This window comes from Desulfacinum hydrothermale DSM 13146, assembly GCF_900176285.1.
Taxonomy (GTDB): domain Bacteria; phylum Desulfobacterota; class Syntrophobacteria; order Syntrophobacterales; family DSM-9756; genus Desulfacinum; species Desulfacinum hydrothermale.
Map to the genome: position 1 here is coordinate 115,343 of NZ_FWXF01000008.1, position 56,526 is coordinate 171,868.

At 60.1% G+C, this 56,526-nt stretch carries 51 protein-coding genes and 1 pseudogene (2 of these 52 only partly in view); 20 read left to right on the forward strand and 32 right to left on the reverse strand.

What is annotated here, in order from left to right; all coding sequences use genetic code 11:
* Positions 1-219, forward strand: partial view of a TraR/DksA family transcriptional regulator gene (locus B9A12_RS08905; protein ID WP_170920485.1) — the 3' portion only. 114 nt of this gene lie to the left of the window's left edge; 219 of the gene's 333 nt are visible here — the last part of the coding sequence; its start codon lies off the left edge, out of view; the stop codon is at positions 217-219.
* Here the strand turns inward: B9A12_RS08905 and B9A12_RS08910 are convergent.
* From B9A12_RS08910 to B9A12_RS08925, 5 genes are all read right to left on the reverse strand, one after another.
* Complete coding sequence (locus B9A12_RS08910) at positions 209-640, reverse strand: arsenate reductase ArsC (protein ID WP_084057534.1); 432 nt, start codon at positions 638-640, stop codon at positions 209-211. The two genes, B9A12_RS08905 and B9A12_RS08910, sit on opposite strands and share 11 nt — an antisense overlap.
* A gap of 22 nt (positions 641-662) precedes the next feature.
* Positions 663-1,292 carry an LbetaH domain-containing protein gene (locus B9A12_RS08915; protein ID WP_084057535.1) on the reverse strand — a complete coding sequence of 210 codons (630 nt, stop codon included), beginning with the start codon at positions 1,290-1,292 and terminating at the stop codon, positions 663-665.
* A gap of 50 nt (positions 1,293-1,342) precedes the next feature.
* A complete protein-coding gene (locus B9A12_RS08920) occupies positions 1,343-2,650 on the reverse strand; it encodes a PhoH family protein (protein WP_084057536.1) in 1,308 nt (435 codons plus the stop codon).
* A gap of 92 nt (positions 2,651-2,742) precedes the next feature.
* Complete coding sequence (locus B9A12_RS16960) at positions 2,743-2,883, reverse strand: hypothetical protein (protein ID WP_170920487.1); 141 nt, start codon at positions 2,881-2,883, stop codon at positions 2,743-2,745.
* Between the two features lie 128 nt (positions 2,884-3,011).
* Entirely contained in the window at positions 3,012-3,863 is an 852-nt protein-coding gene (locus B9A12_RS08925) for an alkaline phosphatase family protein (protein WP_170920488.1), read from the reverse strand.
* A 309-nt stretch (positions 3,864-4,172) separates the two neighbouring features.
* On the opposite strand from B9A12_RS08925, the gene B9A12_RS08930 reads away from it, so the two are divergent.
* The 4 genes from B9A12_RS08930 to B9A12_RS08945 all read left to right on the forward strand — a co-directional run bounded on the left by B9A12_RS08930 (position 4,173) and on the right by B9A12_RS08945 (position 9,589).
* The gene (locus B9A12_RS08930; RefSeq protein WP_084057538.1) at positions 4,173-5,366 is read left to right on the forward strand and encodes a glycosyltransferase; all 1,194 of its coding nucleotides are present in this window, start codon (positions 4,173-4,175) and stop codon (positions 5,364-5,366) included.
* Positions 5,367-5,590: 224 nt separating this feature from the next.
* Complete coding sequence (locus tag B9A12_RS08935) at positions 5,591-6,730, forward strand: metal-dependent phosphohydrolase (RefSeq protein ID WP_084057539.1); 1,140 nt, start codon at positions 5,591-5,593, stop codon at positions 6,728-6,730.
* 56 nt (positions 6,731-6,786) lie between these two features.
* Positions 6,787-8,292 carry an alkaline phosphatase gene (locus B9A12_RS08940; RefSeq protein WP_084057540.1) on the forward strand — a complete coding sequence of 502 codons (1,506 nt, stop codon included), beginning with the start codon at positions 6,787-6,789 and terminating at the stop codon, positions 8,290-8,292.
* Between the two features lie 94 nt (positions 8,293-8,386).
* Positions 8,387-9,589: a YibE/F family protein gene (locus B9A12_RS08945; RefSeq protein WP_084057541.1), complete on the forward strand. Its 1,203-nt coding sequence runs from the start codon at positions 8,387-8,389 to the stop codon at positions 9,587-9,589.
* Positions 9,590-9,655: 66 nt separating this feature from the next.
* On the opposite strand, the gene B9A12_RS08950 is transcribed toward B9A12_RS08945, so the two are convergent.
* Complete coding sequence (locus B9A12_RS08950; RefSeq protein ID WP_139796561.1) at positions 9,656-11,551, reverse strand: bifunctional lysophospholipid acyltransferase family protein/GNAT family N-acetyltransferase; 1,896 nt, start codon at positions 11,549-11,551, stop codon at positions 9,656-9,658.
* The gene (locus B9A12_RS08955) at positions 11,517-13,985 is read right to left on the reverse strand and encodes a glycosyltransferase (RefSeq protein ID WP_084057543.1); all 2,469 of its coding nucleotides are present in this window, start codon (positions 13,983-13,985) and stop codon (positions 11,517-11,519) included. The genes B9A12_RS08950 and B9A12_RS08955 overlap by 35 nt, the downstream gene beginning before the upstream one ends.
* 773 nt (positions 13,986-14,758) lie before the next feature.
* On the opposite strand from B9A12_RS08955, the gene bioB reads away from it, so the two are divergent.
* From bioB to B9A12_RS08970, 3 genes are all read left to right on the forward strand, one after another.
* The gene (gene bioB / locus B9A12_RS08960) at positions 14,759-15,793 is read left to right on the forward strand and encodes a biotin synthase BioB (protein WP_084057544.1); all 1,035 of its coding nucleotides are present in this window, start codon (positions 14,759-14,761) and stop codon (positions 15,791-15,793) included.
* A 460-nt stretch (positions 15,794-16,253) separates the two neighbouring features.
* A complete protein-coding gene (locus B9A12_RS08965) occupies positions 16,254-16,814 on the forward strand; it encodes a plasmid pRiA4b ORF-3 family protein (protein ID WP_084057545.1) in 561 nt (186 codons plus the stop codon).
* A gap of 96 nt (positions 16,815-16,910) precedes the next feature.
* Complete coding sequence (locus tag B9A12_RS08970; protein WP_084057546.1) at positions 16,911-17,981, forward strand: coiled-coil domain-containing protein; 1,071 nt, start codon at positions 16,911-16,913, stop codon at positions 17,979-17,981.
* A 319-nt stretch (positions 17,982-18,300) separates the two neighbouring features.
* Here the strand turns inward: B9A12_RS08970 and B9A12_RS17805 are convergent, their stop codons facing one another.
* Positions 18,301-18,984 (reverse strand): DnaJ domain-containing protein, encoded by a 684-nt coding sequence (locus B9A12_RS17805; protein ID WP_084057547.1) that lies wholly within the window; start codon positions 18,982-18,984, stop codon positions 18,301-18,303.
* A 109-nt stretch (positions 18,985-19,093) separates the two neighbouring features.
* Here B9A12_RS17805 and B9A12_RS08980 point away from each other — a divergent pair, with 109 nt between their 5' ends.
* The 6 genes from B9A12_RS08980 (at position 19,094) to B9A12_RS09005 (ending at position 28,350) form a co-directional block, all read left to right on the forward strand.
* On the forward strand, positions 19,094-20,623 hold the full coding sequence (locus B9A12_RS08980) for a YifB family Mg chelatase-like AAA ATPase (RefSeq protein ID WP_084057548.1): 1,530 nt from the start codon (positions 19,094-19,096) through the stop codon (positions 20,621-20,623).
* A 235-nt stretch (positions 20,624-20,858) separates the two neighbouring features.
* Entirely contained in the window at positions 20,859-23,240 is a 2,382-nt protein-coding gene (locus B9A12_RS08985) for a penicillin-binding protein 1A (protein ID WP_170920489.1), read from the forward strand.
* 9 nt (positions 23,241-23,249) lie between these two features.
* Positions 23,250-25,211, forward strand: a complete 1,962-nt coding sequence (yoaA, locus tag B9A12_RS08990) for a DNA repair helicase YoaA (RefSeq protein ID WP_084057549.1) — start codon at positions 23,250-23,252, stop codon at positions 25,209-25,211.
* Between the two features lie 472 nt (positions 25,212-25,683).
* Complete coding sequence (locus tag B9A12_RS08995) at positions 25,684-26,643, forward strand: universal stress protein (RefSeq protein WP_170920490.1); 960 nt, start codon at positions 25,684-25,686, stop codon at positions 26,641-26,643.
* A 736-nt stretch (positions 26,644-27,379) separates the two neighbouring features.
* Positions 27,380-27,802, forward strand: a complete 423-nt coding sequence (locus B9A12_RS09000) for a MarR family winged helix-turn-helix transcriptional regulator (RefSeq protein ID WP_170920492.1) — start codon at positions 27,380-27,382, stop codon at positions 27,800-27,802.
* Positions 27,803-27,903: 101 nt separating this feature from the next.
* Positions 27,904-28,350, forward strand: a complete 447-nt coding sequence (locus B9A12_RS09005) for a DUF4442 domain-containing protein (protein WP_084057595.1) — start codon at positions 27,904-27,906, stop codon at positions 28,348-28,350.
* Here B9A12_RS09005 and B9A12_RS09010 read toward each other — a convergent pair.
* From B9A12_RS09010 to B9A12_RS09040, 7 genes are all read right to left on the reverse strand, one after another.
* Positions 28,326-29,153: a sugar phosphate isomerase/epimerase family protein gene (locus B9A12_RS09010; protein ID WP_170920494.1), complete on the reverse strand. Its 828-nt coding sequence runs from the start codon at positions 29,151-29,153 to the stop codon at positions 28,326-28,328. The two genes, B9A12_RS09005 and B9A12_RS09010, sit on opposite strands and share 25 nt — an antisense overlap.
* 143 nt (positions 29,154-29,296) lie before the next feature.
* On the reverse strand, positions 29,297-30,733 hold the full coding sequence (locus tag B9A12_RS09015; RefSeq protein WP_084057553.1) for a DNA integrity scanning protein DisA nucleotide-binding domain protein: 1,437 nt from the start codon (positions 30,731-30,733) through the stop codon (positions 29,297-29,299).
* Between the two features lie 197 nt (positions 30,734-30,930).
* Entirely contained in the window at positions 30,931-31,536 is a 606-nt protein-coding gene (gene yedF / locus B9A12_RS09020; protein ID WP_084057554.1) for a sulfurtransferase-like selenium metabolism protein YedF, read from the reverse strand.
* A gap of 171 nt (positions 31,537-31,707) precedes the next feature.
* Positions 31,708-32,157: a Fur family transcriptional regulator gene (locus B9A12_RS09025; protein ID WP_084057555.1), complete on the reverse strand. Its 450-nt coding sequence runs from the start codon at positions 32,155-32,157 to the stop codon at positions 31,708-31,710.
* Between the two features lie 80 nt (positions 32,158-32,237).
* The gene (locus B9A12_RS09030) at positions 32,238-33,047 is read right to left on the reverse strand and encodes a metal ABC transporter permease (RefSeq protein ID WP_084057556.1); all 810 of its coding nucleotides are present in this window, start codon (positions 33,045-33,047) and stop codon (positions 32,238-32,240) included.
* Positions 33,040-33,825: a metal ABC transporter ATP-binding protein gene (locus B9A12_RS09035; RefSeq protein WP_084057557.1), complete on the reverse strand. Its 786-nt coding sequence runs from the start codon at positions 33,823-33,825 to the stop codon at positions 33,040-33,042. Before B9A12_RS09035 ends, B9A12_RS09030 begins: the two co-directional genes overlap by 8 nt.
* On the reverse strand, positions 33,822-34,733 hold the full coding sequence (locus B9A12_RS09040) for a metal ABC transporter solute-binding protein, Zn/Mn family (protein ID WP_084057558.1): 912 nt from the start codon (positions 34,731-34,733) through the stop codon (positions 33,822-33,824). Before B9A12_RS09040 ends, B9A12_RS09035 begins: the two co-directional genes overlap by 4 nt.
* A 247-nt stretch (positions 34,734-34,980) precedes the next feature.
* Here B9A12_RS09040 and B9A12_RS09045 point away from each other — a divergent pair, with 247 nt between their 5' ends.
* The 3 genes from B9A12_RS09045 to B9A12_RS09055 all read left to right on the forward strand — a co-directional run bounded on the left by B9A12_RS09045 (position 34,981) and on the right by B9A12_RS09055 (position 36,856).
* The gene (locus B9A12_RS09045) at positions 34,981-35,472 is read left to right on the forward strand and encodes a MauE/DoxX family redox-associated membrane protein (RefSeq protein WP_084057559.1); all 492 of its coding nucleotides are present in this window, start codon (positions 34,981-34,983) and stop codon (positions 35,470-35,472) included.
* A complete protein-coding gene (locus B9A12_RS09050; protein WP_084057560.1) occupies positions 35,469-35,978 on the forward strand; it encodes a rhodanese-like domain-containing protein in 510 nt (169 codons plus the stop codon). The genes B9A12_RS09045 and B9A12_RS09050 overlap by 4 nt, the downstream gene beginning before the upstream one ends.
* A 323-nt stretch (positions 35,979-36,301) precedes the next feature.
* Positions 36,302-36,856, forward strand: a complete 555-nt coding sequence (locus B9A12_RS09055; RefSeq protein WP_170920495.1) for a C-GCAxxG-C-C family protein — start codon at positions 36,302-36,304, stop codon at positions 36,854-36,856.
* Positions 36,857-36,870: 14 nt separating this feature from the next.
* Here the strand turns inward: B9A12_RS09055 and B9A12_RS09060 are convergent, their stop codons facing one another.
* Both B9A12_RS09060 and B9A12_RS09065 read right to left on the reverse strand, forming a co-directional pair.
* Positions 36,871-37,566, reverse strand: coding sequence for a CBS domain-containing protein (locus tag B9A12_RS09060; protein WP_170920497.1), 696 nt, complete (start codon positions 37,564-37,566; stop codon positions 36,871-36,873).
* Positions 37,567-37,906: 340 nt separating this feature from the next.
* Positions 37,907-38,821 (reverse strand): selenium metabolism-associated LysR family transcriptional regulator, encoded by a 915-nt coding sequence (locus B9A12_RS09065; RefSeq protein ID WP_084057563.1) that lies wholly within the window; start codon positions 38,819-38,821, stop codon positions 37,907-37,909.
* 481 nt (positions 38,822-39,302) lie between these two features.
* Here B9A12_RS09065 and B9A12_RS09070 point away from each other — a divergent pair, with 481 nt between their 5' ends.
* On the forward strand, positions 39,303-40,418 hold the full coding sequence (locus B9A12_RS09070; protein ID WP_084057564.1) for a putative NPN-dependent ornithine cyclodeaminase: 1,116 nt from the start codon (positions 39,303-39,305) through the stop codon (positions 40,416-40,418).
* 267 nt (positions 40,419-40,685) lie between these two features.
* Here the strand turns inward: B9A12_RS09070 and arcC are convergent, their stop codons facing one another.
* Together arcC and B9A12_RS09080 are read right to left on the reverse strand one after the other, a co-directional pair.
* Positions 40,686-41,630 carry a carbamate kinase gene (gene arcC, locus B9A12_RS09075; protein ID WP_084057565.1) on the reverse strand — a complete coding sequence of 315 codons (945 nt, stop codon included), beginning with the start codon at positions 41,628-41,630 and terminating at the stop codon, positions 40,686-40,688.
* Positions 41,627-42,967, reverse strand: a complete 1,341-nt coding sequence (locus B9A12_RS09080) for a cyclic 2,3-diphosphoglycerate synthase (RefSeq protein ID WP_084057566.1) — start codon at positions 42,965-42,967, stop codon at positions 41,627-41,629. The genes arcC and B9A12_RS09080 overlap by 4 nt, the downstream gene beginning before the upstream one ends.
* A gap of 155 nt (positions 42,968-43,122) precedes the next feature.
* Here B9A12_RS09080 and B9A12_RS09085 point away from each other — a divergent pair, with 155 nt between their 5' ends.
* Together B9A12_RS09085 and B9A12_RS09090 are read left to right on the forward strand one after the other, a co-directional pair.
* Complete coding sequence (locus B9A12_RS09085) at positions 43,123-44,010, forward strand: flavodoxin family protein (RefSeq protein ID WP_084057567.1); 888 nt, start codon at positions 43,123-43,125, stop codon at positions 44,008-44,010.
* Positions 44,007-44,960: an NAD(P)-dependent oxidoreductase gene (locus tag B9A12_RS09090; protein ID WP_084057568.1), complete on the forward strand. Its 954-nt coding sequence runs from the start codon at positions 44,007-44,009 to the stop codon at positions 44,958-44,960. The genes B9A12_RS09085 and B9A12_RS09090 overlap by 4 nt, the downstream gene beginning before the upstream one ends.
* Positions 44,961-45,122: 162 nt before the next feature.
* On the opposite strand, the gene B9A12_RS09095 is transcribed toward B9A12_RS09090, so the two are convergent.
* The 13 genes and pseudogenes from B9A12_RS09095 to B9A12_RS17335 form a co-directional block, all read right to left on the reverse strand.
* On the reverse strand, positions 45,123-46,052 hold the full coding sequence (locus tag B9A12_RS09095) for an ADP-ribosylglycohydrolase family protein (RefSeq protein ID WP_139796563.1): 930 nt from the start codon (positions 46,050-46,052) through the stop codon (positions 45,123-45,125).
* A gap of 19 nt (positions 46,053-46,071) precedes the next feature.
* A complete protein-coding gene (locus B9A12_RS09100) occupies positions 46,072-46,707 on the reverse strand; it encodes a hypothetical protein (RefSeq protein ID WP_212636881.1) in 636 nt (211 codons plus the stop codon).
* Positions 46,704-47,045 carry a hypothetical protein gene (locus B9A12_RS09105; protein ID WP_084057570.1) on the reverse strand — a complete coding sequence of 114 codons (342 nt, stop codon included), beginning with the start codon at positions 47,043-47,045 and terminating at the stop codon, positions 46,704-46,706. Before B9A12_RS09105 ends, B9A12_RS09100 begins: the two co-directional genes overlap by 4 nt.
* Positions 47,046-47,075: 30 nt before the next feature.
* Entirely contained in the window at positions 47,076-47,240 is a 165-nt protein-coding gene (locus B9A12_RS16965) for a hypothetical protein (protein WP_170920498.1), read from the reverse strand.
* Positions 47,241-47,480: 240 nt separating this feature from the next.
* Positions 47,481-48,098: an ATP-binding protein gene (locus B9A12_RS09110; protein ID WP_170920499.1), complete on the reverse strand. Its 618-nt coding sequence runs from the start codon at positions 48,096-48,098 to the stop codon at positions 47,481-47,483.
* A 72-nt stretch (positions 48,099-48,170) separates the two neighbouring features.
* Positions 48,171-50,687 carry a DUF2357 domain-containing protein gene (locus tag B9A12_RS09115; RefSeq protein ID WP_084057572.1) on the reverse strand — a complete coding sequence of 839 codons (2,517 nt, stop codon included), beginning with the start codon at positions 50,685-50,687 and terminating at the stop codon, positions 48,171-48,173.
* Between the two features lie 6 nt (positions 50,688-50,693).
* Complete coding sequence (locus B9A12_RS09120; protein WP_084057573.1) at positions 50,694-52,397, reverse strand: McrB family protein; 1,704 nt, start codon at positions 52,395-52,397, stop codon at positions 50,694-50,696.
* 15 nt (positions 52,398-52,412) lie between these two features.
* Positions 52,413-52,766 (reverse strand): nucleotide pyrophosphohydrolase, encoded by a 354-nt coding sequence (locus B9A12_RS09125; protein ID WP_084057574.1) that lies wholly within the window; start codon positions 52,764-52,766, stop codon positions 52,413-52,415.
* An 11-nt stretch (positions 52,767-52,777) separates the two neighbouring features.
* Positions 52,778-53,338, reverse strand: a pseudogene (locus B9A12_RS17325) (DUF6079 domain-containing protein); the annotation flags it as partial.
* Positions 53,335-53,724 carry a four helix bundle protein gene (locus B9A12_RS09135; RefSeq protein WP_084057576.1) on the reverse strand — a complete coding sequence of 130 codons (390 nt, stop codon included), beginning with the start codon at positions 53,722-53,724 and terminating at the stop codon, positions 53,335-53,337. The pseudogene B9A12_RS17325 and the gene B9A12_RS09135, both read right to left, overlap by 4 nt.
* Before the next feature lie 227 nt (positions 53,725-53,951).
* Positions 53,952-55,013: a Fic family protein gene (locus tag B9A12_RS09140; RefSeq protein ID WP_084057577.1), complete on the reverse strand. Its 1,062-nt coding sequence runs from the start codon at positions 55,011-55,013 to the stop codon at positions 53,952-53,954.
* A gap of 3 nt (positions 55,014-55,016) precedes the next feature.
* Positions 55,017-55,679: a DUF6079 domain-containing protein gene (locus tag B9A12_RS17330; protein WP_212636882.1), complete on the reverse strand. Its 663-nt coding sequence runs from the start codon at positions 55,677-55,679 to the stop codon at positions 55,017-55,019.
* Positions 55,680-55,684: 5 nt separating this feature from the next.
* Positions 55,685-56,526, reverse strand: the 3' portion of a protein-coding gene (locus B9A12_RS17335) for a DUF6079 family protein (protein WP_212636883.1). The gene runs 220 nt beyond the window's last position; only the last 842 of its 1,062 coding nucleotides appear in the window; its start codon lies beyond the right edge, outside the window — the gene reads right to left on this strand; the stop codon is at positions 55,685-55,687.

Genomic DNA, 56,526 nt, shown 5'->3' on the forward strand with positions numbered 1-56,526 from the left:
AAAGACATATACGGTTACTGCGAGGATTGCGGCGACCCGATTGGGGAATCCCGCCTGGAAGTGCAACCCATGGCGCGGCTGTGCATCGACTGCCAACGGGAATTGGAAAAACGCGGTCGCCTTTCGGGACAGGGGGGACAAAGGAGGTTTCCAGAAGGTGCCGCGTTGGATCGCATGGTGGATGTGACCTGGCGCCACCCGGAATGCATCAACGGCTGAGGGGGTCCGATTCCAGCCAGTTGAGGACCTTATGTTTGATGGCATCTCGGATGGTGCGGACGTAGGCCAATTGTTCGTCGGGAGATCCGGAGGCACGGGAGGGATCGGGAAAGGGCCAGTGGTCACGGAGGGCGATCCCGGGAAAGATCGGGCACTCCGCCTCATGGGCATCGTCACACACCGTGATGACCACATCGTAGCGCCGCCCCTCCCGGTACAGGTCGAAAACGCTTTGGGGCCGGTGTCCGCTCACATCCAAACCTTCCTCACGCATTACTTGAACCACGTTGGCAAGGACGGGCCGGGGCTCCAGCCCCGCGCTCTCCGCTTCCACTCGACCGCGGCCCAGGGCGTTGGTGAACGCTTGGGCCATCACGCTTCGCCCGCTGTTGTGACGGCAGATGTAAAGTACTTTCTTCATGAAAAAATCCTTTCTCTAATCCTCATCGTTCGGGGTCGTATTTGCGAACAAAGGACTCGGCGTCCAGCCTTTGGAAATCCGGCAGGGCTTGGCGGAGCTTGTGGGGGCTCCAATCCCACCAGGCGATACGCAAAAGTCCTTGCTGGACGCTGGTTGGAAAGCGTTCCCGCAGCAGCGTGGCAGGAACTCCGGCAACGATGGTAAAAGGCGCCACGTCCCGGGTGACCACGGCCCCGGCCCCCACAACGGCGCCGGTTCCAATGTGCACTGCCGGAAGAATCACGGCACCGTGGCCCAGCCATACGTCATGGCCCAGTTGCACGAAATGGGCGGAGCGCCACCGGAAGAAATCGTCGTCATCGGACCCCAAACCGAATTGGGCGCTTCGATAGGTAAAGTGATGCAAGGCCGCCCGTGGCAACGGATGATTGCCCGGATTGATACGACAGGCGGCGGCGATGGAGCAGAACTTTCCAATCCGCGCGTAATCGATTTGGCAATCTTCCATCACGTAACTGTAATCGTCCAGGATCGTATTCTCCAAGCGGCAACGCGCGCCCACCTGGGTCCAGGCACCCAGCCGGCATCCTCGGATCAGGGCGCTTGGGTGTGCCGTAGGTTCCTCCTGTAGACGTTGGGTTCCACCTTCCATACAATGTTTGTCCGCCGGCCTCGGATTGGTTTCTGGGATTCAAGGGCGCATCAGAGCACCGCAGCACCCATTTCCGCCACGCGGGACCGCTCACCCTTTCTCAAAGTGACATGGCCCGCCAGGGACTCCGATTTCAGTCGCTCCACCAGGTAAGTAAGCCCGTTGCTGCCCGCGTCCAGATAGGGATGGTCGATCTGATCCGGATCCCCCGTGAAGACGATCTTGGTTCCCTTTCCCACCCGCGTGATGAGGGTCTTTACCATGCTCGGGGTCAAGTTCTGGGCTTCATCGCAAAGGATGAACTGGTTGGGTATGCTCCGGCCCCGGATGTAGGTGAAGGTCTCCATCTGGAGCACACCCCGCTGATGCAGATGATCGATGGGTTCCGAAGGGTCGTCGGCATCCTGGAAAAGCAATTCCAAATTGTCGTGGATGGGTTGCATCCAGGGCCGGAGTTTTTCTTCGCGGCTTCCCGGCAGGTAGCCCAAGTCATCACCGACGGGTACCACGGGCCGGGTGATGAGCAACCGGTGAAAGGCGTGCTGTTCCACCACTTTTTCCAACCCGGCCGCCAGAGCCAGCAAAGTCTTGCCCGTGCCGGCCTGACCCACCAAGGTCACCACCCGAATCGTGTCGTCCAGAACCAGTTCCATGGCCAATCTTTGTTCCTTGTTGCGGGCGGAAATACCCCAAACGGTGGCTCCAGCAAACCGCAGCGGCGTGAGAGTGCCGTCGCGATGGCGCGCCAGAGCCGACTGGGAGGGGGTGATCCGGTTTGTGAGCACGGCGAATTCGTTGGGAAACAAGTGCACGCCGGCCGGGATGGGCAGTTGGTGCTCCCGGAAAAGACGATCGATTTCCGATCCCGATACCGACAGGGTGCGGTAACCGTCGTACAGTTCGCTGTAGTTCACCCGATCACTGTCATAGTCCCGGGTGGCGATCCCCAAAACATCGGCCTTAATCCTCAGGTTCAGATCTTTGGTGACCAGAACGACCCGGGAAGATTCTTGTCCGGTGAGCGATTGGGTCAGGGCGAGAATCCGGTTGTCATACTTATGTGGAGCCAGAGCGGGGGGCAAAAAGGAGTTGTCCATATGGTTGAGCTCAATGCGCAGAGAACCGCCGTTGGCCAGGGACACTCCCCGGGAAAGGGGACCCTGGGACCGGAGCTCGTCCAGCCAGCGGGATACCAGCCGGGCGTTCCGCCCTACCTCGTTCTGGCGTTTCTTCTGATCGTCGATCTCTTCAATGACCGCCAAGGGGATGATGAGCCTGGCGTTGGGAAAGGAAAAAAGGGCATTGGGATCGTGAAGCAAAACATTGGTGTCCAGCACATAGATCGATTGATCGTTCATGCGGTCCGATTTCCTCCAAATCCCTCAACTCGGTCCACCGGGAAGGAGCTAAAGGGCTCGCTTAATTCTCAATGAATCAAAATGGCTGCCATTCAACGACCCCCTCCCAGTAGGTTGAGCAGATCGATCAGAAGATCCGTCTTGGGATGGCGATTGGGAAAAAGCTTGATTTGGGCGCCGATCATGGCGGCGAGTAGGAGGCAGAAACCCGTCAATATCAGGCATTCTCGCATGGAAATCCCCCGCAAAGCTCCGAACGGCCGATGATCATCTCAACGGAAGAGTCGCGCTTGCAGGTGACGGTTTTGCGACAGGTCTGCGACAATTGCGTGCACGATGAAGGGCTGAATAGGTTGAACTCTTACATGGCCCGTTCCATGGTCCATGCCGTTTTGGTTTTGTGTTTTTCAAAGATCTGTTGGAGCGGGCGTCCTTCCCACGGTGGATCTTCCTGGGCCAATTCCATGAGCCGGCAGATGGTCGGAGCCGTATCCAGGACCGAGACGGGGCCTTCAATAGGACAATCCTCACGGATGGATGGGCCTCGGCAGATCCACGGGATGGTCAGCACCTCAGGATGGGATGCCTCATGATCGTGGCCTCTGCCGCCGTGATCGCTTTGGACCAGGAGATTGTACCGTTGGTCCAAGCCTGATTCGCTAAGAGTGCGCACCAGATAGCCCACTGCCGCATCCGCCTTCTCAAGTTGCTTCATGTAAGCCGGAGACATAAAACCGTGGCTGTGGGCGACCAGGTCCACCGTTCCCAGGTAAAGGAAACAAAAGTCGGGATGCCGGCGCCGGATGAAGGATGCGGCGGAGGCCGCCATTCGATAGTCGCTGTCAGGGTCGCCTTCCGGTGAGGAGAAAAGGCAGTAGCGCAACGAGCCCGGCTTTCCCAAGGCCCTCAGGTTTTCCCAGTTGTAAAAAGCAGAGGAATACTTGCCGTGCCGGGCCAGCACATCCAGGAGGCTCACTGTGTCCCCGGCGGGTTGGGGGCGATCACAATTGTTGAGTACGCCGTGACGCGAAGGAGGCACCGAAGTAAAGATGCTGAAGTGCACGGGAAGGGTCAAGCTGGGAAAGACGGTCTGAGCCTTCAGTGTCCAGGCCCCATGGTCCATTAAACGGCAGAGGTTGGGAGTAGTCCGGTCCGATAGGGCGTCGGGCCGCATGGCGTCGATCACCACAAGGATCATTCCCGGTGGTCCCATCTGTAGCTTTCCGCTCTCTCTAAATGATCGGCCCATCATAGTGCGACTCCTGAACAGGGATTCATGCCCGATACATGATGTATCCTTCCGCTTTTCAGTGAGAATTGGACACACCGTGGACTCCAATTGTTTCCTTTTCGTGTCGTTTTTGAGACATCTCGGGGACTCCGTGGCCGGATGGGAAAAAGAAAGTGGGAGATCGCGAAACCGTGATTTCAGCGTTTCGTAACGGAACTGTCAGATTCAACCGCCATCGTGGATGACGCATTGTGCCAGCTCCGGATTCCATGTCCTGCGCAAAGGAAGCTCATGGTACCCATCAAAATCTGCGATGTGATTCAGTTCCACAGCCCGCTGAGCGGCGGCATCAAGAGATATGTGACCGACAAGGCCAGGTTTTTTGCGGATCGGCAGGACGTGGAACATTGCGTGATTGTTCCCGGAGCCCGGGATGGCGTGCAGGCGTACGGCCGTTCGCGCTTTTACTCCATCCGTTCGGTGCCTTTGGTGGGCGCCGTAGGCTACCGACTGTTACTTTCCCGCTGGAAAATCCTTCGCATTCTTGAATCGGAAACCCCCCACATCGTGGAGATCGGCGACCCCTACTATTCGGCTTGGGTGGCGCTGGAATACGCCCGCAAGGCCAAGATCCCCACCGTGGGTTACTACCATTCCGATTTTCCCAGGGCCTTGGGGCGTACTGTGCGCAAGTATTTCGGCCCCACGTCGGCCCGTCTGGCCTCGGTCTATGTGCACGGCTATTTGAGACGTCTTTACACGCGGATGGACGCCACGGCAGCCGCCACGGCCAAGGGGTGCACCATCTTGGGAAAGCTCGGTGTTCGGGGTACTCGCATCATTCCCCTGGGAATGGATCCTGAGACCTTCCGACCACAAGGGGGGCGGGATTCCATGCGACAGAAACTGGGGGTTTCGGGATCGTCCCGGCTCATCCTTTACGTGGGCCGTCTCGCCTGGGAAAAGCACGTCAATGGCCTCATCCCCATGATGGATCTTCTGCGCCGGCGAGGCGTCCACGGTCATCTTTTGTTCGTGGGGGACGGGCCATTGCGATCCAAACTGGAGAAGGCTTCGCTGAGTCGGCCCTACGTGAGCCTGCTGCCCTTTTGTACCTCCAGGGAAAGGCTCGCCCACATCTATTCTGCAGCCGATCTTTGTGTCTATCCCGGAACCAGTGAAACCTTTGGGTACGTGGCCGCCGAGGCTCAGGCGTGCGGTACGCCGGTTTTGGTGGTGGCCGGCGGGGGCGCCGATGATATCCTGACTGGCGAGAGGCGCCCCATCGTGGCCCGCTCCCCCGACCCGGAAGACTTGGCCCAGGCGGCCTACGAGGCACTGCAGGCGCCGGAATCCGACTCGTCGCGTTGGGAGCGGCATCGACGCATGGTCACGCACTTTTCCTGGAACCGCACCTTTTTAACCCTATTGGAGCTTTATCGGGAGTTGGCCGAAGCTCCGCTGTCCGGCTCCAGAGACGGTTAGAAATCGTCCCACGTTGTCACCTCTTTTTGAACTTCCTGACACATTTTCTTCACCGTCAAACGATAGAGGCAAACACATATCCGACTCGATGACGGAGGCCGTCGGTTCATGTGGCCGGGGACGGGCCTACGGTTCTTGCAGCCGGCTCCCCCGAGCGTGGTGGATCCCAAAAGGCGGGCGGCGGTCTCTCCCCGTTAGGTTTTGTGAATTTGGGAGGAGCAAAGATGCACGACGGTATCCTTTTGGAACGACGTAAGTTTCTTCAACTGGGGCTCATGGCGGGGGGAGTGGCGGCGCTGCACGTCGCCCTGCCCCAGGCCTCAGCGGCGCAACTGAGGACGATCACCCTGGAGGAATGCCTGGCTTTGAGTCCCCTGGAGATGGCGAAACGATCGGAAATCGTCATGCAATCCTGGGACTTCCTGCGCCAGGCTGTTTCGGAGATCCGGAACGACTCTCTGCGTCAGGCTGTTTTCCAGATTCTGAACAATCCGGCTCCCACCTTTACCGAGGCGCTGAGCTCGGAAAAGGATCGGAAAGAGGTCTACGCCCAACTGCAGACACAAGGGGCGGTGGATCAAATCGCCTTTGACCAGTTTCTTGCTCCGGTGGACGATCCCCGCAAATCCCCGTGGCCTTTCCTGGCGGGCCCGGGCAGCGGCTACCAGAGCCATCACGCCTACCCGGGCGGGCTCGTCACCCACACTGCGCTCAACACCAAGGTCTCTCTCAGCCTCTGGGAACACTACAAGACCGTCTATGGCTTCCACCTGGACCGGGATGTGGTGATCGCCTCGCAGGTGCTCCACGATCTGCACAAACCGTGGGTTTTCCAATGGCAACCAAACGGTGAGTCCCGTACTGAACGAAAACTGGCCGGAACCGGCGAACACCATGTGTACAGCATTGCGGAAAGCCTACACCGCGGTCTTCCTGTGGAGGTGTGCGTGGCCCAGGCCTGTGCCCACAACCACCCGGGCTTTCCAAAGGATGAGGAAGCGCCGGTGCGCTGGCTTAAGGCCGCTGCGACCCTCACCGGGAAGGACCCAGTGAAAACAGGCCTGCTGGATTCGGATGGCAGGACCTTGCCTGTGCCGCGGCGCATGGAAAATTTCGTCTGTCATCTGGGAGACCACGACTGGGTGCTGACCGTACCGGCCGCCAAGTGGGTGATCGAGGAGATGAAGCAAATCGCCGTAAAAGACTACGGCATGTCGGAGGCGGATCTGAAGGGATCCCGGTTCAATCAATTGAGAAACTACGTCTTTTCCCAGGCTTCCATCATGGGCCTTTACCACGTGCTGAGCACGCGGGGTGCGGAGGCGCTTTCCCACACGGTGCAATCCGTGGTGGTTCGGTCTTAAAAAGGTCGGTGTGATCCAAAGAATCGTCATGGGAAAGAGAAGGGAGGAGGAACACAATGCGTGTCAACATGGTGCGAGCGAGTCATTTTTCCAAGGTGCTGGTCCTGTTCGGGCTCGGGGCCCTTTTGGCTCTGCAGCCCCAAGGGGCGACGTGGGCAGCCGATGGTTACATCCAAACGGCCAAATATATTTTCTTCTTTATTGGAGACGGGATGGGCATTCCCCAGCGGGCGGCCGCCTCGGCCTACACCGGAAAGCCCCTCACCGTGGACACCTTCCCGGCCCAAGGGGTCACCACCACCGCCGCGTTCGACCGCTTCATCACAGGTTCCGCAGCGGCGGCCACTGCAATGGCGTCGGGAATTAAGACGAAGATCGGTTATGTGGGGCTGGATCCCCAGCTGAGGCCGGTCAAGACGGTGGCCGAAATGGCCAAAGGGCAGGGAAAGAAGGTGGGCGTCATTTCCAGCGTGAGCATCGATCATGCCACACCGGCGGCCTTTTATGCGCACGTACCCTCCCGCAGCATGTATCATGAAATCGGCATGGCCTTGGTCAAGAGCGGTTTCGATTTCTTCGGGGGCGGCGGTTTCAAGGATCCCGAGGGCAAGAAGTCCAAGGCTCCCCAGGGCAACGTGCTGAAGGCGGCTCGTGCGGCCGGCTACACCCTGGTGAACAACAAGCAGGACTTCATGGCCCTGAAGCGTTCCCCCGGCCTCAAGGTGATCGCCGTCAACCCCTGGCTTCAGGATAGCGCCGCCTTGCCTTACCACATCGACCGAAGGCCCCAAGACATCTCCCTGAGCGAATTCACTGAAAAAGCCGTGGAACTTCTGGACAATCCACAGGGATTTTTCCTCATGGTGGAAGGTGGCAAGATCGACTGGGCCTGCCATGCCAACGATGCTGTGAGCGCCATTCAGGACACCTTGGCCTTCGATGAGGCGGTGCAGGTGGCCCTGCGTTTCTACGAAAAACACCCCCGGGAAACGCTCATCGTGGTGACGGGCGATCATGAGTGCGGCGGACTCACCCTGGGATTTGCCGGAACCAAGTATGAGACGGAATTCAACATGCTCAAGCACCAGGACACGTCCTTTAAGAAATTCAGCGCCGAGGTCTTGAAAAAGTTCCGACAGAAATGCGGTGCCGACTGCAGCTTCGAAAAGATCAAGCCCGTTATCACCGCCCATTTCGGATTGAAGTTCACCGGAGATCCCCAATCGGATCCTCTGGTGGTCAAACCGTACCAGGAAGCGCTGCTACGGCAGGCCTTTGAACGATCCATGGCCGGGGAACGGATCCACTCGGACGACCCCGGAACCTACCTCCTGTATGGGAGCTACGATCCGCTCACCGTGACCATCACCCATGTGCTCAACAACAACGCCGGACTCGCCTGGACTTCGTTTAAGCACACGGGAGTGCCCGTCACCACATCGGCCATCGGGGTGGGTGCGGAACTCTTCAACGGCTACTTTGACAACACGGATCTGGCCAAGAAGGTTATGTCCGTCATGGGGTTGAGCCCTCAGGTCGTTTACATGGCCGATGCGGCCTGAGCCCTTTCTGTCCCGTCTTAAAATAGGGCCCATGCAAGGCAGCGGAGACGCCGGAAACCGTCTCCGCTCGTCTTTTTCAAGGAAAGGAGGTCTTATGGAGGGCCTTTGGCGGCGGCGCGTGGCGGCCCTATGCGCTCTGGTCTGTCTCACGGCGGCTTGTTTCTTCTTTCCGTCCCCCTATGGCGATCGCGTGGACGGTCGGGCTGTTCGATGCGTTGGGCGCGTCGTGGCTGCGGATGATTCGCAGATCCACCAGTTGGGACTGATTCGCAAGGGCTCCCAGCTGCTTTCGCTCATGATCGAAGACGGTCCTTTCGAAGGCAGGCGCGTACAGGCCGTGAACCAGTTGCTGGGGCGAATGGACATCGACAAGGTTTTCCGGCCCGGAGACCGAGCTCTGGTGGTCTTGTCTCTCAATGCCAAGGGGGGCATCGTCTTTGTGGCCGCTCAGGACCATTGGCGCATCGGTTGGGAAGTGGGCCTTCTGGGCCTCTTTTGCCTGCTGCCTCTGGCCTTCGCCGGCTGGACGGGGGCCAAGGCTTTGGGATCCTTCCTCTTTTCCGCCGTATTGATATGGCGTGTCATGATCCCCGCCTTCCTAAAGGGTTGGGATCCCGTGCCCGTGGCCTTGGCGGCCACGTCGCTCCTGACCGCAGTGATCATCTTCATGGTGGCGGGATTCAGCCGGCGGGGTTGGACGGCCTTCCTGGGGGCCATGCTGGGAGTGGTCACCAGCTGCGTGCTGGCCGTGGTCTTTGTGCCGCTTTTCCACGCCAACGGAGCGGTGCTCCCCTTTTCCGAAACCATGCTCTACGCGGGATATGCCCATTTGAGCCTGGCGCGGCTCTTCACGGCGGCCATTTTCGTGGCGGCCTCCGGGGCCCTCATGGACCTGGCCATGGATGTGGCGTCGGCTATGGAGGAGGTGGCACGGGCCCGGCCGGACTATTCCTTCTCTCGGTTGCTGTCCAGCGGGCTCCATGTGGGCCGGGCCGTGGTGGGCACCATGACCACGACCCTGCTGCTGGCCTATTCGGGCGGTTACATGACGCTGCTGATGGCCTTCATGGCCCAGGGGGTGCCGGTGGTCAATCTCATGAACCATGTCTACGTGGCATCGGAAATCTTGAAGACCCTGGTGGGAAGCTTCGGCCTGGTGACCGTGGCGCCCTTCACGGCCGTGGTCGGTGCGTTTGTCTACGGGCGCACGTGGGGTGCAACGGCCTTCCGGCGAAACCTGAAGGCGCTGGGAGCCGCATTCATCGGCAAAAGATCCGCATTGGACGTGGAGCGCTGAAGAGGTGAGGCGGACGCAGGATCATGGGAATTCTGGTGTCAAAAGATCTGTGCAGGAGCCGTTTGATCAAGCAGCTTTGGCCGTCCGGCAACGCCCTGCGTGCCAGGCCAGGTAGGACCGTGCGTTTTCTTTACCCATGGTCTTTTCCAGCAGTTTGTAATCTCCCTGGGTGAGATCCACCATGACCAGAACGTCCAAGGCGTTGGAAAACCGGGGATCCACGTTGAACCCCAGGACCGTTCCCCCCACTTTGAGGTAGTGCCTCAACAGGACGGGCAGGGATCGTTTCCGGTCTTCCAGGTCTGCCACCAGTTCCGAAAAAAGATCCACGTCTCCCAGGCCGCGGCACAGGAGCCTGGTGTCCCAAGGCGCGGATGGGGTGAAACGCGGTGGTTTCCGCGCCCGAACCCAGCGCCCCAGGTCCCAGCTGAAGTAGTGGGCCTGCAGAACGGACTGGATCAGATGGCGGGATAACACGTGGTAGTCATCACTGATGCTCACCGGCCCGATCAGGTGGGTGTAGATCCGCCGTCGGGCCACATACCGGCCGATCCCTTTCCACAAGAGCCATAAAGGGGCGTAAGCCTTTTGGTATTCCGGGCGCACGAAGGATCGGCCCAATTCCAGACTTGTCTGCAAGAGATGGCAAATGGCCGGCTTGTATGTAAAGAGTGTATGGGTGTAGAGCCCCGAAAGTCCGAACCGCCTGAGAATCTGATCGGCCCTTGCGATGCGGTAGGCTCCCACCACGTGACGTTCCACCTGGTGCCAAACAAAGAGATGTTCGTAGTAGGCATCGAAGCGGTCCAGATCGATGGATCGGCCGGTTCCTTCACCCGCATTGCGAAAGGCGATCTCGCGCAATCGCCCGATTTCGCGCATCACGTGAGGGATCCGTTGGGCGGTGGTGCAGTAGACGCGGTAGGGACCCGATTGGAGCAGGGAATCCGTATCGGGCAAGCACCGCACGTCCTGTTCAAGCAGTTCCGCCGGCACGGAGGGCGCCACGGGGGAACGTTGCAGCAGAGGCCGGGACGACGTGGCGTGGGGAGAAAAACCCGTTCGAGTGCCAGGGGATCCACCGGATACTCGCCCCAAACCCAGCGCATAGGTTCGGGCTCGAAGATACTCGGCCGCATGACATGCCTCTTGACCCGGGAGTGGATCCCGAAAGGTCACGGGGGTTCCCACCGTCACGGACACCGTGGTGCCGCTCTTGTTCAACAGCTCCCGGGGAAGCATCAGGGTGCGGAGCCGGGGGTGGACAAGCCCCAGCAGCTGAAACAAAAGGCTGTTTCGGCCTTCGATGTAAACCGGCACCACGGGACATCGGCTCAGGAAAGCCAGGCGGGCCACGGTCGGATTCCACGGGGGGTCCATGATACGCCTTCGCCGGATGTGCACGTGGGAAACGGTGCCTGCGGGAAAAAGCACCAGCGCTCCCCCGGATTCGAGCCATTTGAGACATCGGCGAAGCGGCCGAACGTTTCGTTCGATGGCGCCTTTGCGTCCGAAAGGATCCACGCCGATCACCAGTTGCCGGACTTCCTGGATCTGTGCCAAAAGCCAATTGGCCAGGATTTTCACATCGGGGCGGATGTCGAGCAGGATTCGGGCCAGGATGATCCCTTCCAGGCCCCCGAAGGGATGGTTGGCAGCCAGGATCACCGGCCCGTGGCGTGGAATGGTCTCCGTGGTTCCGTGAAGGCGGACCTGAACCTGCAGGGCCCGGAGGGCCTCTTCCAGGAATCCTTTCAAGTCTCGTCGGCCTGCCATGGACCGATAGACTTCATCCAGTTGATCCAAGGCGGCGATTTTTCCCAGCGACTTGAACCACCGGGAAGGGTGCAACGGGCCGGCCCCGCCGTTGGGCACGAAAAGCGAGGGCTCCTGGTCCTTCATGGCAGGGCTCGCTTGCGCCTGGCCATCACACGGCTTCGCGTAGGGTCTTGTCGTCTTCATCTGCGTCAAAGCTTTCCCCGTAGAGGTGCCAGGTGGCCAGAAAGGCCTCTTTGAAAGAGCGCTTTTCCATGAGGGCGCGCGCTTCTCTGCTCATCCTGCGACGCTCTATGGGATGGGTCGCCATCCACGCCAGGGCTTGTAGTAGACTGTCCTCATCCCCGCCGCGGAAGATGAGGCCGGTTCGTCCTTTCTCCAGATTTTCCTGCGGACCGCCCTGGTCGCTCACCACCACAGGAAGGCCCGAAGCCTGGGCTTCCAGAACCACATTGCCGAAGGTGTCCGTGGTGCTGGGAAAGACGAAAAAGTCGCAGGATGCGTAGGCTTCAGTCAGGTTCTCGCCGGAAAGATAGCCGGTGAAGACGGCCGGAGTTCCCCGGAGGGATCCCTCCATTTGTTCCCGGTAAGGACCGTCTCCCACCACCACCAAGGCCATGTCCGGGTGCGTGTCCAGAAGCCGTCTGTAGGCGCGGCACAGAAGATCCAGTTCTTTTTCTTTGGATACGCGGCCCACGTACAGAACCGCCGTCTTTCCGTCCAGGCCATGTTCCAGACGAAAGCGCTCCGATGCGTTTCGTGGATGGAAACGCTCCGTGTCCACTCCACGGGGATAGGTCCGAATCTTTTCCCGGGGAAGGCCGTGGCAGATGAGCTCCCGGGCGGTGGCGACGGACGGCACATAGATGCGATCCATCTGACGGTAGTACCAGATCATGTAGCGCCAGGTGGCCGCCTCCAGGGTTTCGTCGCCGGTCAGGTGCTTTACGTACTGGGGAAACGCGGTGTGGTAGGTGGCCGCGATGGGAAGGGAAAGAATACGGGCCGCAGCCAGGGCGGCCAAACCCATGGGACCCGGCGTGGCCGAATGGATCTGGGTAAATCCCTGCTCATGACAGGTGGCCAGGATCTGTAGAAAAGGCGGGATGTTGAGGGACAGTTCCGGGTATTCGGGCAATTGATACCTGCCCACAGGCCGGAAGTTCAGCACTCCTTCAGGCACCCCTCGGTCCGTTTCCTCCGCTGTGAAGAGCATCAGACGGTGACCCAAGCGCCGGGCTGTGTGGAGCTGCTGGAGCAGTGTTTGCGCCACCCCGTTCACGTCCCGCAACGTGTCCGAAAAGTGGGCGATGGAGATTTTTCCATCGGACGATTCAGCTTCCATGGGCAGGTGATGACGCCATGAAAGCTCCCCGGCCAGGACTTTGTCTTTGGTGAAATGGGCGTAGGCTACGAAATAAGGAGCCAGCAGACTGTAGAGAGCCCCGGCGGATCCCAGGCTGCCGAAAGTGTCGAACAGATTGGCGCCCCGCAGATGCCGCCCGGCTCGATCCACCAAGTGAACCAAAAGGGAGTCGGCTGCCTGGCCCACGAACTGATGCCATATCTTTTCCGCCTCGGTAGAGGAAGGGTTTCGGGAGGTGTGGACCACGGCGGCGAAGCGCGCGTCTTTGGTCACCAGATGCCGGGAGGTCTTCCAAAAGGCCTTTAAGGGGGAAAGGTCCTCCTCCGGTGTGGAATTCCTCCATCGGCGACGTGCCGCTCGGGCCAGGTCGTAGACTCTCGAGGACCAGGACGCCGAAGTTTCTCCCTGATTTGCGTCCAGGACCTTTTCCAGGAACCTGAACAGCACGTCCTTGTGAATATGACGGTCCAAGCGGAATCTCTGGCGGTAGTACTGGTAGGCGATGGCATACAGATTGTGGGCCATGGTCAGAGGCGTGGCCGGGATACCGCCGGTCTGCGCGGTTCCGTCGCCCACCCCTGTCAGGAAAGACCTCACGTCCCGCGCCTGGGGCACCTGGGTCCAGGACCGCGCGATGTTCAGCGAACTGTGGTCGTCCGAACCGGCGATCACCGCCTTTTGGCCGGGGTCGGTGCTCTTGGGAACGATCTTGTGAGTTTCCGCCAAATGGACCAGATGGTCCTGGTCCAGCCTTTCAAGAACCGCCCGCAGGACCTGGTTCTGGAAGCCGCTTCGCGCGCCGTTGAGCTCGAAGATATCGAAGAGCAAGAGCATCTTTTCGAAGTGCTCCACGGTGAGCTTGTCGTTGATGCCATAGAGGGGGTGGGCCACGGCGTGGAGGATCTTTTGCTCATTCAGGTAGGAAACCAATTCATAGATGTTTTCTCTCACCTTCTGAATGTCCTGGTGCTGGTCTTCAGAAATGTCGTAAGCCAGCACATGCACCTTGCACCCGTCTTCGGGAAAATAGGTGGTGATCTCCTCACTGATGAAGACATCGGGTAGGTGAGCGATCTCCAGGGCGCCCCGAATGGTGTTGTGATCTGTCACAGTGACCAGATCCATGCCGTGAGCCTTTGCGATGCGGTGCACTTCCGCCGGGTCGGTGAAGCTTTCGGGACAACCGATTTTTTGGAGGATCCATTGGGATGGCCGAGTGGAAAAACGGGAATGGACATGCAGGTCTGCTTTCATCTGTCTCCCTCGTCTTGCTGGATTCATGAACTCAGCTCATGGTGACAGCGGTGTGTTGCTGTTTCATCACGCCTTTGCGGCGATTTGGTCACAGGCCCAATCCACTTGAGCGGGAGAACAGGAGGCTGGGTTCATGCACGGGCGTCGCTTGGCGCCTTGCCGCTTCTTGCTTTCTCTTGTGCGTCAACTTCGTGTTTTGGGAGAGGTTGACGCAATGGCCCCGAAGATGCTACGAGACTGTCCGACAATGGCCTTTCAGCCTTTCGGGAGGTTTCTAACGAGTGGAAATTCCACTGTTCTCTGTGGCTCTTTTTGATCCTTGTAGGGTCGGGTTCGAAGGCAGAGTCTACCGCTTAAAGCCCAGGCCGGCAGCACGGGCCCGCCTGGCAGCCCAAACCTTCCGTTCGTAGAAGAAGGGAGCGACCTGGGCGTTCTCGGACACGCTTTAGGGGCATGCTGGGTGCCTAAAAGTTCCTCTGGTGGGAGGGGTTAGGGAAAGGGGTCGGATGGTGGGAAGGGGCCATCTTTTGCCCTTGTTGAGCAGTGGGGATGGAGATGATCTGACGGGATCACCCCCTCCTAACCTCCATCGAGGGGGAGGGATTTGTGGGTTGGAACGTGGCCCCGCTCGGTGGGAGGTACAGATCAGTGGGAGGTAGTGACGGGGCGCTTGAGCAGTTCGAACGGGCCAGGCTACGGGAAGTGTGCTCATTTCCGGTGTTTTCAGGCAAGCTCCCAGGCATGGGGAAGGGAGACGGACGAAGAGAGGGCTTATGGGCTGGATTGAAGTCCTGGAACGACGGGTTCTGGACGGACAAGAGGTGAACGCCGAAGAGGCTCTGAACCTCATGGCGATCGACGGACCGGCGGTGTACGATCTGCTGGCGGCAGCAAACCGCATTGCGCGCAGTTTCAAGGGATGCCGGGTGGAATTGTGCGGCATAATGAACGCCAAAAGTGGGCGCTGCCCGGAAGACTGTGCTTTTTGTGCCCAGTCGGTCCACCACCGAACCCAAGCGCCGGTCTATGGGCTCAAGGAAGTCCAGGAGATGGTGGATGCAGCCCGGGAAGCGACCGCCCTGTCCGCCACTCACTTCGGCATTGTGACGAGCGGAACCGGCATTGGGGAGGGGACCGAGCTGGAGCGGCTCTGCGAGGCAGTGCACCGGATTGCCACCGAAGGGTGCGTGAGTCCCTGTGCCAGCCTGGGGATCGTCTCGGATTCCGTCCTTCGGCGTCTCTGGGATGCAGGGCTCAGGCGTTACCATCACAACCTGGAGACGGCGCGGAGTTACTTTCCTCGGATTTGCACCACCCACGATTATGACGACGATGTGCGGACAGTCCAAAGGGCCAAGGCGATGGGCTTTCAGGTCTGTTCGGGCGGAATCTTCGGGATCGGCGAATGCCCCGAGCAGCGCGTGGAGCTGGCTCTCACGCTGCGCGGGTTGGCCGTGGATGCCGTGCCCATCAACTTTCTCGTTCCGGTTCCGGGGACTTCCCTGGAGGCCATGGACCCGCTTGCCCCCTTGGAGTGCCTCAAAATCGTGGCGGTCTACAGGTTTCTTCTTCCTCGAGCCACCCTCAGGGTGTGTGCAGGGCGAGAGCGGAACCTACGGGATCTGGCTTCTTGGATCTTCTTTGCCGGAGCGGATGCCATGATGGTGGGGCCCTATCTCACCACGGCCGGTCGTGGGCCCGATCTGGATCTGCAGATGGTTCGGGACCTGGGCTTGCAGGTGGTGAACGAAGCCGAAGGCCGGGTCGCGTCCCAATCCCAAGAAAGCGTTTGTCACGTTCGTCTCTAACCATTGAAATACCTGAATGATGGTTTTGCATTCTTCACTGCGGATTTTCCAACGCTTCTCGTGACCTGCACGACGGATCAGCCCTTTCGCGCCATCCATCCCTCATGAGCGCCCGGTCCATGCGCATGCCAATTCCCGGCCTGCGGGCACCGTTTTGGTCACGCCGCACGGGGAAAGCGACCGACGGATCTACCTTGGAATGCCAACGCCAGGGCGGCGGTCAGACCTTTCCAGCTCCTTCCCTTCCTTCTGGGCTTTCCCCAAGCCTTACCATCTTGTTCCGGAGAACGCGGGGCCATGGATCCGGTCGGAAAAGGGCGATTCCTGGCTGCAAAGGAAGGAGGACCGGCTGCCGGGTAGAGAATTCTACTTGTTCCAGGGCGCCCTTTTAAGGTTGAATGCATGTTCGAAAAAGACCGATGCGAAGGCTTATGGTGTACATCCGAAAAGGAGAAGATCCATGGTACGGCCCGAACGGCATACCTATCAGGTGAAGGTCACTCTCAAAGGAAGCGAACCGCCCATCTGGCGTCGCCTGCTCGTGGACAGCCGCCTGCGCTTGGACCAGTTCCATCTGGTGCTGCAGGTTGCCATGGGCTGGGAAAATCAGCACTTGCACCAGTTTGAAAGCAACGGCGTGGTTTTCGAACCCCGCATTCCAGACGAGCCGCCACGCGGGAAGAATGAAGCGAAATACCGACTGGGAGATGTGCTGGTCCAGGAAGAGGACCGGATGATCTATTGGTACGACTTTGGGGACGATTGGATCCATGAGATCGTTCTGGAAAAGATCCTGCCCTTTGATCGCAAGGCGCCCCGGGCCCGGGTGATCGAGGGAAAGCGTGCTTGTCCCCCGGAGGACGTGGGGGGGATTGGGGGCTACGAGTACTTCCTGGAAGCGCGCCGCGACCCGGCGCACCCCGACCACGAACACATGATGGAATGGGGGGGGGAGGAGTTCGATCCGGAGGCTTTCCAGCCCGAACAGCCCAACGCCCTACTGAAAAAATTTCTTAAGTAGGGAATGCCTGCTCGGTGGCCGGCGCAAGTCTTCTCGGGCACGGGGGTGCCGCGGACCTTTGTCCTGAACTGGAGAGGAAGCCATAAGGAGAATATCATGACCAACCAGGCGGAGATTCCCAAGATCACCTCAGCGAACACCAAAAAGGAGATGCTGGAGGCCTACAACAAACTCCGGAAGCTTCTTGCAGAACGCTCCAAGGAAACCCTCAAGCCCAAGGAAGAAAAGGAAAAGAGGGAGAAGCGGGAGGTGGTGACCACGGCCGACGCCCTTCCCACGGAAAGGGTCTTGGAGACCATCAATCAGCTCAAGATGGAGACGGCGGCGGCGCTCAATGCCATGTCCGCGCGTCTGGAGGAAGAGACCACCCGGTATGCCAAGATCAAGAAGGCCATAGAGATCAAAGAAAAGGAGCTGGAAGAGATTTTCGGCATCGAGCGGGAAGCCCACAGCCTGGCGGCGCTTCTGGAGGCGCAACGGGAAAAGAAGGCGCAGTTTGAGCAGGACATGGCGGCTCGGAAGGAAGCCTTGGAAGAGGAAATCCGCACGAAGCGGGCCGAGTGGGAAAAGCAAAAGCAGGCCATGGCCGAACAGATCAAGGAGTTGAAGCGCGAAGAGGAGAAGAAGCGCGTCCGGGAACGGGAAGAATACGAATACAACCTGAAAAGGGAGCGGGAACAGAAGGTCAATGCGCTCCAGGACGAATTGGCCCGCCTGCAGAAGGAAATCGATGAAAAGAAGGCGGCATTCGAAAAGGAGACGGCCGAGGTGAGGCAGGCCTTGGAGGAGCGCGAGGCCAAGGTGGCCGAGCGGGAAAAACGGGTGGAGGAACTGGAAGCCAAGGTGGCGGCTTTTCCCCAGGAACTGGAAAAAGAGGTGAAAAAGGCGGTGCGGGAAGCCACCGAACGTGTCCAGGCGGAGGCGGCGGCCCGGGAAGCCCTCATGAAAAAGAGCTTCGAGGGCGAGAAAAACGTTCTGTTGGCCAAGATCGCCTCGCTGGAATCTCTGGTGGAAACACAAAGAAGCCAGATCGAAAAACTGACGCTCCAAGTGGAGGCGGCCTACGGAAAGGTCCAGGACATTGCGGTTCGGGCCGTGGGCGCGGCCGGCCGCGCGCCATCCGGTACGCCCGCCGCCGTGACGGTTTCAAAAGAGGAGGATCTGTAGCCATGGAGATGTCTGTCGGCCGGGACGGACGCAGCTTCCACGGCCCATCCGTCCAACGGGTCCGACCGGTAACCCACGGGGCCGCTTCCAGGGATCGCGGACGGGGAGCTTGTCCGAAAACGCCCAGGTTGCTCCCTGCTGGCGCGGCCGGAAGGTTGGATCTACCAGGCGGGGTCGTGCTGGCGGCCTGGCCATGCAGCCGTAGGGCGGGTTCCGAACCCGGCCCTACAGGGCTTTCTGCGAACGTAAAAGAGCCCCATGGCCCAGTGGAATCTCCGCTGGTCCCAAATCCCCCGAAAGGCAGGTGCGGGTCAGTCTCCTACGCATCACGCAATTCCAAAAGATGGCAGACGATGACCAGGTCTCCGGGAGGGGCTTGGGGATGGAGGTGATCGCCCGCGCCGGGAATGCGGAGGCGGCTTTGGTGGGTGCATCCGGGCGGGATGGTGACCGTGAGGGTCTGTTCTTCCAGGATTTCACCGGACCCCTGGCAGCGGCCACAGGTGCTTGATCCGTTTCGGCGCGAATGTCCGTTGCCTCGGCACTCCGGACAGTAGCGGACCCGCTCGAATCGGATCTCCTCCTTTGCACCCACAAGGAGCGTTTCGAGGGTCACCTCCAGATCGAAACGCAGGTCCACCTTCCTTTCCGGGTAGGCGCCTTGGGGATGGATGCCCAGGATGTCGTGGAGCGCCTCGGAGACGGCGCCGCACATCTCGTGGGTCCACTGGAAGGTGGAGCCGCCGTTGCCATGGTCGAGCCCGGCGATTCCACGGCGAAGGTCGTAGCGCCTTCGTTTTTCGGGATCGGAAAGGACCTCGTAGGCGCGGCGGATGCGCCGAAACGTTTCCGCCGCCTCGGCGCCTCCGGGATTCCGGTCGGGATGCCAGCGCAGGGCCAGGCGCCGGAAGGCGCCCTTGATTTCTTCTTGACTGGCCGTCTTGGAGACGCCAAGGATATCGTAGTAGCAGGCAATCATGGCTCGAAGGAATCCCGTCTTCATTGGGGGGGTCCGTGGAAGCGAAGGCCCCCGTGTTCACTTCCGGAAGATGAGGATTCTAAAGGAGTTCTCCCGCAGAAGACAAGCACCTTTCAAAGCAGGACCGACGCGCATGGTGGCCAAGACCTACACCTTCGGGGTCGTCGGCATCGAGGCCTTCCTGGTGGAAGTGGAGGTGGACATCTCCACCGGACTGCCCTCCTTTTCCATGGTGGGCCTGCCCGACAACATCGTTCGGGAGAGCAGGGAGAGGGTCAAGAGCGCTTTGCACAATTGTGGATATCCCTTTCCCATGGACCGGATCACGGTGAACCTGGCTCCGGCGCACATCAAAAAGGAAGGCGCGGGATTCGATCTGCCCGTGGCGGTGGGGCTCTTGGCCGCATCCGGCCTGCTGGAACTGGATCCGGAACGATTGCCGGTCCTGGTGGGGGAGCTTTCCCTGGACGGGCGGGTCAAGGCGGTCAACGGGTGCCTACCCATGGCCATGGGAGCCAAGGCCCTGGGATGGCGCGAGATGATCGTGCCTTCGGAAAACGTGGCCGAAGCGGCGGTGGTGGGCGATCTCACGGTCCATGGGGCGGATCACCTGGCCCGGGTGGTGGAGCACCTGGGGGGCGGAGCGCCATTGCCTCCCCACGTTCCAAGCAAGGCCGACTTAACGGGCGATCCCCCGGAAGCGGCCTTGGACCTCAGGGACATCAAAGGCCAGGAACATGCCAAGCGGGCGCTGGAAGTGGCGGCGGCGGGAAATCACAACATCCTGCTGGTGGGGCCGCCGGGATCGGGAAAGAGCATGCTGGCTCAGCGGCTGCCGTCCATCCTGCCTCCGCTCAGCCTGGAAGAATCGCTGGAAACGTCGCAGATTTACAGCGTGGCCGGGCTTCTGGGCGACCGGCCCCTGGTGCGTGTGCGCCCCTTTCGCCACCCCCACCACACCATCTCAGACGCGGGGCTGATCGGCGGCGGCCACGTGCCCCGGCCGGGCGAGGTGAGCCTGGCCCACAACGGGGTGCTCTTCTTGGATGAATTGCCCGAGTTCCGCCGCAATATCCTGGACCTGTTGCGCCAGCCCATGGAAGACGGTCGGGTGACCATCGCCCGGGCCAGTATGACGCTCACCTACCCCGCCCGCTTCATGCTCGCCGCCGCCATGAACCCCTGCCCCTGCGGATACGCTGGAGAGCCCCGAAGGGCGTGTCGCTGTTCCGCCCACCAGATCCAGCGCTATCGAAGCCGCATTTCCGGACCCATCCTGGATCGCATCGATCTGCACGTGGAGGTGCCTGCGGTGGAGGTGGAAGACCTGCGCGATGGAGCCCGCGGGGAAGCGTCGTCTGTGGTGCGGGAACGGGTCTGTGCGGCCCGAAGGCTCCAGCAGGAGCGCTTCGCCGCAACGGGGATCTTTGCCAACGCGTTCATGGGCCCTCGGCAACTGGAACGGTTTTGTGAACTGGATTCCCGGGGCGAGCGGCTCCTGGACGAAGCTTTTGGAAAGCTCCATCTGAGCGCTCGGGCCTACCACCGGATTCTGAAGGTGGCCCGAACCATTGCGGATCTGGAATCGAGCCCGTCCATCGAGGCCCATCACTTGCTGGAAGCCATCCAGTACCGTTCCCTGGACCGGGATCTGTTGGCGTAAGAACGATCCGTGGACGGGGATCTCGACGCAGGAACGGGGGATGGGAAGACGGCAGGACGGCGGTATCTTGGGCCTTGCCCCTTTTCCTCCGCGGGTCCTTCCGCTAGGATGGGCCTTCCCCGGTCCAGCGGCATCAGGGCGCGGACCGAAAAGCACGGGGGTACGAGCGGATCCGGGGCCCTCCGCGGAAGTCTTTGGACGGGTGCGGGCCGGTCCGTTCCCTGCGAGGACAGTCATGCACTATATGGAAAAGGATCCCGGTCGGGAAGGTGAAAGGGCGCATGGGCCCAACCCCAGAAGGGGCTGGTGGATCGGTGCAGTGGCGCTGGTCGTCATGGTTGTGATGGTGGGGGCGTTTGTGGTGACGGCTGCCTACATCCAGCTGGAGCGGTCCCTTCCCAGCATCCAGTCGCTCAAGGAGTATCGGCCTCCGGTGGTGAGTCGGATGTACGCCGCCGACGGGACGCTCATCGGCGAATTCTACACGGAACGGCGCTACGTGCGTCCCCTGGCGTCTTTTCCCCGCCACGTGATCCAGGCCTTCCTGGCTGCCGAGGATGCACGCTTTTATGAACACGGCGGGGTGGATGTGGCGGGTATCGTGCGGGCCATGATCAAGAATGTGCGGGCGGGCCAGATCGTGCAGGGAGGCAGCACCATCACCCAGCAGGTGGTCAAATCCCTGCTTCTGAGCCCCGAACGCACTTACATCCGAAAGATCAAGGAAGCCATCCTGGCCTACCGCATCGACCGATCCATGACCAAGGACGAGATCCTCCACCTCTACTTGAACCAGATCTATCTGGGCTCGGGTGCCTACGGGGTGGAAGCGGCCGCCCGGACCTATTTCGACAAAAGCGCCTCGGAGCTCACGGTGGCTCAAGCCGCCCTGCTGGCCGGCCTTCCCAAAGCGCCCAGCCGCTACAACCCGTTTCGCGATCTGGAAAAGGCTCGAGAACGGCAACACTACGTGCTGGACCGCATGGTGGAGGTGGGATTCCTGGCGCCGGATGAGGCGGAAAAGGCCCGCCGGGAACCGCTGGATCTGGCCGAGCCGGGGGCTTCGTCGGTGAATGTGCGGAACAGCTTCACCGAGGAGGTGCGGCGACGGGTGGAGGCCCATTTGGGACGCGATGCCCTCTACCGGGGAGGGCTTTCCATTCACACCACGCTGGATCTGGACGCCCAGCGCGCGGCGGAGGCGGCCGTGCGAAGAGGCCTGGAGGAACTGGACAAGCGCCACGGCTATCGGGGACCGCACGGGCATGTGGAAGGGGCCCAACGGGACGGGTTGCTGAAGGAACTGGAGCAAAGGTATGGGGATCTGACGGCCGGCGCCGTGGTGGAGGCCGTGGTGTTGGATTGCCGGCGCGGCGGAAGCTGCCGCGTGTCCCTGGGCGGGGATCGGAACGCGCGGCTTCGAGCGCCGGCCAAGGAAAAATGGGCGGCGCGCTATTTCAAGTCGCGCAAAAAGGCCTTGGCGCCGGGGGATGTGATCCGCGTGCGGCTGGAAGGCCGGGAGGGTTCCACGTGGAACGTCCGGCTGGAACAGGAGCCGGCCGCCGAAGGGGCCTTTCTGGCCCTGGATCCCCGATCGGGCCGGGTTTACTGCCTGGTGGGCGGAAAGGATTTTTCCAAGAGCCAGTTCAATCGGGCCATCCAGGCCATCCGCCAGCCGGGCTCGGCCTTTAAGCCCATCATCTACGCCGCCGCCTTGGACCGGGGCTTCACCGCCGCGTCGGTGCTCATCGATTCGCCCATCATCGAAGACGATCCCAGCCTGCAAGGGCCCTGGAAACCGGCCAACTACGATCGGAAATTCTGGGGCCCCCTTCTGCTCCGAGATGCCCTCATCCACTCGCGGAACGTGGTCACCATCAAGCTGCTCCAACAGGTGGGCATCGAGTACGTGGTGGACTACGCCCACCGGCTCGGAATCCGATCGCCGCTCACCCCCACCCTCTCCCTGGCCCTGGGCGCTTCGGGAGTGAGCCTGTGGGAGCTTCTCACCGCCTATTCGGCCTTCGCCAACCAGGGGGTGCGTTCCGAACCCTATCTGGTGGAGGCGGTCTACGATCGGGACGGGCGCCTGCTGGAAGAGCACGCGCCGCGCCAGGAAGCGGTGATCTCCCCCCAGACGGCCTTTCTGGTGACCCACATCCTCCAGGGGGTCATCCAGGAGGGAACGGGCCGGAGGGTACGTCGCCTCGGCCGCCCCGCCGCCGGCAAGACAGGCACCACCAACGACCTGAAGGACGCCTGGTTCATCGGCTACACCCCCTCCACCCTGGCCGGCGCCTGGGTGGGCCACGACGACCATCGCCTCTCCCTGGGGCGCAGGGAAACGGGAGGTCGGGCCGCCGCTCCCATCTGGCTCTACTTCATGGAAGCCTGGCTCAAGGGAAAGCCGGTGAAAAATTTTTCCGTTCCGCCGGGTATCGTCTTCGCCAAGGTCCAGCCCAAGGCCCACTTTTCCAAGAAGGCGCCCAAGCCGGTCTACATGGCTTTCAAGGAAGGAACAGTGCCCCAACGGACGGAAGCGGCCCCGTCCCAACTGGGGGTGAAGGAAAGCACGTCCGATTCCTTTTTCAAATCGGACCTCTTCTGGAAGGATTGACGGCGCCCCATGGCCACTGCCCCCAGTGTGGAATCCTTTTTCGACCGCAACGGTCCGCTGTCCCGGGTCGTGGAGGCCTATGAGCACCGACCGGCCCAAAGCCGGATGGCCCAAGCCGTCTGGGAGGCGATCGGCCGGTCCGTCCCGCTTCTGGCCGAAGCGGGAACGGGAACCGGAAAAACCTTTGCCTACCTGGTTCCGGCGCTTCTCAGTGGAAAGAAGACGGTGGTTTCCACGGCCACCAAGGCCTTGCAGGATCAGATCCTGGGACACGACATCCCCTTCCTCCAACGGCACTTCTTTCCCAAACTGCGCATGAAGGTCCTCAAGGGACGAAGGAATTACCTTTGCCTTCGCCGCTACCATGAATTCAGCTACCAGCCCTCCTTTTTCAACCGAGAAGAAGCCGCCTCCTTTCAAAAGCTGCGCTCCTGGGCGACCCAGACCCGGTCGGGAGACCGCGCTGAAGTGGACCTTTTCCCCGAGGACGCGCCTCTTTGGGGGGAACTGACCGCCTCCGGCGATCAATGCCTGGGAAGCCAGTGCCCCCACCACGAAGAGTGCTTCGTTCAAAAAAATCGCGCCGAGGCGGCTCGGGCCGACCTGTTGGTGGTCAACCACCACCTGTTCTTCGCGTCCCTGTCCGTGGAAGGGGAAGGGGCCTGGGATCTCCTGTCTTCCTTTGAGGTGTTCGTCTTCGACGAGGCCCACCGCCTGGAAGATGTGGCGGCCCTCTATTTTGGCCTGGAATTTTCCAGCTACCAGGTCCTGGAAACGCTTCGGGACCTCCAGCGTGCCGCCGCCTTGCCCAAAGCGCCGGCGGAACTGAGAACCCGGGTGGCGGGAACCGGCGATCATCTGTCCCGAAAGCTGTGGGACCTGCACCAGGTGCTGGTGGAGGGGGCGGGAAAAAGAGGCGGCCGGGTGCGCCTGGATCCTTCCCGTCTGGGAAAGCCCTTCCAAACGATCGGTGCCGATCTGGTGGAGTCCCTGCGGGATCTGGCCGCGTTCCTGGAATCCCACGGCTCCCTTGCTCCCGCTGTGGACCTGGCCAGGGGACGCCTGTCGGCTCTGGCCCAGAACCTGGAGATGCTTTCGGCCCAGGAAGATCCTCACCTGACGTATTGGTACGAGGCCTCGCCGGTGCGAAAAAGCTTCACCCTGCACGCCACGCCTTTGGAAGTGGCACCCATTCTTTCCGAAAGGGTTTTCTCTCGCACCGGCGCCGTCATCCTCACCTCGGCCACACTCGCCACGGCCCAGCAGGGGCGTCCTTCCTTCCACTTCATCCGGGATCGGCTGGGGGTGCCCGCGGAGGCCATGGAAAAGATCTTTGCGTCCCCTTTCGACTTTTCCCGCCAGGCCCTGCTTTACCTGCCCCAGCCCTTCCCGGCGCCTCAGGATCGCCGATTTTGCCAGGCGGTGGCCGCGGAAGCCCGGGCCGTTCTGGAGCGAACGCAGGGCCGCGCCCTCTTTCTCTTCACCAGCTACCGGAACATGCACGAGGTGCACCAGCGACTCGTGGCAGACGGCGCCCTGCCCTATCCGATCCTGTGCCAGGGGGAACGGCCCAAGAGGGCCCTGCTGGCTGATTTCAAAAAGCAGCTGCACTCGGTCCTGCTGGCCACCTATTCCTTCTGGGAAGGTATCGATGTGCCCGGCGAGGCATTGAGTTGCGTGCTCATCGACAAGCTGCCCTTCGAGGTGCCCGACGATCCGATTACGGCCGCCCGCCTGGAGATCCTCAAGCGATCCGGTGAAAATGCCTTCTACCGCTACCAGGTGCCCCGGGCGGTGTTGCTCCTCAAGCAGGGCATCGGTCGTCTCATCCGCTCCCGAACCGACCGCGGTCTGGTGGTTTTGTTCGATTGCCGCCTCACCACCAAGCCCTACGGGCGCGTCTTCCTCCAAAGTCTCCCGTCCATACCCGTCATTCGCAGGCTGTCCGATTTCCCGCCCGACTTTCTCTAAGGGCTTGGCCGTCAACGGACACGTTGGTTTTCTTTCGTGGGTACCGGGTGGTTTGATACGACCAGGCGGGTGCGTCTTGGCGGTCTGGGCTGGAACGGGCTTGGTGCACGTGGGGCGAACCGCCGGGGTGATCCCGCTCCGGCGAAGCCCCGCTTGGGCCATGACTTTTCGGGCGGCCTGGCCAGGGCGCCGTCGGGGCGGGTTCCAAACCCGCCCCACCGAGGCTGTCTGAAAATTCAAAAAGCACCGCGGGGCCGGTGAAATTTTTACGGGTCAGAAAGCCACCAAAAGGCGAAAGGCCATTTTCGGACAGCCTCCCAGCCGTCCATCTGCTGCGGCATGGGGGAACGGCCCGACCCGGGGTGGCTTTGGTGCGATACCAGGTTATGCTTTTTTAGAAGTGGAACCTGCTTCGGATCATCAAGGCCTTCCCATGTCCAGGGGGACGTCCGTCCCGAAAGGAGAAACCGAGATGGAAAGAAAGTGTATTCTCATGGCGGTGGACGGATCCGAACGGTGCCTCCAGGCCGTGTCCCGGTTCGGATCGTTCCTTGGCGGCCGCAAGGACTGTTGTTTTCTGCTGCTCCACTGTGTCCAGCAGAACTTGCTGCTCTATCCAGGGGAATTGTGGGACGCGGACACCTCGCTTCGAATCGCTCGGGATACCCAGGAAAAGATCTGCCGGAGCATCACCGGCCGATGCCGGCAAGCGCTCCTGGATGCGGGGTACACGGAGGAACAGGTGGAGGAGACGTGTTGTTATGACAGCCTGGATCCGGGTATGGACATTCTCAAGACGGCTGAACGGGAAAAGATCCGGACCCTCACCGTGGGGCGGCGCGGCTTGAGCACGGCGGAAAACCTCCTGCTGGGCAGTGTCTCCAGCCGGGTGGCTCACTATTCCGAACACCGCACCGTGTGGGTCATGGATCCGGAAGCCCCGGCCAGCGGCAAGGTCCTGCTGGCGGTGGAAGGAAGGCCGGAATGCCGGGCCATCACCTACTACGTGAATGAGTGGATCGCTCCCACCCCGGGCCTCTCCTATACCCTTTTGCATATCATGCCGCCCCTTCCCCCCGCGTACTGGGACGACGGCCATATCTTGGATGCCGGGGAACGCAACGAACGCCAGGAGTGGCGAAAAGACTGGGAACAGGAAAGCCGTCGGCTTGTGGACAAGTTCATGGACGAAGCCCGCCATGCCTTGCAGTTGCAAGGAATCGCGGACTCATCCATCGAGACCAAAGTGCTTTCCGCCAAGCGTGGGATCGCCCAGGATCTCCTGAGGGAGATGGAAAGGGGCGAGTACGAAGCGGTCCTCATGGGAAAGCGCAGCTTCAAGGAACAAAAGCCCTTTCTCATGGGAAGCCACGCCAACAAGGTCCTTCACAACGCCAGGAAGGTGCACCTGTGCCTTGTGGGAACTCTCTGAGCGCCGTCGCGTCACGCTGCCACCCACTGCCGCCGCCACCTTCGCACCCTCCCGACGAACCGCCGCCTCGCAAGCCCGACCAAGCCCTGGAAGGCAGGAGGCGGTCACCACGGCTTCCGAAAGGCGCCTGCCGGGATTTTCCGCGAACCAATGTGCGCCCTTGGAAGCCAAAAGGGTTTCATCGCCCATTTTTCGATGCCCAGCCCTTCAGAGCTTCGGATGAGCCCCGAACGTCGTGTGGTCCATGGGCTATTGCGCGCCACGTCATAGCGCCACGATGACCCTTTTGCACTGGGCTCAAGTTCCGTGGCCAGGTAAGGAAATGGACAGTTCCCCACATCTTCATCCGGAGAGCCACTGCGGGACAGCCTCCCAGTCCGGACGGTGCCCTTCCGTAAGGGGCCCCAGGTTCGGCTGGTCGCGGCCCATTTTACCGGCACGAGGCAGGCCGCGGTGCACCCCGCACGCCACAGGGCCAGGAGGGCCGTGCCGGCGCCATTCCCCCGCCATATAAATCGTTGTGCTTTGCCCGCCCCGTTCGTCTCCAGGCCCCAGGCAACAGACAAGGACGGGGTGAATCCCACGGGGCCGTCAAACGACCTCCACGGGCCTGCGCCTTCCACAGGGCCGATCCTTCCAGCGGCAAGGAAAGGCAAAATCGGCCCCCGGCGCTTGACAGCATGGCGCGGGCGGGCTATTTGCTTGTATGCAAGTAAAATCCCTGCGAGGTCATGGCATGCTCAAAAAGCCCGAAGATTGCATCTTCTTCCAACTGGCCAAGGCGGCCCAGGCCGGCGTGCGATATTGGACGTCCCGAATCTCCCACCTCGGGGTGACCGCCGTTCAAGGCCTGGTCCTGGCTTTTCTGGCCGACCAGGACCGGGTCAGCTCCGCCCGCCTGGGCCAGCGGGTTCAGCTGGACAGCGCCACCCTCACCGGGATCCTGGATCGGCTGGAGCGCCTCGGCTTTGTAAAACGGCACAAGAACCCGAAGGATCGCCGATCCATCCTCATCTGTCTCACGGACGATGGAAAACGGGTGGCTCGCGAGATCATCCGAATCAGCCGGGAAGCCAATGAATCGTTTCTGAAGGACATTCCGGAAGAAGACGAATTTCTCTTTCGGAGCGTGCTGGTGCGTTTGGCTCAAGGCGAATGACCACCGGGGGGGCCGCCCGAGTGGGCTGGCTCGATGGAAGCCGCCCCTGCACCGTCCGGGGCTCCGTCACGACGCCCAACTTTCAAGGCGAGGGAGGGGCCATGAATCACCGTTCGTTTCGATGGCTGCTCAACATGTACCCCCCGTATTTGGGGGCGGGAGTCCGCGTACGACGCGTATCGGAAGACTACCGGGACATTGTGGTGGAGATGCCGCTCACCTTCTGGAATCGCAACTACGTGGGGACCCACTTCGGCGGCAGCCTCTATGCCATGGTGGATCCCTTCTACATGCTCATGCTCATCAAGAACCTGGGGCCTGACTATATCGTCTGGGACAAGGCGGCTTCCATCGAGTTCGTGAAACCCGGTCGCGGCACGGTGCGGGCCCATTTCCACCTGGACGAGGAAATCCTTCAGGAAATCCGGCAAAAGGTGGCGGAGCGGGGCAAGTACCTGCCCACCTTCACGGTGGAGGTGGTGGACGCATCGGAGCAGGTGGTGGCAAGGATCGAAAAGGTGCTCTACATCCGCAAGAAGACCCCTTGAGCCTGGCGGGCTTCCAGGGCTTCTTTCTGGTCCACGTACGTGTGGACCACCCCATGGGCCTTTCTCACATCGTGTTCGTCCCGGAGTTCCAACACCCACCAGTCGCAGAAGGGAAGCTCCCAGATCAAATCCAATCGGTCGGACACGTCTGAGGCTCGTTCCGGCGGGATGTGGTGGTCGTCCACTTCCAGGTGATAGACGTGGGCGTTGAGGAACCGATCCGCATGGGGGGAGACCAGGTCCTCCATCTCGAACTGCTGGCTGGTGATGGAGGGGCTCACGGCCGCATGGCCGATGTCCAGGGTGGCCCAAAGCCCTGTTTTTCGAAGCATCTTCTCGTAGAGGTCCGGCCGGCTCGTCCATCCCCAGGCCAGGTTTTCCAGGCAGAGGCGGATACCCAGGGTGCGGGCCGTGTCGTTGAGTGATTTCAGGTTGTCCAGGGTGCGGTGCCAGGAAAGATCCTGGGTGGTGGACCGTCCCAGGCCCACGTGGAGGGTGAGGACGCGGCCTCCCAGGCGGGCCGTTACCCGGCAAAGCCTTTCCATCGCCTTCCGGGCCACTTCGGCTCGTTCCGGGTCCCGGTCCCCCGGGTCCAGATGGGGCAGTGCGGCGTGATAGCGGACTTCCAGCGGTTGCAAACGCGCCAGAAGGCGAGCGAGCCGCGTTTGTTCCAAGGGGGTCTGGGGAAGGGTGTGGGGGCGAAAACTCCAATCGATACCCGCCGCCCCCAGTTCCAGGGCCAGGTCTCGCAAACGGTCCACGTCATCCACGAAATTGGGAAGTGCCAACTTGGGCGTTCTCAAGGCTCCAGCCTCCTTTGCCAATCCTGTTTGCGCGGTAAAGGGCCGCGGCAGTGCCCCATCCAGCCGCGCCGATCCATGCCCGAACCTTCAGTAGTCATTCCTTGAAGCCAGGTCCAATAGGAAAACGCGATGGAAAGACGACTTTATCCCCAGGAAATCCAATCTTCCAGTGTGGGCGGGGTGGCGCTCAGTCGGGAGCTGGGCTTCCACTGGCAAACGGCGGTCAGTTCCACGCCGTCCTGGATGACGGAAACCGGCCGATCGGCGGAGACGACCACCACCAGGATGTGGGAGTTTTCGGCCGTGAAGCGCAAGGCGGAATTGAACCGGGCGCCCCGGGCCCGATTTTCACCGGGTACGGCCCGCCCGTCCAGGAGGCAGGCGAAGCGATGCAGGCGGCCGTCCCGGCCGATCTGGATCGCGCCGTCCACCTTGGCCAGGGATTTGGCCAGGTCCAAGTTGACCGGATCCCTCAGGTCCAGGGATCGGTCCAGTTCCTGCCCGGACAGGGTGATGGGGGGCTCGTTCAGGTCGAGTACCAGCGTGCAGCCGTGTTTTTTCTCTTCCGCTCCATGGACGATGGCGGTTGTGATCTGGAACAGGGTGTGCGCCATGGTGGTATCCAGGGAAGAACTGAGCAGGGCCTCCTCCAGCTGAACCAGCTTGGCGCGGCGGTTGGTGGAATGGAACCGGCCGTCGGAAAAGCTGCAGATGGGGCTCCCGTTCAGGTGAAGAAAACCATGGCTTCCCAGGAATTGGGCTGTCACACGGCAATCGGGCAAGGCCCCGCGGGCGATGCCCACCAGGCTGCGACCGTCCGAGACCAGTTGGCGGTCGGAGTATTCCACGGCCTGGAGAAGTTTTCGAATATGTTTGGTGTTTCTCATTTCCGGCCGCTCCGCTTTGGGAAAGCGGGCGATGAAGGGAATCTCCTTCAGGAAGCGCTCCTCCACAAAGACCAGGTCCCCCCGGGGCCAGGCGCCTTCCTCGGGCGTCTTGGATATGGCCAGGACGGCGTCCAGCATGGGATAGACCTGGAGTCGGTTGTCCCAGCCGACCATCAGGTTGAGCCCGTCCATGATGGTGTCCCGCACGGCATGGGTGGCGTATTCGCGGAGGACGTATCGGGACGAGCCGGTATAGAAGGCGCTGGAGGTGGCAAAGTCGTGGCTGAGCAGCCACACCGCATGTTCCAACCACCTTTCCGTGGGGACCACGGAACACATGTCCGGATGGTGTTCGGTAAACCACATCTGGTAGAAGATGGATTGGGAGCGGCCGCCGTAGGAGATCAATCCCGCCAACTCCAGGTTCTTTTCGGGATAGATCTGACCGAAACGCTGCATGCCCTGGGTGTCCGGCGCCTCGGAACGCCACTGGTCCGAATCCAGATAAAGGGCCTGGAGCATGGGTTCGTGGCCCCGGAGCAGGTTTTCCGGATCGCAGATCCGGATGGGATCGTGGGCGGATTCGGCGTAGAGCAGAGCGGCACGGCTGGGGCCCGAAAACTGGGACAAGCCGTCCCTCAGGCCGTCCAGCACATTGAAGATGAACAGGTTCTTGGCGGATGTGGTGGGCATGGGTGCTCCCGTCTTCTGCCTGGCAATCGCGCCCTTTCTTACGGGTTCGCCATGCGTTTGTCAAACGGGAAGCGCCACCTTGCGGGGGTCGTGGCCGGCCACTCACCCCTATTCCGCGCGCCGTCACGCCCTTCCTTGCCGCGCCCTTCCGGGACGGGTGCGTCGGGGTGGGTATCCGGGAAGGGCGGCCTTCGGGGTCACGTGAAGCTGATCACCCGGTCGGCCAATTGCAAGGAGGTGACGATATCCAGCATGTTGGTGGTTTCTCCCACCTTCTTTCTTTCCAGCAGCCCGAAATGGGAAAGGCAGGTACCGCAGACCAGGATATGCACGCCGGCCTTTTCCAGATCCTGAAGCACGTTCAGCACCGGGGAATCGTCCACCGTGAAGGTCACACCGGCGTTGAGAAAGACCAGACGCCACAAGGCGGGGCCCATCTCCTGGAGGGTTCCCAGGAAATTTTCCATGAGCTTCTCGCCCAAGGTGTCATCCCCGGATCCCATCCGCTGGGTTCCCACCAAAACCAACACGCGGGCGTCTTCGGCCTCGTTCGGCTCGGGAACGAAGATCTCACAGGCCTGGGCACCATCCCGGCTTCCCTCCACCACAATGGTTTCGCCGTCCGCCTGCACCGTCACCTGGTAGCCGTTTCGGCTGAGAAAGCGGCGCACGTTTTCCTTGGCCGCCTCGTTGTCCACCAGGACCGTGATCGGATCGGTTCCCCCCTGGTCCAGTGCCTCCTTGGTTTTCAAAACCGGCGCCGGGCAGGCCAGCCCCCGACAATCGATGCGCTTTGGTGTCATGATCGCATGCCTCCTTGCTCTGGGCGAATCACGAAATCAAGGGGCAACATAGGAACCGAGGGCAGGACACACAAATAGGAAGTTTCGATGAATCCTTCTGGCATGGATCGGAAGAACCAATGGGATGCGCCGTCCCCAAGGGATGGGCTACGGGAAAGGAGTTCATTCACACTATTTTTGGACCAGCTCTCGGGATTCCAAGCACTGATCGCAGATGCCGTCCACGCGGATCTCCACCTTTTCCGGAACGCCGGGCAGGGTACCGGTGGCGCGCTGCCAGGCAATGGGAAGGGTTTCCGGGGGAAGGCAGGTCATAAGGCCGCACCGGCGGCAGAAAAAGTGGGCGTGCCGCGGATGGTGCTCATTGGGCGCCAGTCCGTAACGAAAAGTTCGATCCCCGGCGCTCATCTTTTCCACCAGTCCGCTTTCCACCAGGGAATCCAGGACGCGATAGACGGTGACTCGGTTGATGGGCCGGTCCGTTTGAACGGCCTGGTACACGTCCCGGGCCGTCAAGGGGGCGGAGGCGGCCCCCACCACCTGGAGCACCGTCAGCCGATGTTCGGTGGCCCGAAGCCCCACCGAGTGGAGAAGCTCCCCGTAGTCGCAGCGTTCACACATGATCCTTCCCCTTTGCGCAGCCCAAAAGATTCAGGTGTGGGCCAACAAGTGCGGAATCTCCTGTGGGCCGCGGTCGGCCTTCAAGCCCGGCGTCTCAGGGCCAGCCAGCCCATGAAGGCAAAGTAGGCCAGCGAGGCCACGCAGATGATGGCAGGGCCCGACGTCACGTTGAATCGGATGGACAGCCCCAAGCCCACCACGGCGAACAGACAGTTGAGAAGGCTGGACATCACCATCATGGACGCCAGGGACCGGCACCTTTTTTCCGCCATGTAGGGGGCGATGGTGAGCAGGGCGATGACCAGGATGAGTCCCACCACCCGAATGAGCACCACCACCGAAAGGGCCACGGACACGATGAGAAGGAGCTGCAAGGCGGTCACCGGAATCCCTCGGGCCCGCGCGAATTCGTCGTCGTAGGAAACGGCCGCCAGGTCCCGGTAAAAGCAGATCACAAAAAGGCCGATGGCGACGATGAGAGCGGCCATGGCTGCCAGGGACCCTCGTGAAATGGCCAGAATGCTGCCGAAAAGATAGCTCATGAGGTCCACGTTGTAGCCCGGTGTCAGGTCGGTGAACAGAACCCCCACGGCCATGCCGAAGGCCCAGAGAACCCCGATGGCCGTATCCGCCCGATGCCGTTCCCTCAAATAGAGCCAGCCCATGATCAGGGCGCCGGCCAAGGTGAAGCCCAGCACGCCCAGAAGCGGCGAAAGGCCAAAGAAGAGCGCCAGTCCCACGCCGCCGTAGGCCGCGTGGGCGATGCCCCCCGCCAGGTAGGCGATTCGATTGGCCACCACGTACGTGCCCATGATTCCGCAGAGGATTCCGGCCAGGAGACCTCCCAGCAGGGCGTTTTGAACGAAGGGGAGCTGGAGCCACTCACTCACAACACGGCCCTCCGTGGCACGGCAGCACGCGGTGGGGCAGATGTCCGTGGCCCAGCAGTTCCACGGGGCACCGGTAGCCCAGCCGCAGCATGTCCGGCGTGACTTCCGGGGCGTGGTGGTGAATGAGGGATCGGTTGACGCAGATCACCGATTTGACGTAGCTCGAAAGCACCATGAGATCGTGGGTGACCACCAGGATGGTGATCCGCTCGTTCAAACGCTTCAGGTGGCTGTAAAGGTCCGTCTGGCCCATGGCGTCCACGCTGGCCGTGGGTTCGTCCAAAAAGAGGGCCTGCGGGTTGGAAACCAGAGCCCGTGCAATGAAGACCCGCTGGCGCTGTCCGCCGGAAAGTTCCTCCATCCTCTTGTGGCGTTCCGGCCACATCTCCATCTGGTCCAACGCCTCTTCGGCGGCCCGATGGTCGTCGCGGGAATAACGGCGGAAAAGCCGACCGGGGCGAAGCAGGCCCATGAGGACCACGTCCAGGGCCGAGATGGGAAAGTGCTTGTTGGCGTGGATGTCCTGGGGCACATAGCCCACCCGGTGAGCGGTGCGCTGTGGAGGCTCTCCGAAAAGAAGCACCTGCCCGCGCTGGGGCCGCAGCAGTCCCAACAGGATCTTCATCAGGGTCGTCTTGCCGCCTCCGTTGGGACCGATGATGGCCGCAAAATCCCGCTCCTCCAGATCCAGGTCCACGCCTTCCAGCACCTGATGGCCGTTGTAGGCAAAGGTGACCCCGCTCAGGCTGGCCACTTCCCGGGTCGGTTCCCTCTTCATCGAAGGGCCTCCTTGATGCGGCGGCTGGCGGCCCGGAGGTTGTCCGCCCAGTCTTCCGCCAGGGGATCCAGGGGGACCAGCTCCGCCCCGATGGCCTGGGCCACCACACGGGGCGAACGTGCCGCGAATTGGGGCTGCACGAAAAGCGTCTTCACGCCCAAGGAGCGTGCATCATCCATGAGCCGTTTCAACTCCGGAGCCCGGGCTTCCTTGCCTTCCAGCTCAATGGCCCACTGCCTCAGGCCGTAGGCGTGGGCAAAATAGCCCCAGGACGGGTGAAAGACCACAAAGCGGTTGGCCTGCCCCACCGCCCGGAACCGGCGCTGCAGTTCCAGGTCCAGATCCACCAGGTCCAGGGTGAACCGCCTGTAATTGGCTTCGTACACCGCGGCATGGTCGGGATCCAGGTCCGCCAGCGCCTTGAAGATGGCGCGCGCCTGCACCTCCACCAGGTGGGGCGCCAGCCACACGTGGGGATCCGGAAAGCCCTTCTCCCCTTCACTGCCCGTGGCCTGCGCGGCCTGTTCCGGCTGCCCGTGCACGTGGCGGGGCAGCATTCGTTTTCGGATCTCCCGGTCGGTGGCCACCAGGCGGAGGTCGGGAAAGGCGGAGCGAATCCGGGGCAGCCAGGTCCTCTCGAAGGGAACCCCCACGGTGAAGTAGACGGCGGCCTGGGACAGGGCCTTCATCTGGGCCGGTGTGGGCTCATAGACGGCCGGGTTGGCGCCCGGAGGCACCAGCACCGAAACATGAACACGGTCGCCGGCGATCTGGCGCACAAAGTACTTCTGGGGAAGGATGCTCACCACCACCTGGATCTGCTTGCTGGCGGATCCTTCGTGGGATGCCAAAAGAAGAGCCGCCATGACCCCAAGGGCCACGATCAAGAACAATGTTCGATACTTCACCGATTCTCCTTTGAATTCATGACAAGATTCTTACGCTGCACTCCCCGGGTCCCATGAAGGCCACAGACATGCAACTCATTTGCATGTTTGTGGCCGCGAGTCAAGCCCATAGAAGGGGGCAATGCAACCGGCGGGAATCCATTTCAATTACCTATTTGAGCTGCCCGGTCGGGGTGCATAAGCTTAGGCGCTAGTTCCTTGGGGGGTGCCAGGCAACGATTCCACCTTTTGCAGGGAGGATGACGGCATGTTGGAAGCGAAGGCGTCCTGTCTTAGCCGCCGGAACCCGGTTTGGTGGTTTTTCACCGTTGTGCGGGTGGGGCTGGCGGTCGCCTTCCTGTGGGCGGGGGCGGTGAAGCTTTCCGATCCGTCCCGATTTGCCGACACCATCTCCCATTATGAATTGGTGCCCGAATGGGCCTTGGGGCTGGTGGCCGTGGGGCTGCCCCTGGTGGAGATCGGGGTGGGTGTGGGCGCCCTTTGCAACGCCGCCTGGAGCTTTTGGGCCATGGCGGGTCTTCTCGTCGTCTTCATCGGCGTGCTGTGGTTCGGGATTCTCAAGGGGCTCGCCATCGACTGCGGATGTTTTTCCGCCGATGAATTGGCGTCCCAGGAATCGCTTCGCCAGGCCTTCTACCGGGACTGGCTCATGCTCGCCCTGTTGGGGGCCCATCTTGTGTGGAACCGATGGAAGGAAAAGAATCATTGGGTGGAGGACATGGGAAAGGAGTTGGTATGAAAAGAGCGGTTCTTGTCTTGGTGTGTCTTGCGGCGCTGGGTTGTCTGGCGGCTTCGGTACAGAACGCGTATGCATGGGGCAAGAAGGAAGTGGAAACGGAAAAGATCGCCGTCAACTTCTACCGGGAAGTGGAGCGGGGCGGCTACCAGGTGGTGACCACGGAAGAGCTCAAGCAATGGATCGACCAGGGCCGTGACATGCTCATCGTGGACACCATGCCCTATGAAGCCAGCTACAAAAAGCAGCACATCCCCGGAGCGGTCCAGATGGAGTTTCCCATCCCGGAACTGGAGCGCCTGGAGCCGGCCCAGAAGGACGCCTTTCTCAAGCTGCTGGGATCGGACAAGGATCGGCTGATCGTCTTTTATTGTGGCTTTACCAAGTGCACCCGAAGCCATAACGGGGCCATGTGGGCCGTCCGGTTGGGCTACACCAACGTGGTCCGGTGCCCGGGCGGTATCAAGGCATGGAAGGAGGCGGGATATCCCGTGGAGAAGGTGAAGTAGGCCGCCTTGACGGTGTTCTTGCTCGGTGCTGGGTTCCACGCCGCCCAAGGGATGTGCCGCCCGTGGGCGACCGGCCCCCTGGGCGGGGCGAAGCGATTTCGCTCTTCCCAGGTCTTTTGTGAAGGCGGTGCCGGTCTTGTCTTCACCAGACGGGTGCGAAGAGATCGGCACCAGAAGCCTGTCCCACCTGGCAGTCCCAAACCATCCGTTTGGGACGCCCGTGATGGGCAGGTAAAAGGGATCCTTCCCAATGAGCCGTCGCGGCCGGCGGCACGCGCAACATGGCGGCTTTCAAAGCGATCGGGGTGAAGAAAGAGGACAGGGTGAAACGAGACGACGCTCCCTTGGGGGATCTTTCGGAACTATTTCGGCAAAAGGCGGAAAATCTCTATCGGCATCACCGCTGGTACTGTTCGGAAGCGGTTCTATTGACCTTCAACAAGGCTTTCCGCTGCGGGCTTTCCGACGAGATGGTGGTGGGACTGGCTTCCGGCCTTCCCGAAGGCTTGGGTGGAAGCGGCTGCTTGTGCGGGGCGCTGAGCGGCGCCACCGTGGCTTTGGGCCTGGTGCGGGGGACCGTCAAGGGGCTGCGGAGCCGAAAGGAGGTGCGGACGGCCACGGCAGCGCTCCATGAAGGCTTCAAGGAGCGCTTCGGGGCCACCTGCTGCCGGGTGCTCACCCGGAAAGTGCGCCACGACCCGCAGCGCCATTTCGATCAGTGCGCCGGTTTGACCGGCACAGCGGCCCAAATGGCGGCCCGGATCCTCCTGGAACGATGGCCGGAACTGGATGGTCGGCTGGACCGGGCCTTTTTGATGCAACACGAAGGGGCTGTTGCGGGCAGAATCAAGAAGGCCGCCGCCCTCATCTTTTCCTGACGAAAGGGGGACGGCTAGCCCGCTTTCGGTGCGTCCGGGCTCTTCCTTGCCGTCTCGTGCAAAATGGCGTGGTTGTAGTCTCGGAGGATGTCGCTTCGAGAAAGCACGCCGATCAGACGGCGGCTGCCGGGCGCCGACACCACCGGCAGCATCTCCTGGTTGTGCCGGTCCATGAGGGTCATGGCCGTGTGCAGGTTGTCTGTCGGGGTGAGGGTAGCCGTGGGCGATCGGGACACGTCCCGGATCCGGACCAGATCCTCCAGGGTGTCGTCCAGGATATGTGTCCGGATGTCCTGGAAGGAAAGGATACCGGTCACTTCACCCGAGCCGTTGACCACCGGATGATTCTGATAGGGGCTATCGAGCAGCTTTTGCTTGAGGTCCCGAAAAGTGGCCGCTTCGGGCACGGTTTCCACGCGCCGGTTCATGGAATCGGCCACGCGAAGAGACGTGAGCACGTTCAGTTCCTTTCCTGCGGAAAGGTCCACACCGCGGCGGATCAGCTTCAGGGGGTAGATGGAGGCCCTCTGGAATCGCCGTGCCACCACCGTGCTCACGATGCAGGCCGGCATCATGGGCAGGATGATCTTGTAGTCTCCCGTGAGTTCGAAAAGGATGAGGATCGCCGTGATGGAGGCGTGGGTGGTTCCGGCCGCCACGCTTCCCATGCCCACCAGCCTGTAGGCCCCCGGCAGCGCCACCGCTTCCATGACTTCGGGGCCCCATGCCCGCGGGCTTCGCGCGCTCCCCAGTAGACGAGCGGGCCGATGAGGGCGGCGCCCAGCATGGGTGCGGCCGCCACCCGCCACCAGGGAAGGAGGGGCACCGTTTCCAGCAGGGCCAGTCGGGTTCCGTGGAGGAGCCATTGAATGGCGCTGCTGAGATGGCGGAAGAAGACGGCCCCCAGTCCCCCCAGCAGGGCGAGCAGGAGCATCCCCGTCTGCTCGTGGATCCTCAGGCGCTCCAGGATGGTTTTCACCGCCATCCTCCCGTCCCCTTCTGTTGCAACAGAACCTTTGGAAAAAGGCGGGTCAAAGCGGGGCGGGCCGATCAGTCCTGGGAGGGCGGTTGGGTGTGGTTGTGTCTTTTCAGGTGCGCTTCGAAGGCCGCGCCCAGGGGAGAGGGCTGGCGTCCCCGACGTTTGACCAGGAAAAACGGGCGCTTCATCACCACCTCCTGCAAGGGAACAAGGGCCAGGAGGCCGTGGGCGGCGTCTTCGGCCACCGCCTGTCGCGACAGGATGGACACCCCGATGCCCGCCTTGATGCTCTGACGGACCGCTTCCGTGCTGCCCATCTCGGCCACCACCTTGAGTCGGCGCGGGTCCAGGCCATGTTTTTCCAGGTAGTGATAGGCCACCATGCGGGTGCCTGACCCCCGATGGCGGGCGATGAAGGGCTCCTGCGCCAATTCCTCCACGGCCACCGACGGGCGTCCGCTCCAACGGTGGTCCCGGGGAACCGCCAGAACCAGTTCATCGGAAAAGATCTGATGGAAATGCAATCGCCGGTCCTTCCATTGGGATCCCACCAGTCCCAATTCATGGCGGCCGTCCAAAACGCCCTCGGCCACGTTGGCCGTGTTGGCGATGTGCACGCGAATCTGCACCTGCGGGTGCTCCTTTTTGAAAGTTCCGATGAACCGGGGCAGCACGTAGGTGCCCGGGATGGTGCTGGCGCCCAGGTGGAGCGTTCCGGCCAGGTTGCCCCGGTAGGACGCCAAGGCCTGAAGCGCTTCTTCCTTGAGAGCCAGGATCTTGCGCGCATACTCGTAGAGGATGCGGCCCGCCTGGGTGGGTAGAACCTCCCGGCCCAAACGGTCCACGAGCTGCTCACCCACCAGCTCCTCCAGGGTGCGGATGTGTTCGCTGATGGTGGGCTGGGAAAGCAGGACCGATTCCGCCGCTTTCGTGAAACTTCCCAATTCCACCACCTTACAAAAGACCTCCAAACGCCGAAGATCCATGGACGCCGTCCCCCTTGATTCTATTGGTCGATTCAATGCAATGCATTGAACGTATGTATAGGATCCGGACATGGCCGTCAACGGGTGGCGCGGCCCTGCTCCCCTCCCCGGGGGCCCTCGGGGCCTGCGGCGTTGCGGTGGCGGCGCTACGAAGCGTTCCGGCACGGCCCCAGGGCTCCTGTCTGGGATGGGGGGTGTGGGGCGCGGGGCAGGCATCTGGATCTTCACACTCCACCCCTCACGGCGGCCTTCGCCCTTCCTCGCCCATAGGCGTCCCGATGAGCCCTGTTTTGAGCTTTCGTTTTTCCCCAGGGACCTGCTATGGTTTCAAGACAAGCCAGGCGCTTCGGCCTGTTTTTTTCGTTCGATGCCGCCGCGGAAATCGGATGGAGCCCTTTCCGCCCGAGGGAGGGCTGAAAAGGGCAGGCCCCGATTCTTCGGCGATCGTTTCCAAGAGCCCCACCTGCAAGGAGGCCGCGTCATGTTTCGTCTGCCCCAATACAGTCCGCCGGACTTTTCCGATCCCCGCTTCGCCCAGGCGCCCCTGGTCACCTTCCGGGAAGTGCGCAAAGCGGGCGTGGCGCCCGAGGGCTATCACGCCACGTCCGTCTTTCCAGAATACTTCCATGTGGCACCGGGCCGGTGGGAGATACTTCGCGAATCCCGGATGGACTGCGTGGTGGTCCAGCGGCCGGACGGAAGGTTGGATGTGGTGGAGTTTCGAAGGCTGCAGCCGGGGGACCGGGTCGCGGTGGGGCGCCGAGAAAACGCCGAGGAGGGCATCTTTGTCCATGCGGAGGCCTTTCAGGGGATGTCCGGAACCGGGGACAAGTTCGCCTTTCGCACGCGTCTTACCCGGGAGACCTCCTTTTCCATCGACTACGACGAGTTCTACGATCTGCTCGTCCACGAACGGAATCACGGGACCATCGTCTGGGTCCTGGGCCCCGCCGTGGTCTTCGATCAGGACGCGCGAAGCGCCTTCTCCTCCCTCATCCGCCGTGGCTACGTGCACGCCCTGCTGGCCGGAAACGCTCTGGCCACCCACGATCTGGAAGGGGCGCTTTTCGGGACCGCCCTGGGGCAAGAAATCTATTCCAAGCGTTCCGCTCCCCTGGGCCATTACCATCATCTGGATGCCATCAACCGGCTGCGGGAATTGGGCTCCATCGAAGAGGCCATGCAGCGGGGAGTGGTGACCGACGGGGTGATGCACGCGGCCGTGACCCAGGGGATTCCCGTGGTGCTGGCCGGATCAATCCGCGACGATGGGCCGCTTCCCGGCGTCATCGCCGACGTCTACGAAGCCCAGGACCGGATGCGCGATCAGGTGCGCCGTGCCACCACCGTGGTGGCCCTGGCCACTCAGCTCCATGCCATCGCCACGGGCAACATGGCGCCCTCCTACCGGGTGCTGGACGACGGCACGGTGCGGCCCGTCTATTTCTATTCGGTGGACATGTCCGAGTTCGCCGTTCAGAAGCTGGCCAACCGGGGGTCGCTCACCGCCCGGTCCATCCTCACCAACGTGCAGGACTTCATGGTGACCGTGGAGCGGGGCCTGCGCCGTCGGGAGACGAACGAGGAGATAGCCTGAGCCTGGTCTCTGCGGGGCAAGGTGCCGGCACATTTCCGTGGCCTTCGCAGCCCCGGGATCTCGGCCCCGCGGGAAAGGGCCACCGAACGCCTATGAAAAGACGGGGGCATGTCCGGTGGCCCATGGGACGCCCGGAGGCTTTCCCCAAGCCCCAAAGGGCGGCGCTGTGAAAAGCGTCCATCCCCGGCGTTTTCCAACAGTTCGGCCGGCACCTTGGTGGAGATGGTGCCGGCGGCGGGCTTGATTGCGGCCCGCTTCTTACCTGCGTCACGTGGGCCGGATCCGGGTGCCGGCCCCGCCGGTCACCGCCGCTTCGATGGCCTCGATGGAGGTGATGACGGCCTCCTTTCCCGTGGCTCGAACGAATTCCACGGCCGCTTCCATCTTGGGTCCCATGGAACCGGAGGGAAAGTCACCTTCCCGAGCGAGCCGTTCGGCTTCGTCGGCGGAAAGATCCTCGAGCCGTTCCTGGTCGGGTCGGCCGTAATGGCGATAGACGCCGGGCACATCCGTTGCGATGCAGAAAAGGTCCACGCCCACCTCCCGGGCCAGCCTGGCGCTGGCCAGGTCCTTGTCGATCACCGCGTCCACGCCGGCAAAGCCGCGGCCTTCCCGGATCACGGGAATCCCGCCCCCGCCGCAGCAGATCACCACAAAGTCCATGGCAATGAGCCGCTTGATCTCCCGGCGTTCCACAATGTGGAGCGGTTTGGGGGAGGCCACCACGCGCCGGTACCCCTTGGCGGTCTTTTGGACGGGAAAGGGAAGGTCCGCCACAACCTCTTCCGGGTAAACGGGGCCGATGGGCTTGGTGGGGTTGGCAAAGGCGGGATCGTTGGGGTCCACCACCACGTAGCTGATGAGGCTCACCAGGTGCTTTTGGGTGACGATGCCCAGATCCATGAGAGCGCTGTCCAGGGTGGATTCGATCATGTAGCCGATTTGTCCCTGGGTCTGGGCCACCAGGATCTCCAGGGGAAGGCGGGGCACCTGGGGGCAGGACTCCTGCTGCAGCAGGAGGTTGCCCACCTGGGGGCCGTTGCCGTGGGTGATGATGATTCGGTGGGTCGTGCACAGCCGCGCGATCTGTGCCATGGGCACCCGCAGGTTTTCGAACTGTTCCTGGATGGTTCCCTTCTGGCCCTTGCGGATGAGGGCGTTTCCGCCCAGGGCCACCAGCAGCACGGGTTTTTCGGGCCTGTGCGGGCTCATGGCTGGGGCTCCGAAGCAAAGAGGGCCGGGAGGCGTTCTCTCAGGGCCTCTTCCAGCGTGGGGGTTCCGTGATCCCGGTATTCATAGCGCACCCGAATGGTGGGATGTTTCAGGGTGACGATGCGGGTGAGCTGGATGGGCGTGGCGAAGAGCACCAGGTCGCACGGGATGGCGTTCAACGTCTTTTCCAGATCCGCGATCTGGCGCGGGCTGTAGCCCATGGCGGGAACCACCGGGCCCATGTGGGGGTAGTGCTGGTAGGTCTCGCGAAGGCTTCCCACGGCATAGGGGCGGGGGTCCACCACCTGGGCGGCCCCGAAGGTTTGGGCGGCGATCATGCCCGCGCCGGTGGGCATCTCGCCGTGGGTAAGGGTCGGGCCGTCTTCCACCACGGCCACCCGTTGTCCCCGGATGCGCTCCGGATCCGACACCAGGACAGGGGACTGGGCCAGAAGGATGGTCGCCTGGGGGGCGATCCGCTCGATATTTTCCCGCACGCGGCGGATGCCTTCCTCAGGGGCGGTGTCCACCTTGTTGATGACGGCGATGTGGGCCATCCGAAGGTTCGTTTCGCCCGGATAGTAGAGCCGTTCATGGTCGGGCCGGTGGGGGTCCAGCAGCACGATGTGCACGTCGGGAAAGTAGAAGGGGGTGTCGTTGTTGCCTCCGTCCCAGACGATCACATCCGCCTCCTCTTCCGCCCGGCGAAGGATCTTTTCGTAATCCACCCCCGCATAGACCACGATGCCCTGATCCACCAGGGGCTCGTACTCTTCGCGCTCCTCGATGGTACACCGATGCCGGTCGAAATCTTCATAGGACGAAAAACGCTGCACTTCCTGGCGGCGGATGTCCCCGTAGGGCATGGGATGGCGAACCGCCACCACCCGCCGGTCCCGGCCCCGCAGGATTTCGCACACCCGACGGGTGGTCTGGGACTTGCCGCAGCCTGTTCTCACGGCGCACACGGCCACCACGGGCTTTCGGGCCCTCAGCATGGTGTAGGTGGCGCCGATGAGGATGAAATCCGCCCCTTCGGCCATGCAGATGGAGGCCTTGTGCATCACCTCCACATGGGGCACGTCGCTGTAGGAAAAGGCCACCAGATCGATCTTGTGGCGCCGGATGAGCTCCGCCAGTTCCTCTTCCGGATGGATGGGAATGCCTTCCGGATAGCCCGTCCCGGCCAGCTCGGGAGGATAGAGGCGCCCCTGGATGTCGGGAATCTGCGTGGCCGTGAAGGCCACCACGCGGTACCGGGGGTTGTTTCGAAAATAGACGTTGAAGTTGTGAAAGTCCCTTCCGGCCGCTCCCATGATCAGGACCTTTTCCACCATGACGTCTCCTTGTGTTTTGGGATGGGGATTCGTTGCATCTTAACGGGCGGAACACCGGCCGATCAACACAGCCCCTTGGCCCGCACCCGCTTTTCCGGCTATGGTGGGAAGCGGCACAGGACATGGATGACCGATCGTAAAGCGCGGAGGAAGGGATGAAGACGCTCTTGGGTCTTGTGGCTTCGCCCAGAAAGTACGGCAATTCGGAACTTTTCATCAAGGAACTCTTTGGAAATCTTCCCAACGGGTGGCGCTTGCGCATGCTACGGCTTCCCGAGCTGGACATCCGGCCGTGCATGGCCTGCTACCAGTGCCTGTTCGGGCCGATGCGCTGCGTGCAGCGAGACGACTTGGACCTCTTCCTGCAAGAACTGACGGCGGCCGACGCCGTGGCCCTGGCCGCGCCCACCTACTTTTTGGGGGCCAACGCCAGCCTGAAGAAGGTCCTGGACCGGGGCTTGAGCTTCTACGCGCACATGGACGCTCTGTGGGCCAAGCCCGCCGTGGGGGTGGCCATCGCCGGGGTGCCCGGCCTGGAGGGCTACACCAAGCTCATGGTGGACAGCTTCTTGAAACTCATCCTTTCCGATCATCGCGGCTCCCAGGTGCTCTATGGGGCCCTTCCCGGAGAGATCTTCCTGCAAGACGAGGCCAAGGAGTGCGCCCGGCGGCTGGCATCGGCGCTCACTCAGGGGCCGGAAGAAGCGGCTTCCCCCCGGTGTCCCTTGTGCGGCGGAGACACCTTCCGGTTTCTTCCCCCCAAGGAAGACACGCCCGCAGGATCCCAGCGCATCCGCTGCATGGTCTGCAGCAACGAGGGCACGATCCGCTGGGACGATGGCTCGCTCCAGGTGGACACCCGGCGGGGGCTCCACCCGCTCTTTCTCACCTACGACGACGCCAAGGCGCACCTGGAATGGCTTCGCACCATGAAGGATGCTTTTCTGGCCAAGAGAAAGGAACTGAAAGAGGTCACCCAGGCCTATGCGGCGGTGGGTCAATGGGTTCGACCGGAAAAGAAGCAACGGGAGGAAAGGTCATGACGCAGGTTCAGGTGCAGGATCTCGAGGTATGCGATCCCCAGCGGACCCGAATCGGATGGATAGGAACCGGTGTGATGGGAGCGGCCATGTGCGGCCGCCTGCTGGAAGCCGGCTATGGCGTTACGGTCCACACCCGCACGCGGCAAAAGGCGGAGCCGCTTCTCCAACGGGGCGCCCTCTGGGCGGAATCCCCGGCTGAAGTGGCCCGCGATGCCCACGTGGTCGTGACCATGGTGGGATTTCCCCAGGACGTGCGGGAGGTCTATCTGGGAAAGGACGGGGTCTTGCCGACTGCCCGCAAAGGCACCGTGGTGGTGGACATGACCACCACCGAACCCCAGCTGGCCCGGGAAATCTACGAAGCCGCCAAGGCCCAAGGGGTCCATGCGGTGGATGCGCCCGTTTCCGGAGGCGATGTGGGGGCCCGCGAAGGGACCCTTTCCATCATGATCGGCGGCGATCCGGCGGTGGTGGACGCGGTGCGGCCCCTCTTCCAGGTTCTGGGCAAGAACATTGTCTACCAAGGGCCCGCCGGTGCGGGTCAGCACACCAAGATGTGCAACCAGATCGTCATCGCGGGCACCATGGTCGGTGTGTGCGAAAGCCTGCTCTACGGAGCCCGCGCGGGCCTGGACCTGGAAACCATGCTCACCTCCATCCGGCGGGGAGCGGCGGGGTGCTGGACCCTGGACAACCTAGCCCCGCGGATCCTCCAGCGCAACTTCGATCCCGGTTTCTTCGTGGAGCATTTCATCAAGGACATGGGCATTGCGCTCAAGGAAGCGGAACGCATGGGCCTGTCCCTTCCCGGCCTGGCCCTGGTCCATCAGCTCTACCTGGCCGTGAAGGCCCAGGGCCATGGCAAAAAAGGCACCCATGCCCTGGTGCTGGCCCTGGAACAACTGGCCGGTAAGTCAGCCTTATCCCAAGAACCTGTTGGCAGCCAATAGATGGCGCCAGGCGGACGTTCTGCTTGTCGGAATTTCGGCGCGCGTTCCGGCAGAAGGTGCCGGCCGCCACGTGCGCCGGCATCTCAGTCAAAAATGAGCTTTCCTTTCGGCCGGTCCCTCACCACGTGTCGCGCTGTACTAAAAGACTAGTCCTGCCCCAGCCTAGCCGCACCGCACAAGTCCTGCTGCCAAATCCAAGGCGTCCACCGGCCAAAAGCACTTGGGCCGAGGGCGGTGGACATGGGGCAGGCCCGCCGCCGGGCGGCAGTTCAGGATGGCGTCGAGCCATTGCGCAGGGATGGCTTCCCGCCCCCACACCGCACCAAGGAGCGCCCCACAGATGGCCGCATTTGTATCCGTGTCCCCTCCCCGCATCACGGTGTCCACCACCCCTTGTTCCAGATTCAGGGCGTGCACAAGTTGCCACAGGGCATTGCGAAGGGCTGTCAAGACCCAGCCCTGGTGGCGAACATAGTCGGCCGGGGGTCCTTCGGCTGCGCCTCGAACCGCCTCCAGGAGGCTTGCATCCACCTCCATCTCCTCGGCCCAGGCTAGAATCTGGTCATAGAGGCTTTGGGCGTCACAGCCATGGCGGACCGCATGCGCTATGGCCATGGCAAACAAGGCATTGGCCTGCCGGCACACAGGATGGGGATGGGTGATGGCGGCATCCTGTTGGGCCCACTGTGCCACATGGGCAAGATCATGATTGGCCCCGAAGATCCCCAACGGGCTGATCCTCATCAGGGCCCCATTGGCCTGGCTTTCTGGATTGGGTCTTCCCCGCAAGGCGCTGGAAATCGTCGCGCCACAATCGAAGGGGTCCGAATGGAGCCAGAAAAGATAAGCCTTCCGGGCTTGCGCTGGGTCATATCGGCCCTGTTCGACCAGCATACGTGCCAGCAGAAGCGCCATCTCGGAGTCATCCGTGGGCTGACCTGCAAGGGTGCCCCAGGTTCCACCCTGTGCAAGTTCCTGCACGCCACCGGGATACTCCTCTTTGATCTCCTCGGGCGTCTTGAATTCCACCAGGCTTCCCAAGGAATCCCCCGCAAGCTGCCCCAGAAGGCAGCCCTGCGCTCGTTCCCACATTTCTGCCTGTCGCAACGGACTATTCATCAGGCCCCCGGTGAGCGGTCGCGTCTTCGTCGACCCAGTCCTCTTCGGTGTAGGACATACCCTTTCGCCCCGGCACCTTGCGTTTCGGGCCCGCCCGATAAAAAGCGCAGCTTTTCGGGCCATAACAAAAGGTCTCGAACCGGTACCGTTTTTTGGAGGGATTCCACTGGTCGATGATCATCTCCACCGGCATTCGACAGCCCCAGATACAGGGCGTGCACTTGGTGTCATACGTCCGGGTGTCCAGACGCCGATGCCCACGGCTGCGATAGGTCTCCAGGTCAGGCGGCACGCCCAGAAACGGCGGGCCGGCTGGTGGATCATCCTCGGCCTCTTTGCGTATCTTCAGACCGCTTGCCTTGTAGAATCCCGCCGTCTCTCGCCGCGGATCAGCAACGGGAATCGCCAGGCCGCTCACCTCCATGCCCACTTGAAATCGATGTTTTGCTTGTGCGGCCTTTCCGATGGCGATGATGAATTCGCCGGGTTCATCTGCGATTGTCCCATCAAGCCGCAGCACATATCCCAGGTAGCTGTGACTCCGCTCGTCGAAAGACCGTATCAGTCGGATGCGGGGCTGAACAGATACAATCCTTCCAGACCATGCGACCTTTTCCGTGTTCATCATGTGTTCTTCCCTGGTTGGACCAGTTTGCACAGGACCCTGTGGATGCGCCGTACCCGTTCGTCGTCCGACATGAACAGCGTGATCCCCCGGTTGAAGACCGTGATCTCGACCGTGTCGTCGGTCAGGATCAATTTCAGGTTGTCGTATTCCACAGGATCACCGGCGTTCTTGTCTCCATAAACACCGCCAAGATTGAGTAGATTCTCCTCATTGATCGCCTTTATCACGTCTGCAGGAATCTTGGCCCCGCGCCAGACTTTCACCGGCAGACCGTCGGCCCTCATTCCCTTTTCGAGCAGTCCCTTGCGGTACTCGATCCGTTCCAGATTCTGGGTCATTGCAGATACCCCCTCCAACCATATCGCAGATCAAAGTTTCAACCGAGCTGCCACATCCTCGTAGTCAGGATCTTCGGCGTAGAGCTTTTCGAGCTCGGCTCCAGCCCGCCGGCCCTGGCCGAGGTCCTGGTAGACCAGGGCCCGCTCGTACCGTGTCAATTGTCGCCCGTAAAGGGGCCACCGATTGTCGGCCAAACTGGTCCACTTTGTAAAGTGGCGCTAGGGCGATTCCTCGTCGTTTAGAAAGTGACGATCGAGTCCATCTACTTGATGGAACCAACTCAGAATGGAGATTCTGACGGGCTCCACATTCCATGCCCGAAGCTTACTGGTGTCGGTTCCGATCGAACCCCAAAGGGTGACAAAATTTCTACCCCTGAATTCTTCTTGCCTCCTTTCCGGGGTTGTTCAGTGCGGCCGCGCTTCCAATACGCCTCAAAGGCATCCGCGAACACTCTGGCGTGAGCCGCGCAGGGCCGCCGAAGCGAGCAGCGGGTTGCCAAAAAGATCCGGCCATTCCTGAGGTGCTCGATTGCTGGTCACTACGATGCTTCCCTTTTCGTAACGCTCATTGATGACATCATAAAGGTCCTCCGGAGCCGACGGGTGCAGCGCCTTGAGGCCGAAGTCATCGAGGACCAGCACATCCGGGCGAAGGTACGTCTGAAAGCGGCGCTCCAAGGTGTTGGTTGCCCGGCCGGCGTTGAGATGCTCAAGCATCCGGTAGGTGTTGACAAACAGCGCCGCGCAGCCTTGCCGACAGGCCTCATGGGTGAGGGCTTGGGCCAAGTGGCTCTTGCCCACCCCGGCTGGTCCGCAAATAAGAACATTCCTTTTTTGACGGATAAAGTTGCACGTGGTCAGATCCAGAACCTGTTGGCGATTGATCCCCGGGTTGAAGGAAAAGTCAAATCCTTCCAAGTTCTTGGTCGTATTGATGCCGGCTCTGCGGATACGGAGGGCGAGCTGTTTTGGAGAGCGCTGGGTAAGACCGGCGTAGAACTCCGCAGCCGAGAACGGCACTGCCACGCCACGCTGGATGTGGAAGGCCACCCTACGGTAGAAGAGTAAGTAGTTCTGTTGCCTCGCGATGACATGTCGAGAAAAAATGTTGTAATGTCGTGCTTATATCGCATGTGATGTATCCATATCTGAAACAAGCCGTTTCAATGTTGCTGACACCGTTGATCGGTATTCATCAGGAGACGGCGTGCGTCTTATTAGAAAACCCGCACTTCCCCGATACTGCACGAGGGCGTTTTTTATGAAAAACCAACAACGGCCAGCCGGTGTGTCCTCATCTTGTATCGTTGGCCGACCTGGTTTGAGAGTGAAATCAACACCAGCTGCCCGAAGCTCTTCGTACAACCTCCACTCGGGTTCTGTCTCCAGGAACAATTCCCTAAGCTCTTTCGCTCGCTCAAGGCCCAAGCGGGATGTCCATCGGTTTTGGGAAAAGCGCTTGCCTCGCCCGTCGCCACCTCGATTTTCAATCACACTCTTGAGTGGCTTCACCTCACTAAGGTGGTAGACCACCTGTAGTTCGTCTGGAGATCGAGATATACCCCATGGGGTTTGGATATCCTCTCGCTTCAAAACTTCTATACTTTTTACCGAGGCCACGTGAGTGACCGCTCCAGGTTTACGTAATGATGTGGGAGAATATATCGCGATCCAGCGAGTAACGAACTGCCTCCGCTGCGAGGGAGTGAGCGGTGCATAATACTGCCGTTCTCTGCAAATCCATTCTAAATGTTGCGCGGCATTACTGGGACGCAGAACGGCTACCAAGACTGCTTCTTTCGCAGCTTCCTTCCAGGTACGCGACTGTTGGCACGCCACGTGAGGGATTGACAGATCAGCTGTTTTCCAACCACCTCGACGCAGAACTGCTTGCAGCCATTCCTTAACATAACGGGTTTCACTTGGAAGGAATGGAATAGCCCCGATGCCCATTCTTTCAAGGGATATCCAAAACCGGCTACCGGAGAAGTTATCTTCTTTATCTACGTAAGGGAAGAGCGCTGCACCCTCGACCACGCTCCGTTTCAACCTTTCTGATCGGGGACCATCCGGGTTTGACTCTTCCAAAATCGCGTCGCGGTAGCGGTGCAGAACGTTGATCGCGTCCTCCGGCGGTCCAGGAGATCCAAACTGCGCCACGTAATCCTGTGAAGTTTCTATGCGGTACTTTGCATCCAGGACCAATCTCACCGTGGGCCAATCAGGATCATTCAAAGCCAAAACTATGTCAGGTCGTTGCGGGAGGATAAATCCTCCACCTTTGAATGTTGGGTTGTATGTAAGTCCTATCGTCCGAGAATCATTTGTTTTGAAGCTTAAAACTGACTTATGTCCACGCTGTAATCGTACCCGGAGACTGTCGTGTTCTATAGTAAGTAACCGTTCAACGGGGATCCGTTCATTAAGCAATTCTGCCAAAAGACGAATGATGGAGAGATAACACCAATACTCATATAAAATGTGAATTTCTTTGACTGAAAGCCCTACGGGTCCTCCTTCTAGGCGGAGACCTCGTAGTAGTATCAAACACGAGCGGTAAGCCTCACGGTATCCTGGAGCTGTCTGCAATGTTAGTGAAGCAAAACCAGCTGGCGGTGGGCTAACCGCTGCTGCAATAGGTTCTGTCTCTTGAAGACGCGCAATCCGGTTTTCGAAAGCCGCAATTTCTTCTAAAATATTGGCTCTCGCATTCTCAGGCCCGAATCGGTCGCTTACCCTTTCTTTGGCCTGGATTTGTGCCAGTTCTCTCCTTATTTTGGTAAGCTGAAAAGCAAGCCAACGATGCTCCGGCGTGTCTAAAGTGGGGCGGGGACGTGCCTCAGGGAGCTTACTCCGTATTGAGATTCCACCAGGGGCGCGTAAACGGGGCCCAGCACCTTTCCCCTGGATTATGGCTCGGAAAATCACTGGGTCAGGCCGTCGCACGGAATGGCTCTTTACCAACATCCGTTCACGTGAGAGACCCTGGTGGGGATGCTGTTCGATATAACGCATACCACGTTCCAACTTGTCGATGACGTGACGCAATAGTATCAGCCACTCAAGTTGTGTGGGTGTTCCTGAGGGTGTGGTGATGGCCAAATGAAAAGTGGACTTCAGATATTCGAGGACCAGAGCCGTCAAGATATCTTGGACATCGGCAAGAAGTGCCTTATAATCAGTTGTGTAGTCCAGTTTGCTAGGAAATATTTCGGTCTCGAAATCAAATTCAGAACTTCCTCCCACGTAAATCGTGAAAAGAGTCCTTCCTATTTGCCCTCTAAAATTGATGGAGCCGTAAATTGTTCGGCCGTCATCAGCTCGGTTCAACCCCCTCAAGATCGTTGGATCGCTGTGTCGCAGCTCTACAGTGTCAGCGGTCTTGCTTTGTAGATAAATAGTATAAATTGTCTCTTCATATAAGCGCGGCCCGATATGCAAGGACGGGTCATTGGCTACCTCGGTTGGAACTTCATTGCGCCAGGTTTTGGTTCCGAAAACTGCATCATGACGGCGCAAAGAAATGACAAGGCGACCGGGCGGAGGTTCAGGCAGCCACGACGAATATGCAGGAGAGCTAATGGGGCCACTCCAGCGGAGATAAACCTTATCCGTTTCAATTCTAAAAAGTTCTGCCATATGTAACTATAACCAGTATGATGTATAACCTTCCGTGAGCAATCGCTCCCACATCAAACACAGCCGAGCAGCAAAGCGTGGATATTTGGCTTCTGTAATCGCCATAGGTCGTCCTGCGTTTTCCCAATCCTCAAAAATCGGTCGTGCGTCCTCGTCGTTTTTGTACGGCTCGCCTGCCATTGCCCATCCGAGCAGGCCTAGCACAACCTGCCGGATCGCCGTACTTCCTCCTACTATTCTGGGTAGGATTTTCATCTGGAGCGCCAGGTCAAGGGGATCTATTTTTTCGCCATTACTTCCCGTGAATGATTCTCGGATCTCATTTGCATGAATGAGAAAAAGAGCAACCTCATCTCTAGTTCTGTAGCCTACTTGGAGCTGCGCTGGAATAAGAAGCTTATTTATCTCTTTTAGGACATCAACAGCTCGGATTACCTCTTGTTCCTCTTCTTCTTTTAAGTTTCTTAATTCGGGTAACCTAATTGCTCTCGGATACCACTTTGTTGGTGGCCAGTCAACTATAGCCCCCATGTTTGCGGAGACAAGAGGCTCCCAAGAGTCAAGATGAACTTCCGAAATCTCAATAGTAAAAGCACGATCAAGGACTTTCCGGCTAAAACCATGAGAAGTTTCGTCCATATTCACAGTGCCTACCAGACAAAGATTTGGCGGCAAAATGACATTCATCCATTCTGTGTCCTTTACTTTGATGGACTGACCAAGCAGAGGATCGCTCTTATAACCTGATTCAGCCGTGCCTTTTCTGTCTTCAATTTTGCTAAGAATTTCAGCAAAATAATACTCCACCCTAGCCAAATTCATCTCATCGATTATACACGTCCAGAATCTTTCTTTATCATTCATGGCTTCGAGGGCCAGCTCTAAGAGCGCCCCTGGACGGAAGGCACCTTGTAAGTCAACATAACCAAGAATATCAGAGCTGTCTGTCCAGTCGGGGCGTACAGGTACAAGTCTGCTCTTCCCTCCGGTTGCCTCTGCGACAAGTGCAGGCAATTTGGACTTTCCTGTACCGGAAATACCAGCCAAAATGACAAAAGGCTTGGTACGGATCGCGGTGATATACTGGGCTATTTGCCATGGTTCGTAAACAAAGCCTCTGCTTTGAATATGGTTTATAACTTTCTCTACAGGGGAAGGCGGTTCAGGAGATTCGGGATCGGCTGGAGGCCGAGGATTGATCAATTGTTTGTTTATGAAGTTCTTCAAGTCCCCGAACTCCTTTATGATATTCTGAACTTTATCCTGCGAGATTTTGGTAAACCCCCTATAAGACCTATTTAAATAACGGGACAGATTTTGTACTGGTATTTGAATTTTTCTTGGCTTTGAAAGAAAGTACATTAGTTCCCAAGTTTTTCCATCCGCATCCGAACCCCATAACTCCCGTGCGCATTTTTCATTTCTAGTTTTCTTAAGGACCTCAGCAACATATTGATATGTTTTATTATACACGCAGAGCATATAGTCTTCTGGCTTGATTTCTCCCCAGAGTCTCTCATTATTTGGGCCAGGCACAGCACCCCAAGCATAGAGATGATGCTTTCGATCAATGTTTCTTAGTTCTTCTTGTTCTTCTGGTCCGAAAAAACCAATGATCCTTTCAAGATTGATATGGTTTTCTATGGTGTCTTCTAAATGCTTTCTTGCTTCTGGGTTGCCTGCAGTAAAAATAAAAAGCTGACGGCTCATGACCAGTACTCCAATTTAATATTCTGTATATTTCTTTGCGCTACCGCGTACACGTTCAACGGGATACTTTCTTGAATTTATTTCGATTTTGCGAAAGGCTGCGTCGACAAGGTCAATGCCTAATTTGTCAGATAATCGTACCAGATAAATGAGGATATCTGCAAGTTCCTCTTCTACTTTTTCAAGTTTTTCCCCGGCTAAAGATTTGCTTTCATCTTCCGTCAACCACTGAAAGTGTTCAATTAATTCTCCAACTTCAGCGGCCAAGGCCATTGCTAAATTCTTAGGAGAGTGGAACTTGTCCCAGTCTCTCTTCGCAGCGAACTCTCTCAACCTGATCCTTAGAGTTCTCAAAGATTTATCACGCATCGCTCATCCCTTTCTGCGGGGCCGCTCGAGGTGGCCACGAGGTCCAGCGCCGCTGTGTAGTTCACGAGCGCGGTCCAGAATTCTTCATCCGTGTTGGTCGAGCGAAGGAATACTCCATCGGCCTTTTTCTCGTCTTTGAAGTGTGGCGGATCGGAGGGCTGGATGAAATAGCGGTAGAAGTCCCGCGGCGGCGCTGGGGATCGTTCGGTGGGCGCGTCGAGAAACAGGTATCCCTGGCGTGCCGCCTTGCGCTCCAGCCATTCCAGCTCGTGCTGCCAGATCTTGTAGCCGGTTACGTACGTCTGATCGGTACACTCCATGACACGCCTCAATGCCTCGTAGTAATAGCGGTCGAGCTGGGAGGCATCAAGGCTCTTAGCGCGCTTCTCCACCGTCCTGGAGGGCACACCGCCGAGCTTGGCGTGGAGTTCCTCCAGACCTTCGCGCAACAGACCGAGGAAGTGCGCTCGCCGCGCCGCGTCGTTCGAAAATGTGATGCCAAGGCACTTGACGGGTTTCTGGTTTCTGGTTTCTAGTTCCTGGTCGAAGCCGGATATCTTTTGCTGGCTCATGAGAATTTCACTCCTTTATGGTCCGACTTCTGCAAATAGCGGATGAAACCGCCTGTCAGTTTTCCGGATGACTGCGCCAGGTCATATAGTTGTCGAAATTGTTCTATTGTTATGTACTCGGCGTCTAAGGCAACATAAAGCTGTGCCTGAAGCTCAGCCGCCGAACCTTTGGCGGTTGAAAGGAATTGAATAAACTCCTTGTTTCCACCTCTGCCGAAGCCTTCTGCGATATTGGACATAATCGATACAGCCGCCCGGCGTATCTGGTCGCGAAGACCAAAGTCCCTGGCAAAAGCGCCCTGATTTGTGATCCTGTAAATTTCCCGAGTCAGTTCCCGCGCCTTTTGCCAGGCTTCGATGTCCTCAAATTTCTCTATGCTTGCCATCATTCTTCCTCAACCAGGAACTCTGAACCAGAAACCAGGAACCCGAATATGATCACTTGTCCAGTAATGCGGTTCGCTTTTGGGTATGGCTGACTTGTAAGGTGGCTTGATCACTCTCCGACAGGTTCGCCTTCCAGGGAATCGATAATAGCCATTTGTGATACCATTAACGGCATCATGATGCCTTTTCAGGTTCGTTTCGATTAAGATAGCCGTTTCTGATGCCATTAAGAGGTTCTTGATCCCTTTTTCTCCCAGATGGCGTCTCTACCGGATTTAATGCACTCCACCGATCCATCCTCCCGAAGCCGGGCCAGCACTCTCTTGATGGTTGGCCGACTGACGTTTGGGCAGGCCTGCGCTAGATCGGCATAGCGAAAAGTGCGGGGCAGCTTCCGAATTGCGGCGAGGACCATTTCGGATTTTGCGCCATGGGCTGAGGTGAGTTCACCGGTCCGGCGCTCGAACTCCCGGTATGCACCCAGAAGCATCACACCCAGGAAGTATTCCCACCACGGCAACAAGGAATGTTCGCCCTGGTGCCAACCTTGAGAGGATTTATAAAGTGCGTCGTAGTAGCCTTCACGCTGGTTTTCGATCAGCTGTTCCAGACTGATGTACCGGCCCACCTCGAAACCGGCCTGATAGAGAAGAAGCAATGTCAGGAGCCGTGCCATCCTGCCGTTACCGTCGGTGAAAGGGTGGATACAGAGGAAATCGAGGATATAGGCAGGAATGAGCAGCAATGGGTCAACTTCACCTTTTTCCCATTCTTGTTTGAAAAGGACATGCAACCGCTCCATGGCATCGGGTGTCTGATGTGCGGGCGTTGGTTTGAAGCGGATCACTTTTGTTCCGTCGGGGCGTGTTTCGGAGATTTCGTTGTCCGTCATCTTCCACCGTCCGCCCTGCTGTGGGACAAACTGATAGAGATCGCGGTGGAGCTGCAGCACGACACCAATTGTGAAGGGCATATTGGCATGGTTGGCATGGATCGTCGCAAGCGCATCCCGGTATCCGGCAATCTCCTGTTCAGAACGGTTCTTTGGTGTCGTCTTGTGCTCTACGAGCTTTTTGATCCGCTCAGGCGGTGCTTCAATCCCTTCAATACGATTGGAGGATTCGGTGCTTTGAATAATAGCCACTTGCCGCAGCGATTCGAGAACCTGGGGTGTTTGCTGGGTGAACAGCGTTTCTTTTCCCCGGTACTCGCCCAACAGGCGGATAGTCCGAAGAAGTGAATGTGGAATCGGTTGTTTTTCCAAAAAATTCCGTTCGAATGATCTCATTGACTATTCCAGCACAATCCGCACCTTGCCGGGCTCATGGCCCTTGGTGAGTCCATCGAGGTATTCCTCAAAGCGTTTCTTCATCTCCGCCGGCGTCGCCGGTGAGCCGCCTTTGAGAAGGGCTGCCCGAAGATCCTCAGGTGTGACGGCGACCTTGACCAGCCCGGAGAGCACCTCCTTGAGAGCCCGGATAAAATCGTGGCTCAGTTCGTTGGCCAGTTTACGTTCCTTGAGGAACGCGTCCACCAATTTCCTTGCCTCGGGTTTGAGCAGGTCGAGATTGCACCGGGTGGTCGGGCCCTCCAGGTTGGCCAGCCGCGTCTGGGTCCAGTCGTCGAGGAGCTTGTCCAGCTCCGTATGCAGATGCTCGAGCACGGTCGCTGCGGGTGCGTAAGGCGCCTCGGCGCCGGGCCGGAAGCCGCAATGCGGCCAGAGCGGCGCTGCAAGGAGGTCCTGCTCGGTGAGCGCGAAGCAGCTCTTCAGGCCGGCCAGGCGGTTCTGGAAATCGGTGAGATGCTGGCGCGCCATCAGATCGATGGTGGAGAGTTTCTTTAGCTTTTGGATGCGTTCGTAGCCCATCAGCCTGCTCTTGTGCTTGTCCTCATTCACGCCCAGTCCGGCCCGCGGGTGCAGGACGACATAGGCTCGCGCGTAGGACTTCTTCAAATCCGTCAGTTTCTGACGGATTTGTGTGGGATTGCGTGGTGCGAGGTGCCTTTTCCCTCTATCCACTTGTGCACCTCGGACTGCGCACCCCGCATTTTCTGAACCCATTCGTGGTCCGTGGGCAGCACCGCCTCGGCCGCCGTGACGCGCTCGAAGGTGTCGATGTAGTCGGGATGCGCCGGAAAGAGGCGGACGAACTCGTCCATCCGCTCGTTCATACGGCCGTAGAACTTGGCGAACAGTGTGAGGTATTCGCGGATCTTGGCTTGGCTAGTCGCCGTCTTCTTGAGCAGGCGCTCGGCGACCACGAACTTCACGTCCCGGCGGGCGATGAGGATCTGTTCGAAGCGGTCCTTGACCCGGCGGAGTTGATCGGCCACGAAGGCGAAACGGGGACTGTCGAAGATGGCCTCCTGCACACCCGCCATGAAGCGGAAGCGAAGGTCTTTGCAGACCTCACCCACCTCTCGCAAAAAGTTGAGGTCGAGGATCAGTTCCTGGTCCTTGCGGCTGCGGAGATAGTCCAACAGTTCGTCCACCACCAGGAGCAGGCCATGGTCCGGATACTCCTGGTGGAACGCGGCCATCATCTCCTCGAAGGCCCGCTTGTTGTTGGGGACTTGGCTGGCATCCGGGAAGGTGTAGGTCACGCCCATGGCATCCAGGTGCTCCTCCAGTTCGCCAACGAGGATCTCCCGTAGCGACATGGTGGTGGCCCCGATCTCGGTGCGAACCACTTTGAACTTGCCGGTGATCCTCTGGGCGGCCTGGGCTACCTGCTCATTTTCCAGATCGGAAAGCAGCTCCGCGTGCTCGGCGATACTGGAGATCACCGACATCAGGTGTG

What these genes read in the sequence shown, in the direction of transcription:
- B9A12_RS08910 (WP_084057534.1), bottom strand. Translation starts at nt 640, where the DNA reads ATGAAGAAAGTACTTTACATCTGCCGTCACAACAGCGGGCGAAGCGTG.
- B9A12_RS08915 (WP_084057535.1), bottom strand. Translation starts at nt 1,292, where the DNA reads ATGGAAGGTGGAACCCAACGTCTACAGGAGGAACCTACGGCACACCCA.
- B9A12_RS08920 (WP_084057536.1), bottom strand. Translation starts at nt 2,650, where the DNA reads ATGAACGATCAATCGATCTATGTGCTGGACACCAATGTTTTGCTTCAC.
- B9A12_RS16960 (WP_170920487.1), bottom strand. Translation starts at nt 2,883, where the DNA reads ATGCGAGAATGCCTGATATTGACGGGTTTCTGCCTCCTACTCGCCGCC.
- B9A12_RS08925 (WP_170920488.1), bottom strand. Translation starts at nt 3,863, where the DNA reads ATGGGACCACCGGGAATGATCCTTGTGGTGATCGACGCCATGCGGCCC.
- B9A12_RS08930 (WP_084057538.1), top strand. Translation starts at nt 4,173, where the DNA reads ATGGTACCCATCAAAATCTGCGATGTGATTCAGTTCCACAGCCCGCTG.
- B9A12_RS08935 (WP_084057539.1), top strand. Translation starts at nt 5,591, where the DNA reads ATGCACGACGGTATCCTTTTGGAACGACGTAAGTTTCTTCAACTGGGG.
- B9A12_RS08940 (WP_084057540.1), top strand. Translation starts at nt 6,787, where the DNA reads ATGCGTGTCAACATGGTGCGAGCGAGTCATTTTTCCAAGGTGCTGGTC.
- B9A12_RS08945 (WP_084057541.1), top strand. Translation starts at nt 8,387, where the DNA reads ATGGAGGGCCTTTGGCGGCGGCGCGTGGCGGCCCTATGCGCTCTGGTC.
- B9A12_RS08950 (WP_139796561.1), bottom strand. Translation starts at nt 11,551, where the DNA reads ATGAAGACGACAAGACCCTACGCGAAGCCGTGTGATGGCCAGGCGCAA.
- B9A12_RS08955 (WP_084057543.1), bottom strand. Translation starts at nt 13,985, where the DNA reads ATGAAAGCAGACCTGCATGTCCATTCCCGTTTTTCCACTCGGCCATCC.
- bioB (WP_084057544.1), top strand. Translation starts at nt 14,759, where the DNA reads ATGGGCTGGATTGAAGTCCTGGAACGACGGGTTCTGGACGGACAAGAG.
- B9A12_RS08965 (WP_084057545.1), top strand. Translation starts at nt 16,254, where the DNA reads ATGGTACGGCCCGAACGGCATACCTATCAGGTGAAGGTCACTCTCAAA.
- B9A12_RS08970 (WP_084057546.1), top strand. Translation starts at nt 16,911, where the DNA reads ATGACCAACCAGGCGGAGATTCCCAAGATCACCTCAGCGAACACCAAA.
- B9A12_RS17805 (WP_084057547.1), bottom strand. Translation starts at nt 18,984, where the DNA reads ATGAAGACGGGATTCCTTCGAGCCATGATTGCCTGCTACTACGATATC.
- B9A12_RS08980 (WP_084057548.1), top strand. Translation starts at nt 19,094, where the DNA reads ATGGTGGCCAAGACCTACACCTTCGGGGTCGTCGGCATCGAGGCCTTC.
- B9A12_RS08985 (WP_170920489.1), top strand. Translation starts at nt 20,859, where the DNA reads ATGCACTATATGGAAAAGGATCCCGGTCGGGAAGGTGAAAGGGCGCAT.
- yoaA (WP_084057549.1), top strand. Translation starts at nt 23,250, where the DNA reads ATGGCCACTGCCCCCAGTGTGGAATCCTTTTTCGACCGCAACGGTCCG.
- B9A12_RS08995 (WP_170920490.1), top strand. Translation starts at nt 25,684, where the DNA reads ATGGAAAGAAAGTGTATTCTCATGGCGGTGGACGGATCCGAACGGTGC.
- B9A12_RS09000 (WP_170920492.1), top strand. Translation starts at nt 27,380, where the DNA reads ATGCTCAAAAAGCCCGAAGATTGCATCTTCTTCCAACTGGCCAAGGCG.
- B9A12_RS09005 (WP_084057595.1), top strand. Translation starts at nt 27,904, where the DNA reads ATGAATCACCGTTCGTTTCGATGGCTGCTCAACATGTACCCCCCGTAT.
- B9A12_RS09015 (WP_084057553.1), bottom strand. Translation starts at nt 30,733, where the DNA reads ATGCCCACCACATCCGCCAAGAACCTGTTCATCTTCAATGTGCTGGAC.
- yedF (WP_084057554.1), bottom strand. Translation starts at nt 31,536, where the DNA reads ATGACACCAAAGCGCATCGATTGTCGGGGGCTGGCCTGCCCGGCGCCG.
- B9A12_RS09025 (WP_084057555.1), bottom strand. Translation starts at nt 32,157, where the DNA reads ATGTGTGAACGCTGCGACTACGGGGAGCTTCTCCACTCGGTGGGGCTT.
- B9A12_RS09035 (WP_084057557.1), bottom strand. Translation starts at nt 33,825, where the DNA reads ATGAAGAGGGAACCGACCCGGGAAGTGGCCAGCCTGAGCGGGGTCACC.
- B9A12_RS09045 (WP_084057559.1), top strand. Translation starts at nt 34,981, where the DNA reads ATGTTGGAAGCGAAGGCGTCCTGTCTTAGCCGCCGGAACCCGGTTTGG.
- B9A12_RS09050 (WP_084057560.1), top strand. Translation starts at nt 35,469, where the DNA reads ATGAAAAGAGCGGTTCTTGTCTTGGTGTGTCTTGCGGCGCTGGGTTGT.
- B9A12_RS09060 (WP_170920497.1), bottom strand. Translation starts at nt 37,566, where the DNA reads ATGGAAGCGGTGGCGCTGCCGGGGGCCTACAGGCTGGTGGGCATGGGA.
- B9A12_RS09065 (WP_084057563.1), bottom strand. Translation starts at nt 38,821, where the DNA reads ATGGATCTTCGGCGTTTGGAGGTCTTTTGTAAGGTGGTGGAATTGGGA.
- B9A12_RS09070 (WP_084057564.1), top strand. Translation starts at nt 39,303, where the DNA reads ATGTTTCGTCTGCCCCAATACAGTCCGCCGGACTTTTCCGATCCCCGC.
- arcC (WP_084057565.1), bottom strand. Translation starts at nt 41,630, where the DNA reads ATGAGCCCGCACAGGCCCGAAAAACCCGTGCTGCTGGTGGCCCTGGGC.
- B9A12_RS09080 (WP_084057566.1), bottom strand. Translation starts at nt 42,967, where the DNA reads ATGGTGGAAAAGGTCCTGATCATGGGAGCGGCCGGAAGGGACTTTCAC.
- B9A12_RS09085 (WP_084057567.1), top strand. Translation starts at nt 43,123, where the DNA reads ATGAAGACGCTCTTGGGTCTTGTGGCTTCGCCCAGAAAGTACGGCAAT.
- B9A12_RS09090 (WP_084057568.1), top strand. Translation starts at nt 44,007, where the DNA reads ATGACGCAGGTTCAGGTGCAGGATCTCGAGGTATGCGATCCCCAGCGG.
- B9A12_RS09095 (WP_139796563.1), bottom strand. Translation starts at nt 46,052, where the DNA reads ATGTGGGAACGAGCGCAGGGCTGCCTTCTGGGGCAGCTTGCGGGGGAT.
- B9A12_RS09100 (WP_212636881.1), bottom strand. Translation starts at nt 46,707, where the DNA reads ATGATGAACACGGAAAAGGTCGCATGGTCTGGAAGGATTGTATCTGTT.
- B9A12_RS09105 (WP_084057570.1), bottom strand. Translation starts at nt 47,045, where the DNA reads ATGACCCAGAATCTGGAACGGATCGAGTACCGCAAGGGACTGCTCGAA.
- B9A12_RS09115 (WP_084057572.1), bottom strand. Translation starts at nt 50,687, where the DNA reads ATGGCAGAACTTTTTAGAATTGAAACGGATAAGGTTTATCTCCGCTGG.
- B9A12_RS09120 (WP_084057573.1), bottom strand. Translation starts at nt 52,397, where the DNA reads ATGAGCCGTCAGCTTTTTATTTTTACTGCAGGCAACCCAGAAGCAAGA.
- B9A12_RS09125 (WP_084057574.1), bottom strand. Translation starts at nt 52,766, where the DNA reads ATGCGTGATAAATCTTTGAGAACTCTAAGGATCAGGTTGAGAGAGTTC.
- B9A12_RS09135 (WP_084057576.1), bottom strand. Translation starts at nt 53,724, where the DNA reads ATGGCAAGCATAGAGAAATTTGAGGACATCGAAGCCTGGCAAAAGGCG.
- B9A12_RS09140 (WP_084057577.1), bottom strand. Translation starts at nt 55,013, where the DNA reads ATGAGATCATTCGAACGGAATTTTTTGGAAAAACAACCGATTCCACAT.